Origin of the sequence: Polyangium mundeleinium (genome assembly GCF_028369105.1) — a bacterium.
GTDB lineage: Bacteria > Myxococcota_A > Polyangia > Polyangiales > Polyangiaceae > Polyangium > Polyangium mundeleinium.
This window is the reverse complement of sequence record NZ_JAQNDO010000001.1, coordinates 6,463,186-6,520,856: the sequence shown is the minus strand read 5'-3', so window position 1 is coordinate 6,520,856 and position 57,671 is coordinate 6,463,186. Positions and strand designations below refer to the sequence as shown.

The following is a 57,671-nucleotide window of genomic DNA, read 5'->3' as shown; positions in this document are numbered from 1 at the left end:
CCCTCACGCCGGCGGCCACCCTCATGATCTGCAGCTTCGCCAATGTGTGGTCGGTGGCCACGGGCATGTCTCGCCGCGTCTTGCGCTGGGTCGAGCCTGGGGTGCGTGCCGCAGAGCGCGTGGGGTCCCCGATGCTCCCCGAATGCCTGGTGCTCCATGGCATTTACATGGTCTATTCCCGGCCGGTCGACGAGACGGCTGCCCTTTACGAACGAGCCATCGCGGCTGGCTTGAAAATCGGTTCGTTCCAGGGCACGAGCTGGGGCCTCCTGGCCGAGCTGTTTTATCACCGCGTCTGGCGTGGCCAGCCGCTGGGCCAGGTCGACGCGCAGGTCAAGGCTCGTTGGGATCTCGTGCAGCGCTCGGGAGACGCTGTCGGCAGGCACCACTACGAGACGGTCGCGTCCTTTTGCGAGGTGCTGATGACCTCGGACGGCGCCCCAAAACTCCTGCAGGACGAGCCCTTGTTGCGCGGTTCGCGTTCCCTCCTGGCCGACGGGGATGGGTTCACGGGAGGGCTCGCTCGTACCCTGGAAGCCTATCTGTTCTGCGCCACCGGCAGGTGGGAGCGAGCGCTTTTGCGGGCGCGGGAGGCCGACCAATATCGAGCCGACATCCTCGGCATGCCGCCGGTGACGGATGTCCCGCTCTTCCTCGCGCTTTCGGCGGCGAAATGCTGGCATGACGCCGCCGGCGCCGAGGAGCAGGCGCGGCTGCGGGAGCACATCGAGCACGGCCTCGAGCGGCTGCGTTATTTCGCGGAGGGCTGCGCGTCGAACTTCCTCCACAAGCTGCGCCTCGTCGAGGCCGAATACGCCCGTATCCTCGGCAAGACCGAAGAGGCGATCGTCAAGTACGACGAGGCCATCGAGCTTTCGCGCGAGCATCGCTTCCTGCACATCGAGGCTCTCTCGACACAGCTTGCCGCCGAGTTCCGGCTGCAAACGGGCAAGGGCCATATCGGTGCTTTCTACCTGCGCGAGGCGCGCGACGCCTATGCACGCTGGGGCGCCGTCAACGTGGTCGCCCATCTGAGCGCGAAATATCCTACCTTGCTCAAGGCGCCCATGCTCGCGTCGGCTGCCGAGCGCACGGCCATGGCGACGGCGACCACCACGACCTCCACCGCGGGCGCGAATTTCGACGTGAACACGGCGGTGCGCGCGGCGCAGGCGCTTTCGAGCGAGCTCGACCCGGAGCGCGTGGTGGGCCGGCTGATGGGGCTGTTGCTGGAGAATGCGGGCGCGCAGCGCGGCGCCCTCGTGCTCAGCGAAGGGGAAGCGCTCTCCGTCGTGGCGCGGCTGTCGGTGGAGGGGGCTCGTATCGAGACGGGGTTATCGGAGCCGCTCGGGAACTGCCACGACGTACCGGCGACCGTGGTGCAGTATGCGGCCCGCACGGGCGAGCCGGTGGTGACAGGTGATGCGAGGAACGAGGCGCGCTTCGCCAGCGATCCCTACCTCGCGTCGCGCGCGGTGCTCGCGCTTTTGGCCCTGCCCTTGACACACAGGGGCCATCTCGTGGGCGTCTTGTACCTCGAGCACCGCGACGTGCCATCGGCATTCCCGCCTGCGCGCGTGGAGTTCTTGTCGGTGCTGGCCTCGCAGGCGGCCATCGCCGTCGAGAATGCCATGTTGTACCGGGACCTGGAGGCCAAGATCAAGGAGCGCACGGCCGAGCTTCGGATCGCCAAGGAGGCGGCCGACCGGGCGAACCGCGCAAAGAGCGATTTCCTTTCGAGCATGAGCCACGAGCTGCGCACGCCGCTCAACGGCATCCTCGGGTATGCGCAGGTCCTCGCGCGCGCGCCAGAGCTCTCCGCGAAGAGCCGGGATGGCGTGCAAACCATCAAGAAATCGGGCGAGCACCTCCTTTCCTTGCTGGAAGACTTGCTGGACCTCGCGAAAATCGAGGCGGGCAAAATGGAGCTCGTTCCGAAGAAGTTCGACCTCAGCGCCTGGGTGGACACGGTGGTGGATTTGTGTCGCGTGCGCGCCGACCAGAAAGACATTGCCTTCACCCGAGAGATTCGCGGCGACGCGACGTCGGTGATCTACGGCGACGAGAAACGTCTGACGCAGGTGCTCTTGAACCTCTTGAGCAATGCCATCAAGTTCACGGAGCGAGGAAACGTCCGCCTCGTCGTCGACGAGCTGAAGCGTGGCCCCGAGGAAGGGAGCAAGCTCTGGTTCCGGGTCGAGGATACGGGCCCTGGCATTGCCTCGGAGCACCTCTCGCGTATCTTTGATCCTTTCGAGCAGGTCGGCGATCACAAGGCGAAAGGCGCCGGCACCGGGCTCGGCCTCGCCATCACGAAGAGGATCGTCGACCAGATGGGCGGCACGATCGAGGTCGAGAGTGAGCTCGGCCGAGGCAGCGCCTTCACGGTGACGCTCCCGCTCGCGGAGGGGCCCGCGGCCGCGAGCGCCGACAAGGTCCTCGGGTGGGATACCATCACGGGCTATCGAGGCGAGCGCCGCACAATCCTCGTCGTGGACGACAATCCGCACAACCGTGCCCTGGTGAGTGATCTGCTGGTCCCGATCGGCTTCGAGGTGGTCGAGGCCGAAAACGGCGAGGCGGCGCTGCGGCTGGCGATGGAGCGGAGGCCAGGCCTCATTTTGATGGACCTGGCCATGCCGGGCATGGACGGCCGTGAAGCCACGCGCCGGCTGCGGCAGATGCCCGAGCTCGGCGAGGTCGTGATTTTGATCTCGTCGGCGAACGTCTCCGGCGTTGAAAAGCAGGATGGCGTCCGCGCCGGTTGGAACGATGCCTTGCACAAACCCGTGCAAGCGAGCGCGCTTTTCGAGAAGATCCAGCGGTTCCTCGGCGTCGAATGGATTCATGCCGAGGAGAAGGACCCGGTCCCGGCGGCGCGGGAGAAGGGACCGCTGGTGCCGCCTTCCGCCAAGGAGCTCGCCCTTCTCTCGCGGCTGGTGACCTCGGGGCGGGTCCGGAACGTGGTGGCGGAAGCGGCGCGGATGGAGCAGGACGATCCGCGGCTCGGCCCGTGGCTCGAACAGCTCCGGGGGCTCGTGCGGACGTACCAGATGCGGAAGCTACAAGAGTTCGTCGATGGGTATGCCGCGGGCACGGCCATGCCCAGCGAGAGCGCGTAGTCGGACAGGAAGCACCTCCGGCGTCGCCTGCGCGCACACGCGAGCCTCGCCCGCTACATCAGGGGTCGAGCTCGCCGCGAAGCCCGTACCGCTTCATCGCCATCTGTACGAATTTCCGCCCGACGCCGGCGAGCTCCGCTGCGCGAGATACATTGCCGTCCGTCTTCTGGAGCATCAGCCTCAGGTAGTGCTTTTCGTAGGCCTGGGCCACGCGGTCGCGGCCGTGAAGCAGCGGGTCGTCCAGGCGAATGCCGAGCGACTGCACATCCGGCTCCCACGTTTCGTGGTTTTTTTGCCCTTCCCCGGCCCCGAACGCGAGGGCGCGCGCCACGGCGTTGCGAAGCTCGCGCACGTTCCCGTTCCACGTCAAACCGGAAAACCTGTCGACGACCTCCTGCGAGAGCGGATGCGTGGACCGCATGCGCTTCGAGAGCTCCTTCTCGAAATGGCGAACGAGCATGGGGATGTCCTCGGAGCGCTCCGAGAGCGGCGGAAGACGCACCGGAACCACGGCGAGCCGATAATACAGGTCCTCGCGGAACACACCGAGGTCGACGGCGCGGGCCAGCGGCCGGTTCGTGGCGGCGACGACGCGCACGTCGAATTGCTTCGGCCGATTCGCTCCCACGCGACGCACCTCCATGCGCTCGAGCGCCCGCAAGAGCTTCGGTTGCAGGCCATGCGGGAGCTCCCCGATCTCGTCCAGGAAGACCGTGCCTCCGTCGGCCTCCTCGAAGATTCCAGGCCTATCCATCGTCGCGCCGGTGAACGAGCCCTTGACGTGCCCGAAGAGCTCGCTCTCCGCGAGCTCCGGAGAGATGGCCGAGCAGTCGAGCACGACGAAGGGTCCCTTGGACCGCGGGCTGGCCTCATGAATCGCCCGCGCGGCCACCTCCTTCCCCGTCCCCGTTTCTCCCTCGATCAGCACTGTGGCGTCGGTGTCCGCCGCGCGCTCTAGCACGGAAAATACGGCCCGCATCGCGGTGCTCCTGCCGAGCATCTGCCCGAAGCATTCACCCTGGAAGAGAGGCAGCTCGATGATCATGTTCAGCATCAAAAGTCGGAATACAGTCTTCCCAATCGTGATACGTGAATCCGGGCGTGCATAACCATCCCGCACATGAACGCCGTCGACGTTGGTCCCATTGAGGCTCCCGGCGTCCAGGATTCGGATCTTGTTTCGCTCGATCCGCAAGGTCAGGTGGTGCCGGCTCACGGTCGGGTCCTTGACCTTGAAATCACAATCGGCGCCGCTGCCTATCCTGATTTCGGGGCCCGGGAGTTCGTGGGTCTCCCCGGCCTGGGGCCCCTGGACCACTTCGATGCGGATCTTGTTGGATCGTAACGTCAAGCCGTTCGGCGACGGCACCATCGTATTCGTCGAGTCGTCGTCGTTTCGATTCATCGATCCTCCTCGTCAGGGGCAGGTTGCTCATCGTTCAGGAGCTTCGTGAGCTCCGGGCGGGAATGCACGCCGAGCGAGCGGTAGATGTTCTGAACGTGTGCACGGACCGTACCTGGGCTGATGCCCAGACGGTCGGCGATCTCCTTGTAAGAAAGGCTGGAGCCCGCCAGAAGGAGGGCAATCTCACGCTTGCGCGGGGGGAGTGCATCGAGAATGGGTGAGCTTGCGGCGCGGGGAGCGCGCAAGACGCTCGGCAGGATCCACTCGTGCATCGACAGGAGGTGTACATCCTCGTGAAGCTCGTGCGTTTGTTTGGCGAGCGCGTGCACGTGCACCTCGAGCACGGAAACACCGGTGCGATGAACGATTTGCCAGGAGGAGCGCCTGGCCGTGACGTTTCGCGCGGAGTCCGCGAAATCGAGCAAAGCGCTGCGGCTCCTGGGGACCCCGCCGGCGTGGTATTTGGCGATCAGGTCGAACGCACGCTGGTTCACCTCCAGAACCGCGCCATTCCTTCGGTTGATGCAGATGTACCCAATCGCCTGTTCTTCTGTGATCTGCGACAGGATCGAGCGCGACGCCACCAGAGGCAAACTGGCTCGATGGACGGCGTCCCGCACGTCGGTGGCCAATGCCTCCATCATCGCGGCTGCGGTCCTCGGGAATTGCGTGCCTCTCTCCGTGAGCAGCGCCAGCATGACGTGCTCCGTCCCGCGGCCGGGAACCACCCGCTGATGCACCTTGTAGCCGGCTCCCTCCCCGAGCCCGAAGTCGTCGAGGGCGTGGAGCACTTCCAGGCCGTCACGCAGAGGCCCCGCGATGGTATCCGCGTCGCGCCAGAAGCCGCCGGGGCTCGCATCGAGGACGAGGCGGAGCGCGGGTTCGAGGTGCTCAGAGCGCGTGCGCATCCACCCTTCGAGGAGCTCCGTGGGCAAACGGATCGCGTGGCTGATGAGGATCTGCGGTGCGTCGTTGCGTACCACCGAGAGCAGGCCTGCCACGGCAGGGACGCACTGCGCGAGGGCGTCGAGGATCACCGCGGGATCGTTTCCCGCGGCGACCTTCGATAACATCTGCGCAGCACGATGCAAAGCTTGACGCTCGTCCATGATGCTCCTCGTCTCGCCAATCTACCCGGTTCCCGTGAGAGGAAGCAAAGTATTCACAGGGGACGCGGACGAGCCCCGCGCAGAGAGCGCATTTGCTGAAGGATCGAGTCGGGGCCGCGCTCGACTCACCTCGCCGATGAGCGCGAGCATCTCCTCCGACGACAGGGTCGTGTAGTGCCCGCGCCGGTACACGCCTCGGCCCACGTGAACGGCTCGCATCATCTTTTCCGCCATGGAGGGCCACTGGGGCGCGAGCCTCGCCATCGCGTGCCCCAGATGCTCCTCGAGCCATGCGAGGTACTTCTCTCCGAGCGCCCGTGCACGTTCCAGGGCCGCTGCGCCCGTCGAGGTCGAAACGCCCTTGGGGATCAGAATCGACAGGCAGCTCTCCTTGCCGGTATCTCGATCGCCCCCATTCATGCTCAGGCTGGCGAGGTCGTTCGCCAACCTGAAGGTATGGTCGGCGAGCTGCCCGACCTCGATCAAGGCTCGCAGGCGCATCTCGTGGACGTGCTCTGCGGGCGTCGCGAGCCCGCAGAAGAGGAACAAGACCTCCACGGCAATGGTGGGCGCCGTGTCCACGATGTGCAGCAGGAATCGAAGCTCGCGCTGCTGCTCGGCGAAGCGCGCTGGATCGCTCGCGTGCTCGTGCACGAGGCGCCGAATTCGTTCGCCGACGGGGCCAGGCGCCCTGGACGCATACCTCGCTTCGATGTCCGCGGTCGCCTCCTGCCGCGGAGGTCCGCCGAGCCCGAGCCGGCGCACGAGGGGATTGTCGACGACATCCGGCGCGCGTTCGAGCGCATTGGCCCGATAATGGCGTACGAGCGCGTCACGGCAGGCCTGCGAGAGCGCGCCGCTCGCGCTCGCGTGGCGCGCGAAGAGTCTCTCCCATTGCTTTCCGATGGCGTCGACGATCCGCATGCCTGGCCCGACGGGGGGAGCGGCAGGTCCCTCTCCGCGGGCGATCTCCTCCAGATGATGCGCCGCAGATTGCAGCCGCGCGCGCCATGCGTCCGGCATCTCGCCTGGCAGGACCCGGTCGAAGACACCATTGTCGCCTGCGGAAATCGCGAGCATGCAACGAATGGCCAGCTCCGCCGAACGCTCCCACCCCTCCCCCGTCGGGTTCGCCTCGTCCGGCACGCGGAGCATCATGTAGGCGCCTGTATACGCATAATTGCGATCTCCCTGGCGCAAGGCTCGATCCGGGAGCAGGAGCCCCTCCGACAAGACCTCGCCGAGCACCCGCGCCGACATGGCCTCGACGAGCAGGTCGCGCTCGGCGTCCGCGTCGGCGGCGCTCGGCAAACGCGCGCGCACGATTTGCTCGATCGAGCGCTCGGGCTTCGCTGCCGTCACCTCGATGAGGTCGAGGAGCTCGGCGGGCCAGGGCGGCTCGACCGAGGTCAAGGGCCCTCGACTCCTGTCCGCGCCCTGCAAAAGGATGTGCGCGACGGGGAAACGAACCGCGCGCCGGAGCGCATGAAGAATGCCCTCTGCCGTGGGAGCGCACGGATGGACCGGCGCCGCTGCCGTGGCAGGTGCGGCGAGGAGGACGTTCTGTGCAGCTTGGCCCGGGGCGATGACCGCGTCGTCGTCCTCGGCAATGCCATCGGACCCGCGGGCCGCTGGGACGATTCGAATGGCGTACCAGGCATCGTCGACGAGCGCGCGCTCGTGACCACGCAATCCGCGCGAACCCAGGCAGCTCACCTGCACGGCGGGCGCACGTGTCGGATCGGCGTGGAGGGCTTCGAGCCTTGCGTCGACCTCGTCTGCCGAGGCGCAGACGGGAATGGTGATTCGCATCGGCGCAGGGATGCGAGAGCGCGGCAGCGCATGAATGAGCTCGAACACCAGGTCGAGATCGTATCCGGGAGCGAAATGGGACGATACGTCCCGCAGGCCTCGATCGATGAGACGTCCGATCTCCTCGGGATGGACGTCGGGCCACAACGTCGTCGTCGCGACGCACGGCACGAAAGGAGGAAGGCAGAAGCCGGGACGCACGACGTCCGGCTCTTCGGCGCCGGTGCGGAGGACGAGATCAACGTCCCGCTCCCAGGCAAGCTCGTCCGGATAGTCGATCCAGAACTCGAGGTCCATCCGCGGCTCCGGCAGAGACCTCGTCGCCTCGCAGGCTGCCTCGATGCTGGCGAGGAGCCTGGCCCGGGCGCCGCCCGATGCGCGCATTCGTGCGAGGTTCCCGCGCACGCTGCAACGGATCCCGCGCGGAACGAGCGCCCGGCCTTCTCGGATCTCCGTGCGTAACCACTCGAATTGCGCGGCGACGACGTCGAAGAATGCTTCCGGCCTCTTGTCGACGTTTTGACGTGAAGCGATGCAGACGAGCAGCGTTTCCACGTCGCCGCGCAGCGCGATGTGCTCGGCGCAGCCGACGACCTTGGCTGCTCCGGCGGCGTAATCGCGACCGGATTCGCCTTTGCGATGGTTTCCGTCCGGCAGCAGGATGATACGACGCGCCTGCTTCCTCGCGGCCCGCCAGGGCGACTGAACTTTGACCTCGAACCAACGCGGAGATTGCATGGAAAGCTCCTTGCTCGCAGGGAATCGCGCCGCCGATTCAATGAAGATCGCGCGGCAGGGTTGCCCTGCGGCATTGCACGCGCCATGCCCGCGGTCCGGGCCCGTTTTTCCGGGCATCTCCGACGGTATGTGCATCCGGCAGAGCGCAGTTGGAGGCTTTTCGGGCGGTCAGGTGCATCCAGGCGGCGGCGGTCCCTCGATGTCATCGTGGTGTCCCGTGTCGCGTGTGATCGGGATCGCTGGCGCCCGCATGCACGATATCGCCCCGAAGTCCATACGCAGAAATACGTATCCAGGTCGTTCGTCAGAAACACGTCGAGAAGGAATCGAAAGTTTGGCCAGCCCATCTCATTGCTGCAATCTGGTGGCGCGAGCATGAACACGGCCACTGGCGATGACATCAGCGTGCCCACCCTGAAGCTCCCGTCGGACGAAGTCGGTGGCATCCAGCCGGTCGACCTTCGTTCCGGCAGGACCTTCGCCGGTCGGTTCGAACTGATCTCCAAGCTGGGCGAGGGGGCCTTCGGGCAGGTTTGGAAGGCGATCAACACGAAGCTTCATCTGAAGGTCGCGCTCAAGATCCCGAGGACGAACGCAGCGGACGACCTCGAGCGATTCCGCCGGGAAGCGCAGGCGCTTTGCCTGATCGACAGCGAGTACGTCCTCCGGTGCTTCGAGTATGGCGACGAGCCGGCGCCCTTCCTGGTGATGGAGCTCTTGACGGGGGAGAGCCTCGCGAAGCGGCTCGAGCGCGAGGGGCCCATGTCGATGCCGACGGTGAAGTCGATCTGCAAACAGCTATGCAAAGGGCTGCAGGCGACCCATGCGGCGGGCGTGATTCACCGCGATCTGAAGCCAGGGAACATCTACTGCGTCGAGGGCAAGGTCAAGATCGTCGATTTCGGCTTGATGAAGCTCGTCGAGCCGATGGTGGATCCCGGGACCGAGATCATCGTGAGCGAGCACGACGAGCTCACCCAAGAGAACATGGCGATGGGCACGGTCAGCTACATGAGCCCGGAGCAATGGCACCATTCCAACCGCGTCGATTTCAGGAGTGATCTCTGGTCCCTCGCGGCTGTGCTCTACCGCCTCCTCACGGGGAGGTTGCCGTTCGCGGGAGCGACGCACGTCGACGTCGCACGGCTCGTTCTGCTCTCCACCGATGGTCCGCCGCTCATCTCTCATCTTCCGGGCGAGGTGAACGCATTCTTCCGTATCGCGTTTCAGAGAGACCCGCAGATGCGGTTTCAGTCGGCTGCCGAGTTTTGCGCAGCGTTCGACCTTCTCCCGGACGGTTCGAAGGTTTCACCGCCCGCACCGGCACGGCCCGTCCCCAAGCGGCGGCGTATTTGGGTCGGCGGAGCGATGGCGTCCCTCGTCCTCGCGGGAATGTTCGTCACCGCCAGCGCACACCCGGACGTCCTTTCGTCGACGTGCGACCCGCACAAGGGCAACTGCGACGGGTCCTTGCTCAACGGGTGCGAGGCGGATCTCACGCGCGTCGAGAGCTGCGGCGCTTGTGGCGTACGATGCATCAACGAGCACGGCTCGACGAGCTGCGCGGGGGGTTTTTGTGCGCCCGTATGCGCGACAGACTTCGCCGATTGCGACGGGGACCCGGCGAACGGTTGCGAGGCCGATCTCGGAGCTCCCGCGAACTGTGGAACGTGCGGCAATACTTGCACGAATCAGCACGGTGGCACCACGTGCGTTGCGGGCCAGTGCGCATCCACGTGCCAATCAGGTTTCATGGATTGTGATGGAAACCCCGCCAATGGTTGCGAGGCGGACGTCGTTTCCAGCGCCGATCATTGCGGCATCTGCGGACGCGCCTGCAAAAAAATCGTCGGCGACGGCGCGACGTGCCAGGAGGGGATCTGCAAGGCGACCTGCGAACCCGGGCTTCACGATTGCAACGGCGATCCCGCCGATGGGTGCGAGGTCGACGCGCAGGCAACGCCGGAGGCCTTGGAAGGCGGGCGGTGCAAGCCGATCGTCCTCGCGACGTACGAGCCTGGCGCGCTCAGTGTCGCGGTGGACGACGACGTGGATGGTATCGTGGCATGGACTGTTCCCAGGCAGGGCAAGGCCTGGCGCATGCGCAAAGGCGGAGGCCCCCCGGCGCCGATGTCCGTGGGGGGCGCGCCGACACGCATCGCGTTCGATACCGGTCGCTGGTACTGGACGGATACGTCCTCGAAGAGCCTGCTCACGATCGACTCCGTCACGGGCGCGCGAAAATCCCTGGTGCAATGGCTCCAGCCCGAGCAGCAGATTGCGGGGCTCGCGTCCTCGGAAGGCGGTGCCTTTTTCCTCTTCCAGAACGCGAATACTGGGAAGGGAACACTCTTCGGCGCCCGGAGAGAGCTCGGGAAGAAGCCCCTGCTCGAGTACGGCGGCGCCGATCCGAACCCTTTTGGCTTCGCCACCGGGCGCCGAAGCGTCTATTTCGTGCGAACGGAACAAGGCGGCAGCATATGGGGGTGGTCCTTCAAAGAGCGAGGCGAACCCTGGCTCGTCGCCGAGAACCAGGAGAAGCCGTTTGCCGTGGCCGTCGACCCTCGCGAGGAGGTCGTGGCCTGGTCGCGTGAAGGCAATGGATCCGGGACCCTATCGATTGCGCGACGTGGCGGCCCGATCGAGGTCCTTGCGGCGAACGAGCCCGGGCCACGCTGCGTCGCCGTCGACGATACGTGGGTGTACTGGACGAATGACGGCGGAATGGTCAAGAAGGCACGCCTCGACGGGACGCGGGAGCCCGTGCTGCTCGCATCCGCGCAGCAGCGCCCGATGGGCATCGCGGTCGACGCGACCCGCGTGTACTGGGTGAACGAAGCATCGGGCGAAGTCGTATCGGTCGCCAAATGAGCGATATGGGAGGACGCGGAGACCAATGATTCGAATGAGGATGTTTCGACGCGCCTTGATGGTCGCCATGCTCGTCGCCGGTACATGCACCGCGGCGAGCGCGGGCCAGACGAACGAGCTCGTCTACGAGATCACCGAATCTGACACCCTCTACCTGGTGGCAACGCGATATTACGGGGACCCGGCGGCTTTCAAGCTGATCTTCAAGAAGAATGAGGCCGTCCTGCGAGAAGCGCACGATAAATATATGCTTGACGCCAGCAAGCGTGGTGTGCCGCCCAAGCCGTTCAGCACCGGGACGATCTGGCCGAAGACCCGGATCGTGCTGCCCAAGGAGCTCGCGACGTCGGCGGGGGTCCAGTACGAGAGGCGGAACGCGCCCCTGAAGCGCGAGATCGCGGAGATGATCGCGCGCAAGAAGCGGGTGGACCTGGACGACCTGGGGCAGATCGCAACGGACGTGCGTCCTCTCGGGATCAGGCCTCCCGAGCCAACCGCTGCGCTCCCGGGCTATGCCCCGATATCCGCGGCGAGCAGCGCGGTGTCGAGAGAGACCCCGCCCAAATGGTACCAGCACCCGGAGAACGACTTGCATCGCTGTGCCGTCGCGGTGTGCGGCAAGTTCCAGTCGCTTTGTTATTATGAATGCCTCGGGGTCGCGAAGAGGTTCCTCGACGGAGGCGCGTCGTGCAGCCATATCCCTGCGACCTTGCCGTACGACCAGCCGGAGGCCTCTGCGCGTGATTGCAGCGCCATGCTGGAGTAGAGTCATGAAAAACGAGACGAGGGGTTCGACACTTCGACGATGCTTTGGGATCGCCGTGGTCCTCGGGATGCTGGCGGCTGTCCCCGCGCCCGCGGCCGAAGCGGACACGTCGCCTGTGGCCTCGGCGGGCTCCAAGGCATCCCAGCCGGCAGCGGCAGAATCCAGGCCGAACCAGGGAATGGCCGGGGACATCGTACCGGATTGCAACGGCGGGACGAAGCGGACCCCCTACTGGCTGACCAGGATTCTTTTTCATGGCGCATTCTGCGTGCACGCGCCAAGAAACGCGCCTCTTCGGATCGATTACGGCACGACCCTCGTAGGGTATGAGGATCAGCAGAATGGCAAGCTCAGCGAGCATCAGGCCTACTACGCGCTCTCCAGGATCGTCGTTCCGCCGGGGCAACGCGGCGTGGTATGGGCGGTATGCGGAGGGGCCGGAAAGTCGCTGCCAAACGGCACCCGCGTCGTTCCGACCGTCCGGATGGATGCTGCAAGAGTGGCCCAGATAGGCTCGTTGATTCGCGGCCTGGAGGACGAAGAAGCCGAATACAACAAATCGTTCACCGTTCTCCAGGGAACGAAGGAGCCGGCCATCAGGGATTTCATCACGCCGCGTCTGCTCAACATCGAGGAGAGCATCGATACGCAGACGGGGCCGCTCCGCGCTGCGCTTCTCCAGGAGAACCACAAGATCCTCCGGGGGAAAGGTTTTCATGTTGGGCCGACCTGGAACGAGGATTAGCCGCCGCCGAACATCCGCGCCCGCTCCTCCGCCGACAGATAGGGGGCCTGGAGTCGAATTGGATCCCCGACGTCCTTGTACAACAAGTCGCCATACCCCGTCAGTCGTTCTGCCCCCGGCGCTTGCAGGATCATGCGCGACTCGATCGCGCTTTGGGTCATGAGCCCCACGCGGCATGGCATGTTCGAATCGAGCGCGCCCTGGATGACCTGGCGGCTCGGCTGCTGCGTCGCGATCACCAGGTGAATGCCTGCTGCGCGCGCCTTGGCGCCGAGGAGCGAGATGGCCCCCTCGATCTGCTTGCGCTGCTGCCGGTCCTGCGAGATCAGCGCGAAATATTCGTCGCAGAAGAGGACGATCCGCGGCAGCGGCCTGCCCTTCTTTTCGACGAAGCGCGTGAGATCGTCGACGCCCAGCGCGCCGAACGCCTTGTACCGACGATCCATTTCGTCGACGAGATCCTCCAGCACCTCCACCACGTCCTTGTCGCCCGGCACCCATAGGCCGTGCTTGGGCCAGAGGTAGCGCGAGCGCCGCAGCTCCAGGAAGGCCGAGAGCTTGGGGTCCACGAGCACGAGCCGCAGCGTCTCGGGAGTGTTCGCGTGCATGAGCCCCGCGATGGCCATCCGCAGCCACTCCGTCTTGCCGCTGCCCGTCGTCCCGGCGACGAGCACGTGGGCGTTGATCGGGCTCGCGAGATCCGCGAAGCGAAGCTTCCCGTCGAGGTCCACGCCGAGCGGCAGCCGGGACGAGCCGTGCCGCGTGTCGCGCGGGCCGAGCGCGGCGACCACCACCGAGAAGGGCACCGTTTGCGGATCCGGGCGCTGGAGATCCATGCACAGGCGCCCGCCGTCCCTGGAGACGATGGGCTCCTTGCCGACCCCCACCTTGAGCCCCACCTCCGTCGTCAGCCGTGCGATCTGGTCGAACGTCACGCCCCGCCCGAGCCGCGCCTCGAAGCGGAGGAAACGCGGGCCCACGGCAGGCTCGCCCGTGATCTCGATCGAACGTCCATACTCGCGAAATGCCCGCGCGAGCTTCAAACCCAGCTCGGCGTAGCTCGTTTGGGGCTTCTGCTTCGGCGCGTCGGTGGGTGTCATCGACGGGCGCTTTGGTGCCCTGACCGGCGCAGGCGAGCGGAGGGCGACGCCGGTCAGGGTGCCGATGAGGGCGAGCAGCCTCGCCTCGGCCTCGACCACCTGCGCCGCGCTGATGAGCGTCTCCTCGATCTCCGGGGAGAAGCGCACGAGCGCGAGGGCGCTTGCGCCGGCGCCCCTCGACATGCGGGCGGCGATCAGGCGGTAGAGAGCGGCCTGCCCGAGATCCACGGCGGGATTCGCGCGCCCAAGCTTGAGCTCCAGCGCGCAGAAATGGGGCTTTCCTGGCACATGGAGGAGCGCATCCGCGATTCCGACGAGGCGCACGGTGTCGGTCCAGCCAGGCTCGCGCAGCTCGCACGCGAGCGACACCTCCGCGTGGAGCGCCTGGGTGACCTCTTCCCAGGACATCGGCCGGTCCGCGTCGACCAGAGCCCAGGTGATCCCCGCGAGCCAGCGAGCAAGGTTCTGCGTGGCTTGCCAGAAGACGAGCACCTGCGGGGTCGTCTCGCGCAGGTGCGCGTGATGGCGCGCAAGGCGCGGACCCACGAGCACCCGGTAGAGGTGCGCGATCAGGCGCTCGGATGCGATCTCGCGATCCGGCCCGGCTTCCATCAGAACCCGCACGCCGCTCCGCCCGGGGTCCCGGCCGATCGCCTCCGCAAAAACCTCGTGAAACAGCCGCCCCAGGAGGAGCGTCGCGCGCTCGCCTCCGCCCACCTCGGCGGCGCCCGCGGCGCGCGAGAGCTCTTCCCGCACTTCCTTGACCGACAGCTCGACCGGCATGCGTCTCCCTCACTCGGCAGCGTGGCCCAGCGACTCCGCCGGGACGTACGCGAACAGCACGACAGGTGGTCCTTCGAGCACGCCGATCCGCTCGCGATGGCGTCGCGCTGCGGCGAGCGCGTCGTCGCCGGAGCAGCCCAGCTCGGTCGCCAGCGCCTCCAGACCGACCACGAAGCGACGCAGGAGCACATCGTCGAGATCACGCTCGAGCCGGCTCTCGCGCGACGCTTCTGCGCGCGTTTCGCCCTCGTCGAGGGCCTCGATGAGATCGGTGAGCGCGTCGTCGAGGTTTTGCGCGAGCCAAGCGCTCACAGCGCCTTCGCTCACCACCTCGCCGCGCTCCGCCAGATCGCCCGCGCGCGCGTCCGACAGGAGGGAGCGCAGCGCTTCGAGCGCGGCCAGCGCCTCGACGCTCGGCTTGACGACCCGCGCGCCTCGCTTCTCCAGCTCCGCGAGGTACTCCTGCGTCTTCTTGGCCGTGCGCGTGATGGGCAGGCGCGGGTCTCGCAGGATCACGTGGCGGCCGTGCGAGGACTTGCTCCCCCCGGCCGCTTGCATGACCTGGCGCAGGTGCGCGGCGAGGCTCGTCATGTTCGACTCGTTGCAGACGGTCACGCGGATCGGCCCGCGGCCCGAAGGCAGGAGCAGATCGACGCCTGGGGGCCGCAGCGGCTGCGTCTTCTGTCCTCGCAGCGCCCAGAGCATGGGCAGGCCGTGCAGGAGCGTGTCGCGGCTCTCCTCGGGCTTGACGGTCTGGATCGCACTCGACCGTCGCGCCGCGAACGTGTCGCGCAGGAAGACCTCGACCCGCGCGGGCTCCGGCGGCGCCTCGTCGCGAAGCTCCGGCTCGCCGCGCTGGAGCCGCTCGAAGGCCGTGGCCGCGGCGGCCAGCACCCGCCGCGGCACGCAGGGCGACGTTTGCGAGAGCTCTGCGAGGAAGGCGTCGCTGAACGGATGGACGCGCGAGCCGCCGTGCTTCTTGCGTCGATCGCGCAGGGCCTCGACGCGATCGAGGCGATGCACGAGCAGCGCCTCGACCTGCTCGCGCGTGAGTGGTTCGAGGACCGAACGTCGCTTGAAGATCCGGTCGCGATCCGCCTCGCGCACGCCGGTGTTCAAGAGCTCGACGAACGCGCTCTGCACGCACGAGATCAAGAGCACGTTGCGATCGGCCTCGGAGAGATCGGCGGCCATGCGGCCGAAGCGGAAGAGCGAGTCATGATCGTCGCGGCTCTGCTGCAAGGCCTCGATTTGATCGAAGCAGAAGACGATGGGCAGCGTCTCTCCCGCGAGCTTGCAGAGCGCGATGACGACCTGCCGCGCCGCCTCCTCGCGATCCTCCTGCTCCTCGGTGGCCAGGCCGAGGCGACCGAGCGCCGACTCCGGCAGGCTGTCGCCGCAGAGCCACGCCGTCGCATCCATGGGAAAGCGGTTGTGGACCAGGTGATCGAGGACGACACAAAGGTTGCGGCTGAGCTCCAGCCGCTGCGCGACCTCCTCCAGGTAGTCGGTCACGGACTCGCCGTCGGTCCCGGTGAAGACACGCAGCGCGCGCACCCATCGCTTCGGCGGCTCTCCGCGCTGGGAAGCGACCTGATGGGCCATGAGGCGCTGGAGCTGGGTCAGCCCTTGTTGCTTGCGCAGGAGGTCGATCGTCAGGCGGCGGCGTACGTGTTGCCAGAGGAGCTGCGCGTTCGTCTGGAGCTTCACCGACACGAACACGCAGCGCAGCGTGCCGTCGGGCGCCGCGTTGGCGGTCTCCACGAGGTGCCGCTGGAGACGGGCGAGCAGGTGCGTCTTGCCCGAGCCCGCGGGTCCGAAGATCAAGATCGAATCCGGGGTGCCCCGCGACGCGCTGTCGAGCGATTGCAGGCACTGCTGGAAGGGACCCTGGTGGATGGCGGCGACGTCGACGGTCGCGCTCCAGGCATCCAGCACGACGTTGCCCTGAAACGGGTTTGGCAGGGTTGAGAGCTCGGTCATGCGCTCCTCCCCGGTGCGATGCCCACGTAGTGCGTGCCGCGCTCGTCTTGGACCAGCTCGGCCCGCTCGGTCTCGGGCAAGCTCGCCGGGAAGTCGTGGTGGTGCAGCACCACCTTGCCGGCGCGGGACAGACGCAGCACGGCGCTGTCGAAGCGCGGCTTGGAGAGCGGCCCGAGCCCGCGAAGCGCGCGCACGCTGAGCAATGCGCCCGGAGGTTCGCGCGAAGCAAGCTCGCGCAGCGCTGCGAGCACGGCGTCGTCGTCGGTGGCCCCCTCCCCGCCCGCCTTCGTCACCCCGAGCGCGTGGCCGAGGGCCGCGTACAGCGCGGCCTTGGTCACCCCGCACGGCGCGAGCTTTTTGTGGACGGCCTGCATCTCCTGGAGGGCTTTGGCGAGGAACGGCGTGGCATCGGGCGGCTCGCGTCCGTAACGAGCCGGGTGCTTGCCGACCTTCGGGTGTTCACGCACGGCGCCGCGCGCGAGCAAGTCGTCGAGCGCCGCAGGCAGCGCCTTCTCGAAGCCGGGCGCCGTGCGCTTCACGCCGGCCTGGAGGCTCGCCTTCGGCAGCGGTCCGTGGCTCAGCGTGGTGAGGACGGCTCGCGCGGCGGTCTCCCGAGCATCCTGCAGGGAGTACCTGGAGGTCTTTCCGTCCTGGAACACGAAGACGCCCGGCTCACGTGCGAGCTCGACGAGGTGGCGCGTGATCTCCGCGAGGGGCTGCTGGTACGGCTTGGGCAGCGCCTTGCGCAGCTCTGCGGCGGACGTGGGTTTGGCGAGACGCGCGAGGGCGTCCCGCAACACGAGGCGCAGATCGGCCTCCGATACGCTGGCTGCCGGTGGAGGGTTTTTCTTCGACACGTTTGTCCTCCTGGAACCGCCTACCTTAATCAGACGGCGCGGGTCTTCAAGTCCGGCGACAAACGTGGACGGAGCCACCGGCGATTCACGGAGGATCGACGCGGGGGGGCTCCGTAAGGAGTCTTGCGGTTTCGACGAACGCAGGGCGCCCGTCGAGCGCGGTCAAAGGCGCCTCGACCTCGGCGGCGGGCTCGTCCGCCTCGCCGAACCCCTCGGGGGGCCCTCGACCTGGTTTGTGGTACGCGGACGATACAGTGGTACGCGCGCATGACACCGAAGTGTCATGACGGCGTGACTGCGTCCGGCGACAGACCCCTCGGTTCTGCGGCTGCGCGTGCGTCTCTCGGATGCTGGCATGGCTTTTGTCAGGGGAGCAACCGAGGTCATGCGCATGCATCCTGGATCCACAGAATCGATGAGGAAGGTGGTTGGGGGGCTCGTCATCGGCATCGGCGCCGCGCTCGGAGGTTGCGCGCCGCCGGCGCCGCCGCAGGCGCCCGCGATGTACGAGTACCAGGTCTCGCATCTGTCGAATGGGAAGCCCCTCCGCTTCGAGGTCAAGGACTCCGTGCGCACGGTCGACAAGAAGGTCCGTGTCGGCGAGCGTCAGGTCTACAGCGCGAGCGGCAGGTACGTGGGCAAGGAGGTCGTCTACACGACGGAGCCGACCGAGGTCCCGTTCCACGAATGGCACGTCTACCAAGGCGACACGGAGATCGACGCGCTCAGCGCCCTGCGCATCGCCCGGGATGCTGCGTTCGAGGCGGCGTACGACCAGGAGCGCGAGCGCGTCCGCCAGAGCCACGCCCGCGCCCTCGAGCTTTACGAAACGGACGTGCTCCGCGCGCAAAGCAAGAAAAACATCGGGCTCGGCCTGGGGATCGTCGGGATCGTCGGGATGCTCGGCGCGGGCGTGTTGTTCGCGGCCACGAAGAATGACCCATCGCCCCCTGTCCCGTCGGCCGTGACGGGGGCCGTGTCCCTGGGCTTCATGGCTGTGGGGGTTGGTGGATTTTACGTACGAGGGCAAGCTGTGCGCGAGCAGGACGCTGCCCTGAGGCAGGCCGCGAAGCTCGCCGAGGTGCGCATGGAAAACAAGTTCCAGCGCCTCGCGACCGAGGAGCACGTGCGAAATGCCGTGGAGGGCCAGCGTCCGCGCGCCTCGGCGCCCGCGGAGGGAACGGCGGTCCCCGAGATCCGCATGGCGAAGACGCTGGATCCTGCCCTCACGACGGGGATCCCGAACAACGAGAAGCTCGGCCCCGCGCTGATCGCGATATGGACGCCCGAGGCCTACGGGATGGATCATGCCAAGGCGCACGAGGTCTTCGAACGGGAGCTTTTGCGCTCGGTCCTCTATTTCAACAACGCGAGTGGGAAGATGCCCCGCCACGAGGGCAACCTCGCCGTGTACACGGACGAGGCATCCCTCCGCGCCGTCGAGGGCGAAGGCAGCAAGCCCGAGGGAATGCCGGCGGTCAAGCTGCTCGCCCTCGCGATCGCCCTACAAACGGGGATCTACGTGCATCACGAAGGCCAATCGTCCGTATTCACGGTGCTCGACGGGGACACGATCAAGAAGCTGCTCCTGCGGGCGACGGAGCACGAATGACCGTTCAGTCGACCTCGACGAGCGTTTGCGCGACGATCTCGCCGACGCGCGCCTCGACACGGCAGGTGCCGCGCGCGACGGCGCGAAGCTCCCACGCCGAACGTTGATAGTCACGCGCGTGCGGCAGGTGGAATTCGAGAACCTCGCGCGCGCGCTCCGGCGCCTTTGCGGGCGCGACGGTGCAGACCTCCGGCGTCGCCGAGCGCGGCGCCTCCACGATCCCTGCAATCGCGCGGCCGTCGCTCGCGCGCAGCCGCACGAAAAGAAACGGCCGCTCGCCTGTGTGCAGGTGGCTCACCGGCTGGTCGAAGCGTGGCGCCGGGGGGATGCAGCCATAACCGATGCTGGTATCGTCCGCCTGAAGGTCCAGGTCGATCGCCGCGACCGCGCTCGGCTCGACCGACTCCGTCCGGATCGACGTGCCAAGCAGCGCAATTCGACCCTCGCCCGCGCGCTCGGCGCGAAGGTGAAGATCCGCCTCTGTGCCCGGGAACAACGTCACGGCCCCCTCGGCGCGCGTGGCCTCGATGGCGCGATCGCCGACCACGTCCCGCCCCTGCGCGTCGCGGGCGCGAACCGGCAGCCGTACGTCGGCGCCGACCAGAAGCAAGACGGGCGCCGCCGTGGTCGCGCCGGCGAGCGGCGATAGGATCTCCGCGCGGACCGCGGGCGCAACGACCACGGAAAAACGCGCGCGCTCGCCGTGGCCCTCGAGGACCAGCGTCGCGGCGCCGGCCGCATGCCCGCGCACGACGAGCCGACCAGGGCGCTGCTCGACGACCTCGAGCGTCGCGGGCGCTTCGCTCGTCACGCGCAGCGGGAAGTACGCGCTGGCGCTCAGCGAACCGTCGCAGCCAAGGCGACGCAGCCCCAGCAAATGCAGCTCGGTGGTCGCCCCGGGCGCGATCGCTGGGCTCGGAACACCCGCCGCCGTGTGCTGCACTTCGAGCAGCGTGCTGTGACACTCCTGCGGACCACACCCCGAGAGCGCCGCGACGAGCGTGGCCACGAGGAGCGCGCACGGCTTTCCGCTCTGCCCCCGCCCCTTCGCCTTGCGCGCCATGGCGGCAAGCCTACCACACCACGTCGAACATGGGTGCGGTGGGCCTCGAAGCGCTCGGCCAGGAAGTTATTTTCGTCCGTCGGTCACATTCCCTCGTCGCGGTCCGTCATCGAAGTGCTGGACGATTCCCAGTCGATCTGACCCAGGAGAGGAACGATGCAGGCACGGATGAAAAACCCGGCGGTGATCCTTCCCGAGGCGATGCCCGCCCTTCTCAATGTGATCAAGGCCGCGAAGAAAGGCGGCGTGCCGGAAAGGACGCTCGAGCTTGTCCATCTGCGCGCGAGCCAGATCAATGGATGCAGTTATTGCGTCGACTCGGGCGCGCGCAACGCCAAGAAGGCCGGCGAGACAGACGAACGGCTGTTTGCCGTGGCGGCCTGGCGGGAAGCGCCCTACTTCACCGAGGCCGAACGCGCCGCGCTGGCGCTCGCCGAGGCCGCCACGCGGCTCAGCGATCGGTCGGATCCGGTCCCGGACGAGATCTGGAACGAGGCCACCAAGCATTACGACGAGCAAGGGCTGGCGGCCTTGACCCTGATGATTGGCCTGACCAACCTGTTCAACCGCCTCATGGCCACCACCAAGCAGGTCGCTGGCGCGGTCTGGTAGTCGCGGGATGCCGGGGCGCGCGTCGTGCGCGCCTTCAGCACTTGTCGTGGAAGCGCAGCGTCAGCCGGAGCTCAGCGATTCGTTCGTCGTCTCGGCTTCGTGGATCCACGCCTCCGGGTAGGGCGGAGGCCCGGCGGGCGTGACGTCCGCGGGGGCGGGCTGCGGCGCGCTCGAAGCCTGCGCCGCAGCCGAGGGGACGGGTGGAGCGGCAGCAGCAGGGGCCGTCGCAGCCGGAGCCGCGGGCGGGGGGGATGCCGGTGCGGGGGGCACGACGGTGCAAGCGGCGCAGGCGACGACGAGGCGATGGTGGAGCCTCGGGCGCCGACCGATTCTGTTCTTTCCAAGTCGGCGGCTCCCCGCCTCAGGGAGTCCCCCCCGGCGGAACCTCCATCGTATGGCAACCGGCGCACGAGAACCCGTCCGCGTGGGTCTCGGGGTTGTACGTGGGGACCTGGATCAAGTCGGCCATGCGCGTCATGACCTCGTCGAACATGAACTGGCTCCACCGCGCAGCCTCCGGATCCTTGACGTATTCGAGGAACGCCTCCTCCGTGCCGGGGAGCGGGGCGATTTGCGCGCTCGGCATCGTATAGGTGCCATCGGTCGCGCCCTGGCCGTGGCAGGTCGCGCAGTCCATGGCCTCGAACTTGGGGTCGAACGCGACGAAGACCTCCTTCATCTCCGGCAGGACGACGTCGTTCATGAAGACGACACGCTCCGCGAAGCTCATGTCCTTGTAGGCTATCGGCTCCGCGGCGGGCTCCGGGTCCTCTCCCCCACACGCGGCGACGAACAGACACACGGCCATCGAGATGCGCTTCCTGTTCATGTCTCTTCTCCCTCGACCGGGCGTTTCGCCCTGGCGCTGTCTTCACGTCGAACGAGGGGGCGCGAGATCGACAAGGCGGTCGACTTTTTTCGAGGGCTCTCCAAGGTGGCGAAAGGATTGGCTTCTCTGCTCCACGCCGCGGCCGTGGTCTCAGGGGGTCGCCGTTTCCTCGGGGTCCAGCGTCCCATCGACGCGGACAAGGAAGGCACGCGCGTCGCGGCGCTCCCCGGCGATCTCCACGGGGGCGACCTCACCGGACGGGACGCCGAGCCACAACCGAACATGGCCGGCCTCGGTCACTTCCAGCTCGAACACGCGTTCGGGCACCGTCACCGTGACGCGCGCCGGTACGCGCTCCCCCACGACCTCGAGGGCAAGCTCGCCCTCGTTCGCCCCTTCCCTCGCGAGGAGCGCACGTCCACGCGGCAGAGGACGCGCCGCGAGAAGACGATCCCGCTCGATCGGAGCGCACGAGGCGGGCTTCCCCGGGCTGCACAACCAGGCCCCGTCGTTCACGAAGAGCACCGTCGTTCCGTCGCCGGCGACCTCCGCGCCCTTGAGCTCCAGGTGGGCCGGCACCTTCGACGCGAGGGACTCGATGTGCCCCGTCTCCGTGACGTGAAGCATCGCCGGCGCGCTCCCGCGCTCGCCCTCGCAATAAACGAAGACCGACCGCTCGTTGCCCGACACCCACCCGGAGCCGCACGAGGCCGGGAGCCGGGTGAGCCGGTCCTCGCCGTCGTGGCGTACGAACACCGTTCCCCCGCGGAGGAGCGGATGGCTCGTGTCGCAGACCCGTCGGTGGCGGGCGTACGTCGCGCCGCCCCCCCGGTAACGGTGCTCGCGTCTCTCGTGCTTCAGCTCGCTGTGCGCCTTTGCGCATTGTCCGTCCGAAAAAGCGAGCACGGTGGCTGCGCTCGGGACGGGCTTTCGGCTTCGGAGGCACAGGGCTTTCGAGCACTCGTCCGGGAGCCGGAGCCCCGACCAGCCGTGGGTGAGCAACCAGCCCGTTTCCGGCTCGTTTCCTGGGACCGGCGGTGTCGGCAAGCCGGGCCGATCCCGCTCGACCCCCGGGCCGAAGGTGACGGCCGGCCAGGCGAAGTCGAGCCACGGGCTCGGCGGATCGATCGGAATCCATCGGCCCTTCGCGTCGAGCCCGTGGAGCTTCGCGCGTGAGGGTGCGTCGGCGACGCGGGCCAGGATCGTGTCGCCGCGCTGCCAAACGAGGTTCCTGTCGACGTCAGGACCCGCGCGAAAACCGCTGCCCGGGAGCCGGGTGAAGGTCCGCGCCTCCATGGTCACGCGCCCCATGCCCGGCGGAAGCGGATCCTCGACGGCAAGCACGAGGGCCCCATCGGTGCGCAGAGCCATGGCCGCGATATCCACCTTGCCAGGTCGTTTCATGCGCTGGAAGGTTCTCCCCCCGTCGTGGGACGTGTAGACCGCTCCTCCCGCGCGTGGCACGGCGCCGACGACGTGGCTCCCCGCAGACACGAGGCTCGTGACGTCGGCATCGAGCTCGGCGAGGGCCTCGAACGTGCCAGCGACCGCATCCGCAGGCGTCGCCGCGCGATGGATGCGCCGCGCCCCAAGGACAAGGACCGCATCGTTCTCGACAAAACCAGCCCAGCGAATCGAAGTCTCCCCCGGCGGAGCCTTCAAAAACCCGAGGACCCCCGTCGCATCCGAGAGGAGCACGATGCCCTCGGCGACCCGCTCGAGCGCATGATGTTTGCCCTCGGAGCGGAGTTCGACGACGCGTTCGTGGGACGTCGACCGCATGCGAGGCGACGCCTCGGCCTCCGTGATTGAAAAGAGCGGGTTTCGGCTCGGTCGAGCAGGTTCTGGTCGCGCCGCGTTTCCCTTTCCAGCGGGGGGCCGCGGAGGAGCGGACGCGCAGCCCGCAAGCGTGGACGCACAAAGGACCAGGGCCAACCTCGCAGGAACCATCGTCGCGGAACGACACACGCCATGGCGATGCATTGGGTCCAAGTCCCCTTGCCCCTACGCCGCGCGGCGAAGCGTCTTCAGGAGGGGTCGTGATAGACGTCCCGGAACACGAGCATCGCGCCGAGCTTGCGCTCGTTGGTGCCAGGGAACCCGCACTGCGGGGCGAACTCGTCCGCGTCTCGGTACGTGCCAAACAGCCGATCCCAGAGCGGCAGATCGGAGAAGTTGTAGCGGTGGACGTCGAGCTCGTGGTGCACGGAATGCAGCTCGGGGGTCTGGATGAACCACTTCAGCCAGCGCGGGCTCTTGAAATTGCCATGATAAAAATACTCCCCCGTCGCGGCGAAGAAGTTGAACCAGAACGCGCCTTCGAGCGAGATGCCGAGCAGGAGGTACGCAATCGTCGCGCTGAGCAGCGCATCCGAGGCCATCTCGACGGGGTGCTTGTAGAACGACGTGAGAATCTCGATGCGCGCAGGCGAGTGGTGGATCTGGTGGAAGACACGCCAGAAGCCATCGGCGTGCCGCAGGCGGTGCCACCAGTAATAAAAGAAGGTGCCCACGAACCACGCCACGAACCCCTCGAGCCATGGGCGTTCGAGGGCGGAGAGCTTGAAGAGCGAGGCGCCCTGGAACAGGTGCACCCAGACGCGGTTCAGCGCGAGCGTGATGCCGAGCTGCGCGAGGTTCAGGAGGAGCGCGCGCGCATGCCAGCCGGGGACGTGCGGGAGCACGCGCCCAGGCCGCACGCGTTCGAGGACGAGGAAGAGGAGCGTCGAGGCCATGGTGAAGATCGTGGGGAGCGTGAGATGGGGCATGAAAAGCTCGCGTCGCAGGCGTGGGCGTGGTCGTCGGCGACGGTAGCAGCCCAAGGACCGGCGCTCAATCCACCGACGGCCTCCTGCCGCGCTCCAACCCGGCCCCCGTCCGCGCGCCCGCCGACCTCGAGCGTCGTGAACCGCCGCTCTCCGGGCGCGTCCTCCGCCCTGCGGCGCCGCAGGAGGCCATCCGCGCTCACCCGCGCCGCTCGACGGCGCTGCAGCTCGAAACCTCCCCTCCGGAGACGCCGCCCTGCGGAGCCGCAGGGGGCCCTCCGCGCTCACCCGCACCGATCGACGGCGCTGCAGGTCGAAACCTCCCCTCCGGAGACGCCGCCCTGCGGAGCCGCAAGTCTCCCTCCGCGAGGCCGTCTCCCGTTCGACGGCGCCGCAGGCCCCGGAGCGCGCTCTGCCCCTCCTGCCGAAACCCGAGATGGGCAGCGTCCGCGGGACGAGCGGCGTCGCGCCCGGACGTCGGGTCTCGTGCGCGAGCGACCGAACACGCCCGGCCGCGGGACGCGGAAGCTACGGCGCTAGCGGAAACGGAGGCGGAGGCTTATGGTTTCACCCGCGGTGGCCCGCGCCCTGGTCCTCCCGACCGGGTGCGTCCGTGGAGGCAGCAGAGAGGTACGAAGAGAGGGGCACCGAGGACCGGGAGCCGGTGCTTTTCATGTACACGCTGACCGAGACGCTCTCCGACCATGACGGCGTCGCCGTTTATCGGGGACGTCGGGACGCCGATCAACGCCCGGTGATCGTCAAGATGCTCGATCCGCGGCGATGCCGGCCCAGGGATCTCGAGCGCCTGAAGAACGAGGTGGAGATTGGCAGGACGCTCGACGTCCCTGCGGTCGTGAAGCCGCTCGCGCTCGAATCGATCGAAGGATCGCCGGCCCTGATCACGGAGGACGCGGGCGGCGTCCCGCTTCGCGACCTCCTCGGGGCGCCGATGGCCGTGGAGAGGTTTCTCCCGCTCGCGGTGGCCATCGCGCAGGCCGTCGCGGAGATCCACGCGGCGAACGTCATCCACAAGGATCTCAAGCCGGCGAACATCCTCGTCCATCCCGCGACGGGCGCCGTCCAGATTGCCGAATTCGGAATCGCCTCGCGCCTCCCCCGCGAGCAGCAGGCCGCGCAGCCGCTGCGCCTGATTGAAGGCTCCTTGCCTTACCTGTCGCCGGAGCAGACAGGACGCATGAACCGGGCGATCGACCCTCGCTCCGACCTCTATTCCCTCGGCGTCACGTTCTACGAGATGTTGACGGGCCGGCTGCCTTTTCAGGCGACGGATGCCCTGGAGTGGGTGCACTGCCATATCGCTCGGTCGCCCGTTTCCCCCGCGGAGCTCGTGCCGACCGTGCCGGAGGCGCTCGCGCGTGTCGTCTTGAAGCTGCTCGCCAAGGTAGCGGAGGAGCGCTACCAGAGCGCCACGGGGCTCCGGTACGACCTCGCGCGCTCCCTCGACGCGTGGCAAAAGGCGGGCCGGATCGAGCCGTTCCCTCTGGGCGAGCACGATGTCGCGGATCAGTTTCAGGTCCCCCAAAAGCTCTATGGTCGCGCCGAGGAGCTCGCCGTGCTCCTCGGGGCGTTCGGGCGGGTCGTCGCCACGGGCACCCCCGAATTCGTGCTGGTCTCCGGCTACTCCGGCGTCGGCAAGTCGTCCCTGGTGCACGAGCTCTACAAGCCGGTCTTTCGCGCGCAGGGCCTCCTCGTCTCGGGGAAGTTCGACCAGTACAAGCGCGACATTCCCTACGCCACGATCGCCCAGGCTTTCCGGGACCTCGTGGGCGAGCTGCTCGCCCAGACCGACGAGCGCATCGAAGCCTTTCGGCAGCGGCTGCGCGCCGCGCTCGGGGTGAACGGTCAGCTCATCGTCGACGTGATTCCTCAGATCGAGCTCGTCATCGGCCGGCAGCCGCCCGTCCCGGTTTTGCCCCTCGTCGAGGCGCAGAACCGCTTCCACATGGTGTTCCGGCAGCTCGTCTCCGTGTTTGCCTGCAAGGAGCACCCCGTGGCCGTGTTCCTCGACGATCTGCAATGGGTGGACGCCGCGAGCCTCGAGCTGCTCGAGCACCTCCTCACGCACCCCGATACGAGGTATCTTTTCCTGATCGGCGCCTACCGCGACAACGAGGTCAGCCCCGTGGATCCGTTCGTGCACATGCTCGACGAGGTGAAACGGAGCGGCGTCGCCGTGCGAGACATCGTCCTCGCGCCGCTCTCCCCCGCGCACGTCGCCGAGCTCGTCGCGGACACGGTCCACCGCCGCGCCGAGGAGGTCACGCCGCTCGCGGCGCTCGTGCACCAGAAGACCGCCGGCAATCCCTTTTTCGCGATCCAGTTCCTCACGACGCTGCACCAGGAGCACTTGATCACGTTTGATCCGCGCTCGGGGTCCTGGACGTGGGACGTCGTCAAGATCCAGGCGAAGAACTACGCTGACAACGTGGTCGACCTGATGGTGTCGAAATTGCGCCGCCTCGCGGCGACCACGCAGGACGTCATGAAAGTCGCCGCCTGCGTCGGGAACATCGCGGAGACGCGTGTCCTTTCGATGATCGACGGCCGATCGGAAGGCGAGACCCACGCCGCGTTATGGGAGGCCGTCCGGGAGGGGCTCGTCCTGCGCCTCGACGACACCTACAAGTTCGTCCACGATCGCGTGCAGGAGGCGGCGCATTCGCTCATCCCGGAGGACGAGCGGGCCCTCTTGCACCTCCGGATCGGCAGGCTGCTCGTCGCCCGCGCGTCCCGGGAGGAGCTCGAAGAGAGGATCTTCGACATCGCCAACCAGCACAACCTCGGCGCGTCCGTGCTCCCGTCCCGCAGCGACAAGGACCGCGTCGCGGAGCTCAATCTGATCGCTGGAAGCAAGGCGAAGGCCTCCACGGCCTACCTCTCGGCCATCAAGTACTTCTCGGCGGGCATGGCGCTGCTCGCCCCCGATAGCTGGGAAAACCAGTACGACCTCACCTTCCGCCTCCACCTGGAACGCGCCGAGAGCGAATTCGTGAGCGGCGGGTTCGCCGCGGCGGAGGGCTTGCTTTGGGTGATCCTCGACCACGCGAGGACGAACGTGGACCGCGCTCGAGCGACGTCCGTGAAGGTGTACCTGCACGCGATCCAGGATCAGTACGACCAGGCCGTGGCGGCGGCGATCACGGGGCTCTCCCCGTTCGGGATCGTCCTTTCGCCGCATCCCAGCCGAGACCAGGTCGACCGGGCGTATGGAAGGATCTGGCAATTGCTCGGTGAACGGCGGATCGAGGACTTGATCGACCTGCCGCCCATGACCGACCCCGACGCCAGGGCGGCCCTCGACATCCTCGTGGCCATCAATTCGCCGGCGCTCTACACCGACAACAACCTCGTCTGCTTGACGACCTGCCATAGCGTGAACTTGAGCCTCCAGCATGGCAATGCCGCCGGGTCGAGCTTCGCGTATGTATTCTTCGGCATGCTGCTCGGACCCGAGTTCAGCCAGTATCGCCTGGGGTTTCGTTTCGGGAAGCTGGGCTATGATCTGGTCGAGAAGCGCGGCTTGACCGGCTACAAGGCGAAGGTGCTCCTCGAATTCTTCCTCCTCTCGTACTGGGCGCGACCGGCCTCCACACGCCGGGCCCTGGTCGACAGCGCCTTCGCCGCGGCGCTGGAGGTCGGCGACGTGACGTTCGCCTGTTATGCGGGCAATAACCTCATCACGTTCCTCATCGTGAAGGGGGAGCGATTGGAGGAGGTCCATCACGAGTCCGAGCGGGCGCTCTCGTTCGCGCGCAAGGCGAAGTTCGGCACGTTCGAGGGCGTCATCGTCGTCCAGCAGCGCCTCATCCAGAACCTCCGCGGCCTCACCGCCCATTTCGGGTCATTCAACGGCGCGGGGTTCGACGAGGCGGAGCACGAGGCCCTCCTCGCCAAGCGCGAGGCGAGCATGGCGATCGCCGTCTGCTGGTACTACGTCTGGAAGGCGCAGGCGCGCTTCCTGTCGGGCGATTACGAGGAGGCGATCGAGGCAGCGACGAAGGCCCGCTCGCTCCTCTGGTCATGCCCTTCGTTCGACGAGGTCTCGGAATGTCATTATTATGGCGCGCTCGCGCTCGCGGCCCGGTATCACAAGACGCCACCCGAGGTGCAGGCGGACGCCATGGCGACCTTGCGCGCCGATCAGCAAGCTTTCCGTGTATGGGCGGACAACTGCCCCGAGAGCTTTTTCAACAAGTATGCCCTCCTCTCGGCCGAGATCGCCCGCCTCCAGGGCAGCGATCAAGAGGCGATGCGGCTCTACGAGCAGGCCATCCGCTCGGCGCAGGAGAACGACTTCGTGCAGAACGAAGGGATCTCCTGGGAGCTCGCCGCCCGGTTTTATCGGGATCGGGGGTTCGAGTTCATCGCCGACACCTACTTTCGCGAGGCCCGCGCCTGTTATGATCGCTGGGGGGCCGACGGGAAGGTGCGGAGCCTCGATCGAATGCATCCGCACCTGCTCGAGCGGAGGCCCGGCGCGCCGATGGCCACCTTGGCCGTGCGGGTCGAGCAGCTCGACCTCCTCGCGGTGGTCAAGGCGTCGCAGACCATCTCGGGCGAGATCGTGCAGGAGAAGCTCATCCACACGCTGCTCCGGGTCGTGCTGGAGCAAGGCGGGGCGCAGAAGGCCTACCTGCTCCTCGTCCGCGGCGGCGCCTTGGGGATCGAAGCGGAGGCCACGCTCGACGCCGAGGGGGCGCGCGCGAGGATGCTCCCGTTCCTGCCGGCCGAATCCTCGGCGCTCGTCCCCGCTTCCATCGTGCAATACGTGCGTCGTACGAAGGAGCGCCAGATCCTCGACGACGCCAGCGCCGAAGCGGGCAGGTTTTTCTCGGACGAATACATCGTGCGGGTCAAGCCTCGGTCGGTCCTGTGTTTGCCGATCCTCCGGAAGGCCGAGGTGTTCGGCTTGCTCTATCTCGAGAACAACCTCGTCCCAGGGGCCTTCACGGCCGAGCGGCTCAGCGCCCTCGAGCTCGTGGCTTTGCAGGCCGCGATCTCGATGGAAAACGCCCGGCTCCTCGCCAGCGAGCAAGCCGCGCGGCAGGCGGCCGAGCAGGACGAGCGCCGCGCGGCGTTTTTTGCGGAAGCCAGCGAGATCCTCGGCGCGTCGCTCGAGCACGAGCAGATCCTCCGTTGCCTCGCCGAGCTCTGTGTCCGCGGCCTCGCCGATTGGTGCGTGATCGACATCGTGGACAGCGGACGTATCCGTCGGGTCTCGGGTGTCCACAAGGATCCGGCGAAAAGCCCGCTGCTCGAGGAGCTCCAGCGGCGCTACCCGCCCTCTCCAGGATCGCCCCACCCCGCGGCGCAGGTGATACGGAGCGGGGAGCCGCTCCTCATGTCGGAAATCAACGAGGCGACGTTGTGCGCAAACTGCGTGGATGCGGAGCATGGCGGGATCCTCCGTGAACTCGGGACCCATATGGCCATGTACGTGCCGCTGCTCGCGCGGGGGCAGGTCCTCGGCGCGGTGAGCCTCGTCTCCGCCGATCGGGACCGCCCGTACGGGGCCGTGGAACTCGGCATGGCCGAGGAGCTCGCGCACCGCGCGGCGATCGCGATGGAGAACGCGCGGCTCTACCGCGCGACGCAGGAGGCCGTCCGGATGCGCGACGAATTCCTCGCCGTCGCCTCCCACGAGCTGCGCACCCCCATGACGTCGCTCGGGCTCTCGCTTCAATCCCTTTTGCGGGCGACCCGCGGGGAAATGCCCACGACGCGCAAGGCGACCGAGGACCTGATCCTGCGGGCTTGTCGCCAGAGCGATCGGATGAACCGGCTCATCGAGGAGCTCCTGGACGTCTCGCGGTTCGACGCCGGGCAGATCACGCTCGAGACCACGGCGTTCGATCTCACCGCCCTCGTCCGGGAGGTCGTCGCGCACTTCGACCTCGATCTGAAACGGTCCCGATGTCCGGTCCGGATCCAGGGCGACGCCCCCGTCGTCGGCGTATGGGATCGAGCCCGCCTCGAACAGGTCCTCACGAACCTGCTCGCCAATGCCATCAAGTTCGGCGTCGGCAAACCCATTGTGATCGGCGTCAGCAAAGAGGCCGGCAACGCGAGGCTCGTGGTCGCGGACCAGGGGATCGGGATCGCGCCGGACCAGCAAGCCCGTATCTTCGAGCGCTTCGGCCGTGCCGTCTCGGTGCGCCATTATGGAGGGCTCGGGCTCGGCCTGTACATCTGCCGCAAGATCGCCGAGGCCCACGGCGGCTCGATCCGCGTCGAGAGCGGGGAGGGCATCGGATCCACGTTCGTCCTCGAGCTTCCCTGCGGCATGTAGGCGCGAACCGCGCAGCCAGCTCCGGCCGCGCTCTCGTGGTACGGTGCCCTCGATGACCGCCGACGTCGCCCTCGGGATCCTCGCGCTCTTGGCCGGCGCTCTTTGGCGCCTGGAGGTCGAGTGGCGCGGCTGGGAGGGGCTCCGCTGGGCAGGATATTTTCACCTTGCCGTACCAGCCGGGATCGCGTCGTTCCTCGTGTGGACCTGGGTGTTTCTCGACGTACCCTCGCGCCGGAGGAGAGCTGCGATCGCCTCTGTGCTCGCGCTTCTCGCGGCGATCGCGGTGCCTCTCACCGAGGCTTCGCTCCGGACCGTGTTCAGCCGTTTCTTCTTCGCGCATCCCCTCCCCTGGCCCGTGCTTTTCTGGTGGCTGCTCTCCCCTTCCCTGGTCGTGGCTGTCCTCCGGGCGTTTCGCGTGCCCGTGGAGTCTCGACGCTGGGTCCTCGGCCAGGCCCTCTTCGTGGCCGCCTGGCCGCTCGGCACGCTCGTCACGCAGGTCGTCCCCCAGCACGGGCATTCCGACGCGATTCACGCGTTCAAGAGCGGGCTCGTCGTGCCCTTTTTCGTGATCGCGCTGGGCATCTCGGTGCCCACACGAAACCTCGGCAAGCCCTGAACATCAGGGGTGTTCGGTCGTCGGCGCGAGCGTTCGGCAGATGACGTCGACAGCGAACGCGACGTAGGCGCGGTTCTCGGACCGGTCGAAGCCCTGGTTCGAGAGGTGCTGGTGGAAGGGCCGAAACTGGAGCGAGCCGAGGAAGAGGTCGGCCGCGTGCTCCGGCGGGACCGGGCGCAAGAGGCCTCGCGCGATCGCACGGGAAAACCACCCGACGATCTCGCGGCGCGCGCGGACGGGCGGCAGATCCTCCCGCCGTTCGGCCGCGGACTCGGCGTGCATGCCTGCCGAGCGCAGCACCGCGAGGCACGGCACGATGCGCTCGAGGAACTCGAAGATCTCCTCGGCGAGCTCGTGGAGCTGGGTCCGCGCGTCGCGATCGTCGGGGCCCGCGCGCGCCCGGTCCATCCACGGCTGCTCCGGCGAAGGTAAGAGCGCGGCGCGCAGGAGCTGCTCCTTCGTGCCGAAGCGCTGGAACAGCACCCCGTGCGAGATGCCGAGCCGCTCCGCGATGAGCGTCGTCGGGACCGCGGCGCCGTGTTCCAGAAAACACGCACGCGCCTCTTCGAGGATCTGTGTGTCAGTTGTGTTGCGCGGGCGTGCCATTTCTGAGTAGCTTGTCACTTATTAACCCCGTGGGGCAAGTCCGCAGCGCCCCACCGCCCCGCCCGCGTCCTGCTGGCGAGAGCAGGAGGAGCCGCATCCATGATGATCCATCGCTTGAACGAGCTGTCCCGAGCGCATCTCTCCACGGCCGGCGGCAAAGGCGCGAACCTCGGCGAGCTGATGCGCCTCGGCCTCTCCGTGCCGGGCGGGTTCGTCGTGAGCGCCGAAGCATATGCCGAGCACGCGCGCGCATGGGGGCTCGCCGAGCGCCTCGCGCCGCACCTCGCCACGCAGAGCTGGGACGCCGCGGCTGCCGAGGCGGCCGAGCTCTTCGAGAAGGGCGCGCTCCAGCCCGAGCTCGAGGACGCGGTGCGCGAGGCGTACCGTGCGCTCGGCGCGCCGCGGGTCGCGGTTCGATCCTCGGCGACGGCGGAAGACCTCGCCGACGCGTCGTTCGCGGGCCAGCACGAGACCTACCTCGACATCGCGGGCGAAGACGACCTCCTCCGCGCGTTGCGGCGGTGCTGGGCGTCTCTCTGGAGCCCGCGCGCCCTCGGCTACCGGGCGGCGCGTGGCGTGGAGCACCTGGGCGTCCACATCGCGGTCGTGGTGCAGCGCATGGTGGCGGCCGATTTCGCCGGCGTCCTGTTCACGGTCGACCCGGTGGCCCAGCGCGCCGACCGCATGCTCCTGGAGGTCGCGCCGGGGCTCGGTGAAGCCGTGGTCTCGGGACACACGACCGGGGATGTCTACCGCCTGCGCCGGGAGCCCCTCGGGATCGACGAGCGCGAGCGCCGCGTGGCCGGACGCCCCGCGCCGAGCGACACGCTGGTGCTCCAGCTCGCCCGTCTCGGGCTCGACCTGGAGGCCCATTTCGGCTGCCCGCAGGATGTGGAGTTCGCCTTCGAAGGGGGCTCCGTCTACCTGCTCCAGTCGCGCCCCATCACCACCCTCGGCGCGGCCGAGATCGAGCCGCTCCCGCCGCCCCCGGAGCTCACCCGCATGCAGCGGAGGATGCTCGAAGCGAACGACAACGACCGGTTCCCCGTCGCCCCCAAGCCGATCGATCAATGGGGCTTGCGCATGGTGATCCCCGCGCTCGTCCATGCGGTGCGCACCCTGGGGCTCGACATCGACGAGGCCGACGAGCGCGCGGTGATGGACCAGGTGTGGCGTGAGTTCTTCGTCCTGCCCTCGCCGCGACCCACCCTCCGGATCTTGGGTTTGCCCCAGCGGGTCGCGGCGGGTCTGCGCCAGGACTGGCTCGGGTGGTGGGAGGCCGAGGCGTTCGGGCGAATCCTGGAGGTCTGCGCGCCGGTGGATCTCCGCGCGCTTTCCGACGTCGAGCTCCTTCGCCGCGCCGATCGCATCGAGGAGACCACGCGCGAGATCCTGTTCAAGCGGTTCGAGGGGATCCTCACCCAGCTCGCCTCGGTCGCCCTGCGACTCCCGGTCACCGTCGCCGTGGGAAGGAAGCGGGCCGACGCCATCCTGGGCGACCTCCTCTCGGGCCTGCACACCCGGACCTCCGAGGTCAACCTCGCGCTCTTCCACCTCGCGCGCAAAGCCGCGAGCGCGGGGCCGGAGGTTTTTCTCGCGATTCGCGAGGGGCACCCCGAGGATCTCCGCGCATCGGAGGCGGGCCGTGCCTTCCTCGCCGAGGTCGAGGCCTTCCTGGATGAACATGGGCACCGGGAGAGCACGGGCTTGTACCTCTCGGCGCCCACCTGGCGGCAGGATCCCGCGCCCATGTGGGGGCTCCTGCGCGGCCTGCTCGACGCCACCGAGCCGCCGTCCGAGGAGGCCGGGTACAAGCGGTACCAAGCGGCGGTCGAGGAGGTCACGCACGCGCTTCGTTTCGTGCCGGGGCTCGAAGGCTCGTTCCGCGGCACGCTGGAGCGGCTGCGGAAGGCGATCATCTTCCGGGAGCGCTCGCATTACGACCTGGCGCGCGTCTTCTCGGCGATGCAGGCGATCGTGGCCGAAATCGCGCGCCGCCTCCACGAGCGCGGCCATCTGCCGAGCCCCGACGATATTTTCTATCTGACGGAGGCCGAGATCCGAGCGTGGCTCCGCGACGGAGCGCCGCCGCTCTCCGAGGCGAAGCGGCTCGTGCAGCGCAGGCGCGCGACGTACGGCGTGGTCAACGGGAAATGGCAAAAGCGGGCGTTCGGGGCGGGCGCGGAGGGCGCCTCCGACAGCGAGCTGCGCGGCACCGGCGCCTCATCCGGCGTGGTCCGCGGCAGGGCGCGCATCATCCGCGACGAGCGTGCGTTCGGGCGCCTGAAGCCGGGGGAGATCCTCGTCTGCCGGTACACGAACCCCGCGTGGACGCCGCTCTTCACGCTTGCTGCGGGCGTCGTGACGGACACCGGCGGCGCGGCCTCGCACGCGGCCATCGTCGCGCGCGAGTACGGCATCCCCGCGGTGCTCGGGGCCGCGGGGGCCACGACGCGCATCACGGATGGCCAGGAGATCCTCGTGGACGGGACGGAAGGCCGCGTGCTGCTGCTCCGCCTGGGCGTCACGGGCGAGGTTGCTTATGCCTGAGCCCTCGTCGCGCCTGCCGGTGCGGCTCCTCGTGGCCCTCGCGCTGTCGGCGGCGCTCGGCCCGCTCAACTCCACGATGGTCGCCGTGGCGCTGCCCGAGATGTCGCGCACCCTCCCGGCCGACTCCGGCGCGCTCCGGCAGGCGCTCGTGACGAGTTATCTCCTCACGAACATCGTCCTGCAAAGCCCCGGCGGAAAACTCGGCGATCGCCTCGGCCACCGGCGCGCGCTCGGCCTCGGGCAGCTTCTTTTGGCGGCCGGCGCCGCGCTCGCCTACATCTGGCCGGTGCTCCCTGCCCTCTCGGTGGCGCGCATCGTGATGGCGGCGGGCGGCGCGATCCTGGCCCCGAGCGCGACGGCCCTGCTCCGCACCGAATTGCCGCCCGAGCTGCGCGGGCGTGCCTTCGGCGCGTTTGGCGCGGTCATGGGCATCGCGGCGGGCACCGGGCCGACGATCGGCGCGCAGCTCGTCGGGCACTTTGGCTGGACCTCGATTTTCCTCGTGAACGTGCCGGTGTTGCTCCTCGCCGCCACGCTCGCGCACCTCGGGGCGCCGGCCGGCCCCCAGGCGCCCGCCGCGCCGCGCTCGCGCTTCGATCTCCTCGGATCGATCCTGCTCGGCGCCGCGCTCGCGGCGCTCGTCCTCGGCCTCGAGCGGACGCACCTCCGCTGGGCGGCGGTGGTCGGCGCGCTCGGCTTCGTGCCCTTCGTTTTATGGGAACGGCGCGTCGCGGATCCCGTCGTCGACTTCTCTCTGTTCAAGCAGCGCGCCTTCGTGGGCGGCAGCCTGATCATCGCGCTCCAGAATTTCGCGATGTACTCGACGATCTTCGAGCTGCCTCAGGTGGCCGGGAGGCTCTTCCACGTCGGTCCCCGTGACGTCGGCGCGGTGCTCCTCTCGATGATGGGCACGATGGTGTTGACCTCGCCGTTCGCGGGGCGCGGGACCGATCGATTCGGGGCGCGCGCGGTGGCGCTCGTCGGCTGCTCGCTGGCCCTCGCCGGCACGGCCTTCCTCGCGTTGCGGCCCTTGCATGCGCTCTCCGACGCGATTCCGGCGCTCGTGATGCTCGGTGCGGGCCTCGGCCTCTCGTCCGCGCCGTCGCAGTCCGCGGCGATGAGCGACATCCCGCGGGAGAAAAGCGGAATGGCCGCGGGCCTCACCTCGACGATGCGTTATATCGGGGGCGTCGCCGGCCTCACCGTGCTCGGCCTCGTCCTCACGGATCGCCCGGCTTCGGACGTGGTCATGCACGAGCACACCACGGCCATGTCCATCTATGGCGCGGTGCTGCTCCTGACGCTCGGCTGCGCCCTCCTCCTCCCCGGCCGCGCGGTAGCGCCCGTGCCTCTCGCAAGCGCCCGCTGACCCCGCCATTCGCCTGTGTCGTCGCCGGGGTTTACGTCGCGGCGGCGCGTGCTACACCCGTCCCGCTCTACCAAGGAGACAATCATGAACCTCTACGATCCCTTCGTGCCGCAGCTCATCCAGATCGTGGGCCAGGCGTGTAAATGGCTCGACAAGGCGCAGGCCCTCGCCGAGCAAAAGAAGTTCGACGTCAACGTGCTCCTCGGCGCGCGCCTCGCGCCGGATCAGTACCCCCTCGTGCGGCAGTTCCAGGCCATCAGCGACGGCGCCAAGTTCACGGCCGCGCGCCTCGCCGGGGTGACGCCGCCCGTCTTCGAGGACAACGAGAAGACCGTCGAGGAAGTGCGCGCCCGCCTCGACAAGACGATCGCCTGGCTGAAGACCCTCGAGCCCGCGCAGTTCGAGGGCGCCGAGGCCCGCACCGTCGTCCTGCCGTTCGCGCCGGGCAAGGGGCTCAAGGGCATGGACTTCCTGGTCAAGATGGCCCTGCCGAACTTCTATTTCCACGCCACCACGGCCTACGCGATCCTCCGCCACAACGGCGTGGACGTGGGCAAGCTCGACTTCATCGGCGATCTGCCGTTCTTCGAGGTCTGACGCTGCGCGGCGAATATCGGCACCACGCGCGCGCGTGACCGATACGATGGGCCATGTCTCGCGCCTCCCGCCTGCTCGACCTCCTCCAGCTCCTGCGCCGACGCCGCGCGCCGACACCCGGCCCGGCGCTGGCCGAGGAGCTCGGCATTTCCCTCCGCACGCTCTATCGCGACATCACGACGCTGAAGGCGCAGGGCGCCGACATCCAGGGCGAACCGGGCCTCGGGTATGTGCTGCGGCCCGGCTTCACCCTGCCGCCGCTGATGTTCTCGATCGACGAAATCGAGGCCCTCGTGCTCGGTTCGCGCTGGGTCGTGGTGCGCGGCGATGCGCGGCTCGCCTCCGCGGCGGAGGACGCCGTGGCGAAGATCCGCGCCGTGCTGCCCGACGACCTCCGCCAGAGCGTCGACGCGGCCACGCTCACCGTGCCGATGGCCCACGGCGAGCCGGTCGTGATCGATGCCTCGGTGATCCGCGCCGCGATCCGCAAAGAGCAGAGGCTCGTCATCACCTACCGCGACCAGGACGGCGAAGGCACGACCCGCACGGTCTGGCCTCTCCTGATCGGCTTCTTCGACAAGGTGCAGGTGCTCGCCGCCTGGTGCGAGCTCCGGCAGGATTACCGTGCTTTCCGCGTCGATCGTATCCAGTCGGTCGAGCCGAAGGACGAGCGCTACCCGCGCCGCCGCGCCGTGCTCATCAAGGAATGGCGCGCCAAGCAGAACCTTCCCGCTGCTGCCGGAAACTGACAGTCGCCGGGCGCATACCCTCCCCGTCCACCCGATGGACGATGGAGATGCCCATGCGTACCCTCAACTATCTGCTGCTGGCCGTCCGTGATCCGCTGAAGAGCGCCGAGCTGTATTCGAAGCTCCTCGAAAGCGAGCCGGTCGAACAAGGAAAAACCTTCGTGCTTTACGTGCTGCCGACCGGCCTGAAAATCGGGCTCTGGTGCGCCGACGAGGTCGAGCCGGCGCCGAAGCCGGCGGGCGGCGTCGAGATCTCGTTCAGCGAACCGAGCAAGGACGCCGTCCGCGCGACCTATGCCGCGTGGACCCAGCTCGGCCTGAAGGTGGTGCAGGAGCCGACCGACATGGACTTTGGCTTTACCTTCGTGGTCGAGGACCCGGATGGGCACCGCCTCCGCCCGTTCGTCCTCGCCCGGAATCCGCGCTAGACGCCCCGCCGGCCCGAGGCGTGGGCGGGGCTCGACGCGGCGTCCTCGGGGCTCCAGGGGCAGCGTCATGGCTGCCGAGAAACCCAACCGACCGACTGTCTTCAGTCACGAGCATTATCACGAGCTCTCGGCCGACGAGACCGAAGCACGCGAGCGCGGATTCGACGCGCGCGGCTTCCCGGTCGAGGGGCCCTCGCTGCGCGAGGCGGAGCAGGAAGCCGAGCCTTCGCCTCCGCATCCCCACCCCCCGGGCGCCGAGCATGCCGAGCCCACGCACGGCGTGCACATCACCCCCACGGAGCCGCCCCGGCGCCGCGCCTGACCGGACCTGGGACCTCGTCCGCCGCGCAGGCGGAGCGCGCTACGGCGTGATGTTTTTGTTCAACCGGAAGAAATTCGTCGGGTCGTAGGCGCGCTTCAGCGCGGCGAGGCGCTTCATCTTGGCCTCGCCGTAGGCCTCTTGCACCCGCCCGGCGGGTTCGCCGCCGTCGAGGAAGTTCACGTACACGCCGCCGGAGGCGAACGGCTGCGTCGCCTCCCACGCGTCCTGCGTCCAGCGGATGTGGCGCTCGGCGTCCGCCGGGTCCTTCCAGCTCGATTGGAACATCGCAAAGAAAGGGGCGTTCCGTCGCGGGAACGCGGTCGCGTCCTCGTCCACCCGCGCGATCGCGCCCCCGAGGTGCAGGACCTCGAAGAGGCACAAGGCAGACGGCGCCGCGCGAAGCTGCGCCGCGATGGCCTCGATGCCCTCGTCCCCGAGCGTGGCGACATACCGCGCGCGGATGCATTGGCCATAACCGTAGGCGCCCGCCGGCGCTGTATCGAACATGCTCTGGAGGGCGGTGTAGGGCATCGGGCTGACGAGCTCCGCGACCGGCGGGCCAAACGCGCGCAGCGGCGCGAAGGCTGCCTCCGCCGCCTCGCTCGGCCCATTGTAACAGGCCGCGATGATCACCCCGGGCGCGCCGTGCATGTGCGCGGGGATCTGCGGCATGGGCGGGAGCTCGATATGGATCAGCGTGCTGCTCATCGGATCCGGCTCGGTCGCGACGAACGACTGGTAAAACCGCAGCGCGTCCGCGAATCGCTCCGACGGGTGGAACACCATCGCGACGTTCACCTGTTCGACGGGATGCAGCCGCAGCTCCAACTCGGTGACGATCCCGAAGTTGCCGCCGCCGCCGCGCAACCCCCAGAAAAGCTCCGCATTCTCGTCGGCGCTCGCGGTGACGAGCCGGCCGTCGGCGGTCACGAGATCCACCGAAAGCAGGTTGTCGATGCTGAGGCCGTGCTGGCGCATGAGCCAGCCGATCCCCCCGCCCAGCGTGACCCCGGCGACCCCGGTGGCGGAGCACTGGCCCCCGGTCGTCGCCAGCCCAAAAGCCTGCGTCTCGTGATCGAGCTCCCGCCAGGTGAGCCCCGCCTGCGCGCGCACCGTGCGCCGCGCGGGATCCACGCGGACGCCCTTCATGGGCGACAGGTCGATCACGATCCCGCCGTCACACACGCCATGGCCGGCGACGTCGTGCCCGCCGCCCCGCACCGCGACGAGCGCATCTTGCTCCCGCGCGAACCGCACGACGGAAAGGACATCGGCGACCCCGGTGCAGCGCGCGATGAGCGCCGGCCGCCGGTCGATCCGGGCATTCCAGACGACGCGGGCCGCATCGTAACGGCTGTGATCGGGATCGATGAGCTCGCCGCGGAAGTGCGTTCGAAGCGCGTCGAGTGCAGCCTGGCTGAAGCGAACGCGGTCTTGATGCATCGTGAAGTGCCTCCGGATGCCGTGGGGAATGGCCCGTGTCAGTTTGCGCCGCTCAACAAACGCGCGCGCGCTTGCCCGATGCGCGCGGCCTCCGCCGCATCTTCCTTTTTCGTCACGACGGACCCGTCGCCGGTGAACACGACGTACGTGACGCCGCTGTCGACCCCGCCCGAGATCGGGCTCGAAGGGATGCCGAGCTTCTCGGCCATCGCGTAGGACGCCTCGCCGAGGATGCCTGCGGGGCCGACGTCGCCGAGAATGCCGTATTCGATGTTTCCTTTGTAGAGGACCGCGACGACGCTGCCCATCTTGAGCCCCTGGGCCTTGTAATCGAACCCGTGGCTCGGCTTCGGCACGACGACGAAGGGCAACGTCGACGCGTCGAGTGGCTTGCCGTGCGTGTCCACCGCGGCCGTCTCCGACTGATAATACGGATCGGCCTTGCATGCAGCGCCCTGCCCGCCGTCGCAATCGATGTCCATGTCGGCGGTCCACCACAACGCGCCTTCGGTCTTGCAGATCGGAACGGTCGCCGCGCCGCCCTTGTCGGTCGCGAACGCGGTCGTGCCCTCGAGCTTCTCGCAACGCGAGAGCAATGCCGCGAGGCGGGCTGCCACGTTTTCCGGCGCCGCGGGCGGCGCGGACGCGGGGGCGACGCTCATGCTCTCTTTCGGACAACCGGCGAGCGCGATGAACGAGGCGACGACGAGGGCGGAGACGGTGGTGTATCGCATCGAAGGAGGCGGGCATCATGACACGAAAGGCCGCCGCCTCGACAATTCCCGGATCGTGCGGGATGCGAGGCGCGCGTCGCGCGAGGATTCAGCGCCGGAACGCCGCGCCCGTGCGCCGGAGGGCGTGCTCGATGCCGCTCTCGAGCGACGAGCGTGTCGTGATGCCGCTGAAATCGGCGTCGAGCCCGACGAGCACCTGGGCGACCTCGCCGCGGATCCCCGTCAGGACCGTCTCTGTGCCGAGCAACGCGAGCGCGCGCGCCGTCTCCACGAACGTGCTCACCACCGCCGTATCGACGCTGCGCAGCCCCGTCAGATCGAGCAGCACCAGGCGCGCGGACGCCGCGTGTGCGCCGGCGAGCGCGGCGTCCAGGATCTGCCGGGCGCGCGCCTTGTCCACGCTCCCGATGATCGGCATGACGAGCACCCCTTTTGTCAGCGGGATGAGCGGCGTCGACAGCTCCGCGAGCCGGTCTTCCTGCGCGCGCAGGACCTCCCGGTGCAGCGCCTCGCGCTCCCGCTCGGCCTGGCAGCGCTCCGCGAGCTCTCGTTCGAGCCGCTCGCTTTGCGCCCGCAAGACCTCCGCCTGCTCCTGCGTGTGCGCGCTCGCCGCGCGGAGCTCCGCCGTGCGCTCCTCGACCTCGCGTGCGAGCAGCTTTCCGTGCGCCGCGAGCTCGCGTGTCTTGTCCTCCAGCGACGCATACAGCAGCGCGTTCTCGATGGCGCCGGCCGCCTGCACGCTCAGAATCTGGACGAGCTCCGCGCGCTCCACCGGGAACGCGTCGCGCGCCTCGAAATGCTCGAGCAAAAGCACGCCGAACCGGCGGCCGCGTTGCTTGAGCACGAGGCAAAGGAGCGAACGAGGCGCGCGGCGCCGGAGATAGGGATCGTCGCAGAACCGTGGATCGATCGCCGGATCCGTGAGCAACAAGGGCTCGCCGAGGCGCGACGTGTAACGGATGACCGATTGCGGCAGGTCGTCCCGCGTTTCGAGCGGGGCCTCCAGCTTGACGCGCACCTCGTCCGGTTCGAGCGACGCCAGCGCTTCGAGGCGGAGCGCGCCTTCCTGTTCGAGCACCAGCGCGCCGCGTTGCGCGCCCGCGCAGGCGAGGATCGTGCGCATCACCCGATCGAGGGCGTGTTCGAGGTGGAGCTCGCTCGAAATGGCGCTCGACGCGCGCAAGAGCGCCTCGACGTCGAGCCCGCCCGCGTCGCTCTGGACACGCAGACGCCCAGCGGGCTGCGAGATTCGTTGCCACCGCGCCACCTCCCCGAACCGCCCCCGCAGCTCCTCGACCTTCGCGTGTGCCCCCCATCGCTCGTAGGCGTCGATGGCCTCGGCCACGTACACGGACGCCGCGCGGCCCGAGCCGAGCTGCCGCAGGCAACCCGCCGCAAGCTCGTGCCCGAGCGCCTCGTATTGCAAGAACGCGCCGCGCTGCGCCTCATCGATGGCCTCGTCGAAGAGGGCGACCGCGTCGCGGAGGCGTCCCTCGACGCGCGCGCGCTCGGCGCGCACGAGCAGCCATTTGTGCCGGAAGTTGTCGCGGCCGTGCGTGGCCCACGACGCGAGCCGCTCCTCCTCCTTGCGCGCGGCTTCGAGGTGCTCCTCCCCGCCCAGCGCGAGGTGCGCGAGCGCCACGTAGAGCGCGAGCGTCGCCTCGATGGGCATCGCCATCACCGCGCCGAGCACGGGCCGGATGTGCTCGCGCTCGGCGAGCGCCTCGGCCGGCTTTCCGAACGTGTAGGCCTGCAGGAGCCGCAGAATGTGGTGGAAGGCGATGCCGCAGCCGAAGCTCGCCGCGTGGATCTGCGCGAGGGCGTCCGCCTCGTCGAACACAGGGCCCGCGAGCGACGTCTCGCCCACGGCGGCCCCGGTGAGCGCGCGGAAGTATTCCCGTTCGACCTTGATCGTCAGCTCGACGGGCCGGTTGTGGGCCCGCCGCGCGAACGTGATGAACCCCTCGCAAATGCGGAGCAGATCCGGCAGCGGCGTGCCGATCTCGTAATGTTGCCAGGGCGTCTCGAACGCGAGGTACCCCGCGTACACCGCGTCGCCGACCTCCTGACACGCCGTGAATGCGCTCTCCAGCACCGGCAGATCGTCGCGCATGTGCCGCTGCCAGAACTGGATGTGATCCCCGTGCAGATGCAGCAGCGTGCCGCGGAGCCGCTTGTCGCCCAATTGCTCGTTCAGGCGCAGCGACATCTCCGAGAAGCGGACGCCGGACGCGACGTCGCCGAACATCATGATGCGCATGAAGCCGTAGATGCTGTAGGCGTAGCAGGACGCCTCCGCGTTGCCGCGCCGGAGCGAGAAGTTCAGCATGCGCAGCGCGATCAGCGGGAAGAGCGCCGGGCGGCCGATGTACGCGCAAGGCGCGGAATCGACCAGCAACGTCATCACCGCCCGATCCCGCGGGTCCGTCATGCGCGGCGCCGTGAGGAGATCCTCGATGCTGCGGCCCGCCATTCCCGCGGGGATCATCTCGATCTCCGCCGCGATCTGCGCGTTCGCATCCTCTGCCGTCTCGGGCAGCTCGACGCCGAGCCTGCGCAGCGCCGCCGTCGCGAGCACCATGCCCTCCGCGTAGCGCCCCGCGACCTGATACAGCCGGAGGCGGACGCTCTCCAGGGTCGCGCGCTCGACCTCGTCTTGTGCATGGCGCAGGCCTTCGTCGAAGAGCGCCTCGGCTTCGTCGAAATGCCCCGCGAGGTACTCGCTCTCGGCGCACGCCGCGTGCAAATCGCGGGTGAGCGTGTACTCCGTCGTCCACGCGTCCTCCGGCAAGAGGCCGAGCCCCACGCGCAGGAGCTCGACCGCGTAGGCGTAGGCCGTCGACGTTTTGGCATTCCGCCCGGCCGCGAGGTCGAGCCGCGCGAGGTCGAGCTTTTCCTCGGCGGATTCGAGCAGCTTCACCGCGCGGTTGAGGTGGCCGACCACCGAAAAGAGCGCCCCTTTTGCGTCGAGCCCCCCGCGCGCTCGGAGCGCGCGGCCGATGTCGAGGTGCACGCGCGGCCCCTCCGGCTCGGGGATCATCAGGTACGCGCCCTGCTGGATGCGGTCGTGCAGGAAGCGATACCGCGACGCCTCGTGGGCGCTTCCCTCCCTGGCATCGAGCGTCTGGACGAATCCCGCGTGCACCGCGCTCCGGAGGGCGACGGCGAGCTCGGCCGGCGGCAGCGCGGCGACGAGCGAGAGCGCGCCGAGGTCGAACTGGTGCCCGATGCAGGCCGCGAGCCGCAGCACGCGCAACGTCTCGGCCGGCAAGCGCCCGAGCTCGGCCGCCACGAGCTCGGCCACATCATCGCTGACGCCCCGCGCGGCGATGGTCTCGAGATCCCATTGCCACGCCCCCGCGGCCTCGCTCCAGGCGAGGTCGCCGTCGTGGATCATGGCGAGCACGAGCTGGTTCACGAAAAACGGGTTTCCGAGCGTCTTTTGCGCGACGTGCTCCGCGAGCTTCGCGACGGCGTCGGGCGAAAGCTCGAGCCCGTCGGCGAGCAGCGACGTCACGTCGCCCGAGGAGAGCGGATCGAGGTGGATCTCCGTCACGCGCGCGCCGTCGCGCCGGAGCGCGTCGAGGGTTTGCCGGAGCGGGTGCGCCGCGTCGACCTCTTGCTCCCGATAGGCGCCGAGGAGGAGCAGATGGCTCCGCCCCGGATCCGTGAGCCAGAGCCGGAGCAGCCGGATGGAGGCCGCGTCGGCCCATTGCAGATCGTCGAGGAAAAGGGAGAGCGGGTGCTCGGGCCGGCAGAAGACGGAGAGCAACGCCTGGAGCACCTGATCGAAGCGGTTCTGCGACTCGGACGGCCCGAGCGCGAGGACCTCCGGCTGGGGCCCGAGGATGCCCTCGATTTCGGGCAAGAGCGGGACGACGAGGGCCGCGTTCGCGCCGAGCACGGCCGCGAGCGAATGCCGGAGCACCTCGACCTCCGCGGGCCGCTCGGTCATCACCTGGCGCAGCAGATCCCGCAGCGCCTGCGAGACCGCGCTGAACGGTTGATTGCGGTTGTACTGGTCGCACTTTCCCGCGACGAAATACCCGTGCGCGAGGGCGACGTCCGGGTAGAGCTCCTGCACGAGCGCTGATTTGCCGATGCCCGCATACCCCGCCACGAGCACGAGCTCGGCGCCTTTGCGGCTCGCCCGCCCGAACGCCTCGCGCAAGGCCTCGACTTCCCGCGCGCGCCCGTAGAGCCGCGACGCTCCGGTGAAGGTGCGCCGCCGGTCGTGCTGACCAAGCGGGAAGGATTGGATCTCGCCTCGCTCATCGAGCTGGAGCAGGCACTCGACGAGGTCGGCCGCGAGCCCGGATGCGCTCTGGTACCGGGCGTCCGCCTCCTTCGCGAGCAGCTTCGAAACGAGGGCCGAGACCACCTCGGGGATGTCGGCGTCGACCTCGTGCGGCGGCGTCGGGGTCCGCGCGATGTGGCTATGCACGAGGTGCAGGGGATCGGCGTTCGTGAAGGGCAACGTGCCTGTCAGGAGCTCGTAGAGCGTGACCCCGAGCGAATACAGATCACTCGTGCGGCCGATGGGACGCCCCGTGCGCCCCGTTTGCTCGGGCGAGACATAGGCGAGCGTCCCTTCGAGGGACTGCGCCGCGACCGCGCCGGCGAGCTTCGCCCCGATTCGACCTGCGAGCCCGAAATGGGAGAGATGGACTGCGCCCGTCGCCGGATCGTAGAAGATGTGATCCGGATTGATGTCCTTGTGGACGATGCCCTTTTCGTGGACGGCCGCGAGGACCTCGCACACCGACACGACCACCCGGAGCGCCGTTTTCAGCGGCAATCGGCCTCGCTCTAGCGTGTCGCGCAGCGGACGACCCGCGACGCCGGGGAACACGAGCGCCCAGCGCCGCCCGACCCGCACGAGGCCCGTGCTGTGCAGGACGCCGGGAAGGGCCGCGAGCTCTTCGAGGATCTCGTGCTCGTGACGGAGAAGCGCAATTTCGCGGGAGCTCGGGAGCTCGAGGCCCGTCAATTCGAGGATCCACGACGTCCCGTCGTCCTTGCGCCGGGCGCGGACCCAGACGTGCTCCTTGCCCGGCGTGATCTCTTCGATTGCCTCGAAGGTCGAATCGAGCCCGAGTGTACTCGACGTGCTTCCCATAACTTCTCTGCCCGCAGCGATGGGCGCCATGAGAAGCGTGCCGCAGCGTCGTCGTCAAGAAAAGACTCTGCTCCTGCGCCGTGTTCAGCCCTCCGGCACCGGGGGAGCAGTGGTTCACATCACTCCGTACCTCTTTGTCGCATTTCTTTGGGATCGGTCGTCATGGTTGTAACTCCTTTCAATCTACCATTTCTGGCCGCCTCGTGAAGGTCGAGCCCTGAGAGGCGATCAGAAGCTCCCGCGAAGCGCGCCGAACGTGCTGCCGGGGCCCACGACGGGCACGAATTGCAGGGGGACTCCCGCCGTGGTGGATGCATTCGTCGGGGTCGACGTCGCGCGCCAGAGCGCGAATGCGCCGGCCATGGCCACGCCGCCGAGGACGAGGCTGCCACCCATGGGAACGAACAGGCCCGCGCGCTGCGGCTCGTTCTCGAGGCCCACGAGGCCGACGCCGGTGCCCGCCGCGAGGCCGAGCACCCCCAGCGTCGCGAGCGGCAGCACCCAGGGGCTCGTCTTGGCTTGCGGGACGGGCGCGGGCGGCGGCATTTCGTCCACGAGCGGGGGCACCTGGATCGTGATGGGCTTGTCGTAGGCGGTCACGAGGAACGATTGCCGCCAGGGCACCTTGTGGGGGGCGGTCGCGAGCACGATGTGCTCCCCGAGGTCGAGCACCTTCGTCACCGGCGCAGAACCGTGTTCCGACGTATTCAGGCGAGCGCCGTCGAGGTGGAGCTCGAGCCCCTCCGGCCGCATGCTCGGCGGAGGGAGCGATACGGTCAGCTTGCCGATGGTCGGCGTGATGCCGGCTGCGATGTCCCGCGCGAGCTTCACGTCGGCCGGGTCTTTCGCCGTCTTCTGGATGTCTTCGAGCAGCTCGAAGGCGCGCGCGTGCCGATCCATCCGGTAATAACACTTCGCGAGCACGAATTTCGACGCGACGGCGGGGTCGAGCCGGTGGCTCTCCTCGAGCAGGGGACATGCCGAGCGAAACTGGTTTTTCGACATGTGCTGCCTCCCTCGCAGGAGGAGGGTTTGCGAAAGGGGCAATCCCCCCTGCGAGCCTGCACGCTCCGGATGTCGGACGACCGGCTTTGCGAGGGGCGGTGTCGCCGTGGCTCGTGCTGTCATCCCCAAGGAAAGAGGCAGGACGAGCGCCAGGGCATGCGCGCGGTGCATGCGAATTCTCCTAGAAGGGGACGCCGCCAAACGGGTCGTTGATCGTGCGTTTGCGGTTCTTGGGAGGCTCGGCGGCCGTGCCCGTGCCGGAGGGCGTGGGCGCGCGCCGGACCGCGGGCGCCGCCGTTTTGATGGGCGACAGCGGGCGGGGCGTGGGTGAAGCCGAGGGAGCTGCGCCGGGGGGCGATGTCGACGTGGACGTCGCCGGCGCCGATACAATCACGGACGCCGACGCGGCCGGGGCGGGCGTGGCTTCGGAGGTGGGGTCCTTCGGCGGGACCGGGGAAACGAGCGTCGCCGCAGGCTCCGTGGAGCCGCGTGGCGGCCCGCCTCTGCCCAGCCATACCCATAACGCGCCCACGAGCGCCATCGCCCCGACCAGCATGACGGCGCCGGACGCCGCCATCACGCCGGCCACGCGGAGCCGCGAGCGTTCGTGGTTCGCGGGCTCCACGGGCTTCGTCGAGAGAGGGAACAGGGGCATCGAGCCCGGCCTGCCCCGCTCCGACGTTATCGCCGGGGCGCCGCTCTCCAGAAATGGGGACGGCGGGCCATACGAATCGGGCTCGGCCGGCGACGGCGGCGGGAGGGACGAAGGGAACTTTTCCCATGCCGTCGGCGGCGGCATGGAGGACGGGACGCGGACGATCTCGCTCCCGGGAGGCGAATCCATCTTGGCGCGCGGAGCCGCGGCCTTTGGCCAGGGCCACGACGGCGCAATGGGCAGCGGCGTCGTGATCGCGGGAGCTTTCGGCGCCGCGAGGGGTTTCGGCAGATAAGGAAACTCGTCGCTATCGTGCGAGGCCGGCGGGAGCGCGGGCGGCGGCGCGTGGTGAACGGCCCCGGGACCCACGATCGGAATCGTGTGCTTCAGGTTGCGGAGATCCGTCGGGCGCCCCCGTGGGTGCAACGGGACCTCCCGGCGGAGCTCGGCGAGGGTCGCCGGGTGAACGGCCGATCGTGCCGTGGGGCTCTCGCGTTTCGGCAGGAAAGCCATGCGCAACGTGGTCGCGTCGTCGTCCGGGGCCTCGGCGGCCTTCGCGGGGCCGGGCAAATGGGGCGCGAGCGCGCTCATGAGGTCGGTCATGCTCGGCATGCGCGCGGCCATGTCGTGCGCGAGGCAGCGGAGGATCACCTCTTCGAGCCCGGGTTCGAGGTCGAGCCTGTATTTCCCCGGCGGCTCGCAGGGCGTCCCGTCGAGGACCGTGGCGAAGATCTCCACGTGATTCGAGGCCTCGAACGGGACCTGGTTCGTGACGAGCTTGTAGAGGACGGCGCCGAGGGCCCACACGTCGGTGCGTCCGTCGACGTTTTTCGCCGAGCGCATTTGCTCGGGGGACATGTAGAGCAGCGAGCCCATGATGTCGTTGTCGCGCGTGACGTCGGCGGCCTCGACGCCGGGGATGGGGAGCTGCTTCGAGATGCCGAAGTCGACCACCTTGATGCAGGGCGAACCATCGGGGCGGGTCGTCAAGAACAGGTTCGACGGTTTGATGTCGCGGTGCACGATCCCCGCGCCGTGGGCCTCGGCGAGGGCCTTGCAGGCCTGGAAGACGTAAAGCGCGGCGAGGTCGGTCGGCAGCGGCCCCGTTTTGCGCAGGAGCTGCGCGAGGTCGAGGCCACGGAGCAGCTCCATGACGATGTACGGCGCGCCGGATTCGAGGCGCCCGACGTCATAGACCTGCGTGATGTGCTCGCTCCGCAGCCGCACCGTGGCCCTCGCCTCGCGGAGGAAGCGCTCCACCGCGACGGCGTTTCCGAGCTGATTGGGGAGCATCAGCTTGATCGCGCGTTTCTCGTGCAGATCGAGGTGCAGCGCGGCGACGACGACGCCCATGCCGCCTCTGCCGAGGACCCGCTCGACGCGATACTTGTCGGCGAGGATGTCGCCGGGTTGTACGTCACGAGGTGATAGATCCATGGCGTTATTCGGCCGGTCTGCAGCAGAAGGTCACGGGGCCTTGGGGTTCCAGGGTGCCGCGCAGCTCCCCACCCTTGGCTTGGGTGCTCAGTTGGGGCTGTCGCGGCTTGATACCGTAGGACGGCCACGAATACGAGACGCTCAAGCAGGCCCCGGTTGCGTCGACGTCCTTCAGTTTGCCAGCTGGTTCCGCTTGGTAGCAGTAATCGGAGAACGTGTAACCTCCCCCGTCACACCGAGCTTCACAGCTACAGGCCGAGCAGGTTCGAGAATCCGCGCCGGTCGTATAGGCTTCGAGGCTGTGATCCCAGCCTGATGGGCACGCACGACCATGTCCTGGCGCCTGGATGCAAATGAGATCCGTCGCCGTTGACGATGCGGCATCACAAAGGTCGAGCCTCCCTCCCCACGTCGGCAAGTCGATGGCCTTGACCTCGATTGCGTTGATCTCGGGTGGGGCTGCCTCGCTGATGCGGCAACGGGCGTTCCCGCTCAGCTCATCGAACGGTACGCCATTGCTGTCCTCGTTCCAGTACGATAACTCGCAGCGCTCCACGGAGACATTCGTCTTGAGCTTGATCCCCGCGTCGCAACGCGAACCGTCCCAGCATTCGAGCTTCGGCAGCGGACAGCCCTTTTGGACGTCCAGCGGATCGCAAGCGCACGCGCGGCACTTTTGCGGGCCTTGCGGAGGCGGATGCATGAAATACGACGTCGGCTCCGCTCCGTCGCCACATCTCTCGGCCGCCGCTCTCGCGTCGTCGACCTCGTGCAGGAAGTGATACCCCGTCCAGCCTTCCGGGACCTCCGCGCACGTCCCGTCGTCTTCGCAGGTGTAGAGAACGCTGCACCCGAGCGGATGAAACACCAGCATCGCGACCGGCAGGACCATCGAAGCGCTCAGCTTGCTCCACTTCATGGCTTTCCTCTCGCCCCTCAAAACGCTCCTCGAATCTCGAAATAAGGCCCCGGCGACACACGCAACCCCACCCGCGGCGCCGCCCCCTTCCCCGAAGGCCGCACGAGCAGGTACGTCGTCACCCCCGCCCCCACGCCGGCCAGCGCGAGCGCGCCGACCCCGCCCCAGAAGTACGGGACCTGCCGCACCGCAATCCCATGCAGCTCTTTGCACATGTCGAGCGACGGCCTCTCCGCGCAGTACGACCTGTCCTCGATGCCATGCTCGCGCCGATACGCCGCCGCCTCCGCATCCGCCGAGCCCGCCATCGCCAAAAGCCCGATCCCCACCCCGAGGCTCACCGCCGTCCCCGCCCCAGTCGCCATCGCCGCCCAAGGCAACCCCTTCGACTCCCCCGGCGGAACCGGCGCCCTCGCCGGCCCGAGCGTGAGCCGCACAGCATGGGTGCTCCCGGCGCGCACCTCCACCGTTTGCATCGTCTTGCCCGAGCTCCGCTGCGCCTCGATGAGCCGCGTCCCGGGATCCACGAACACCGGATCCACGAGCGGCGAGGGCCCGACGTGCTTGCCATCCACGAACACGTCCGCCCCCGGCTCGTCCACCCGGATCGTCAACGTGCCAAGATGCCCCTTCGCCTCGTCGAGCATCTTCCGCGCCTGCTCGATCTTCGCCGCCGGCTGGTCCTTCGGATAGTCACGAACGTAATACGTGAGGTGCTCGGCCGCGTCCCTGTACTTGCCGAGGCGCATCTCGCAATCACCCAGCACCCCAGCGATCTGGTAATGCTTCTTCAGGCTCCACGCCGCGACGAGCGCCGCATGCGCCTCCGAGAATCGCTCCGCGCCATAAAGATCGAGCCCCTCGTCATAGAGCTGTCCAGCGCGCGTCGTGGCCACGTCAGGCGGCGGGAGCGCCGGTTCGGCGAGGCTCGTGCCCGAAAGGGCCGTGGCGAAACCAAGCCAACAGAACACGAGATATCGTCGCATCTTCAAAACTTCCTGTCCGTCTCGAGCGCCGTCGCACGCGGCTTGGCCTCACTCCTCGTACGCGTCGATTTCCACGACGGCCACGGCAAAGGCGAAGCCGCCGGCCGCGGGCCCTTCCCCTCCAGCTCGATCCGCGTTTCCACCTTTTCGCGTATCTCCCCCGTCTCCCCCGTCTCCCCCGTCTCCACCGCATTCCCCTTCCCCTCCGGCGCCCCTGCCGCCGCAAGGATCACAGGCCGCGGGACATGCCGCAGCACGAGCGGCGTCGCCCCCCGTCCCAGCAGCATCCACGTCAATGCCACGCCCACCGCCGCCCCCGCGACCGCCACGAGCGGCGCCCGCCGCCGCGGCTTCATCTCCACCCCGACGACACGCTCGACCGGCGCATCGCTCCTCGTCAAAGGCGCGTGGATCCCCTGCAGCGGAGCCTCTTCCTCCACGCCGTCGAAGACCCATTCGGCCCCCTCCAGCGAGCGCCGCCCGACGATCGTCAGCTCCGCGCGCGGATCAACGCCACTCCCCACGATGACCTTCGGCGCCGCAACCTCCTCCGTCCCACGGCTCGCAGGAGGCACAATCCCCGCCACGTGCACAGAAGGCCCCTTCAGCTCCGCAGCCGCAGCAAGCTCAGCCGAAAGCTCCCCGCGCATTTCCTCGATCAGCGCGTCAAGCTTCACCTCCAGCGATTCACGGTCCACAGGCTCGCGCGATGGGCGCGACGTCCCCTCATTTCCGGAATCTCCGGAAGAATCGAGACCCTTCATGCTCCTCGTTCGCTCTCGCGTCGTCCCAGAAGATCGGCCCCCGACGCATGGACGACGCAGGCATGAATAATTGACTCAAATCTCTTCGAGCAACTGAAAAAAACATTTCACGACGCAGGGCGACGCAAGCCCGTGGTTATGCCCACGGGCCGCCGCGCTATCGCAGGCACTCCGGTCTCACCACAATCTCTCGGCGCTGTGACGCCGCGCCGGGGCGCTGCCCCGGACCCCGCGGGGGCTGTCCGCCCCTCGACCCGGACCAGGCACGGCCTGGACCGAAGGTGGAAGAACTGCGCTCCGCGCAGTTCTTCCAACGGGCCGGTGGCAAGACCATGAAGGTGCATCTCGAGCCGGCGACGCGCGCGCTGCAGGTTGAACCTGCAGCGCCGCGGTCTCTGTTGGCGGGGTCGTTTGCGGTCTTGCCAGCGGCTGTTCGATGAACTGCGCGGAGCGCAGTTCATCGACCCCGCGTCCAGCGCTTGCGCTGGTCCGGGTCCAGGGGCGGACAGCCCCGGTGGGGCCTGGGGCAAAGCCCCAGCTCCGCGCCCCCAACCTGAGACCCATCCTCAGCTCCAGACCCCTCATGGGGTCAGCACCAGGCGCGGAAGGCCTTGCATCCCCGCAAGATCGTGATCGCTCCCTGCGGATTGCCGCCTGCCGTGCCGCAACCTGGCCCCCGTCTGAGCGCTTGCCGACCTCGGGCGTCGTGAACTGCTGCTCCCTGGGCGCGTCTTCCGCCCTGCGGCGCTGCAGGCGGCAATCCGCGCTCACCTGCACCTGATCGACGGCGCCGCAGCTCGAAGACACCCCTCTGGAGACGCCGACTTGCGGCGCGGCACGTCTCCCTCCGCGAGGTCGTCTCCCGTTCGACGGCCCCGCAGGTCCCCGCGCGCGCTCTGCGCCCCCCATCCTGCGGCACTGCGGGCAGGCCTCGGGTCCCGGGGCGGAGAGCCCTGCGGGCGCAGCCTGCTCCGTTCTTGATCACCGCCTGTTCTGACGGAGCCACGCATCGACCTCTGCGACGGCGGATTCTGCCCTTGGCCCGGCGGCCACGTACCCTGCGCGTGCTTCGTCGGCGAGCGTGATGGCGCGCCGACGGTCCTCTCCGACGGCCACGAGCGCTTGCGCGAGGGAATAACGCGCCTCCGCCAGGATGGCGGGGTCGCCCGGGTGGCGCACGTACAGGGCAATGGCGCGTTCGAGCAGCGGGATGGCTCGTTTGGGCGCGTGACGTTCGAGGTGGATGTCTGCGAGCGGGACGAGCGCGTCGGCGAGCGAGGGGTGTTCTTTGCCGAGCCGCGCCTCGTTGATGACGAGGGAGCGCTCGAGCAGCGGCTCGGCGGCGTCCAGGCGGCCGAGCGTGGTGTAGAATCGGCCCAGCGTATCGAGCGTTTTCGCGACGAGGGGATGCTCCGGCCCGAGCGCTTTTTCGCGGATGTCGAGCGCGCGGCGCACGAGCGAGATGGCTTCCTCGTGGGCGCCTTCGTCGTCTCGCACGACCGCGAGGAGCACCAGCGTGCCGGCGACGGAGACGTGATCGGCGCCGAGCGTCTTTTCTCGGATGGCCAGCGAGCGCTGGTAATGGTCGATGGCTTCCTTTTTGCGCCCCAGGCTGTGCTGGGCGCGCCCCATGGCTTCGAGGCAGGTGGCTGCTTGTTCGGAGTCCTCGCCGCGCGCGCGGCGCTGCGCCTCGTAGGCCTGCTGAAAGAGGGGCAGCGCCCCGGCGTGGTCGCCCCGGGTCGTGAGGACCCGGGCCAGGTCGAAGAGCGCCGACCGTCGCATGGGGTGGTCGGCCGGCAGGTTCCGTTCGCTGCTCTCGAGGATGGATCGGCTCTCGGCCTCCGCCTCGGCCAGCGCGCCGCTCTCCTGGTGGACGAGGGCGAGCGCCCGGCGCGCGCGCAGCGCCGACGGATGGTCTTTGCCCAGCGTCTTCGACAGCGTGGTGATCGCGCGATCGACGGCCGCTCGGGCATCGGCGAGCTTGCCCTGGTTGCGCAGCGCGCTCCCGAGCGCTTGCAGCGAGGCCGCGAGCAGCTCCGGGTCGTGGGGCGCGAATCGCTCGACCTCGTCGATGGCGCGCCGGCAGTCGGCCTCGATTTGCGGCGCATCGGCGAGCGCATTGCCGCGCGTGCAGATCCGTACGGACAGCCGCGCCGTGAGCTCCGGGTTGGCGCCGCGCCTGCGAATCGTCGCGCGCGCATAGTCGAGCGAGCGCGCGGCTTCCTCCGCCCGGCGCGTGTCGAACGAGAGAATGCCGAAGAGATCCACCCAGGCGCTCGCCACGATCTCGTCGTGGTGGCTCGAAATCGCTGCGTGGGCGGCGGCGTGATAATCCACCTCGGCTTCTCGATCCCGGCCGAGGAGGTCTCGAAGGCGCGCGCGCAGGTAAAGCGCCTCCGCTGAAAGCGGCCCATGACGTGTGCCGGCGGCGCGCTCGATCAGCGGATCCATCCGCGCGAGCCCGTCCTCGTAACGACCGACGGCGAGCTCTGCGCGCGCGCGGGAGAGATCGCCCGAGATGCGGTTGATCTCCTCCTGCGCGGCCGGATCCTCCGGACGTGGATCCATCGAGGAGAGCGACGCCAGGTTTTCGCAATCGCTCACGGGCGCGAGCTCGGAGACCGCGCGCGCGCTCCCGTCGACCACGGCGACGTCGGCTTGCGCGAGCGCCTGCGTGAGCGCGCCGAGATCGGTGAGCCGCCGCTCCAGGCAGACCATGCGCCGGCCGAGCTGCTCTTCCGTCTGCTCGCCTCGCACCCGCGTCGCCTCGCAGGCCTGCGTGTGCGCGCTCGCCCATTCCGTCGCGCGCCGGTCGAGGTCCGCCGCGACCTGGTCGAAGGCCCCCGCCGCATAGGGCAGCCCGGTCGCCAGGAAGGACGCGCGGACGGCTTCGCGCCCGGACGTGTCCCACACGCCTTCGAGCCGCCTCGACGCCCCCTGGCAAAGAGGCTCCGCGGCCGGCCCCATCGAGGCGCGAACGGCCACGCCCGCGACGGCCGCCGCGAGCAGCGGAACGACGACCATCCCGATCCGCCGGCGAAGCGCGCGCCGATCCCGTTCGAGGATCGCGAGCAGCTCCACGAGCGAGGGGTGTCGGGCCTCGGGCTTCGCGGAGAGCCCGCGCCGAAGGGCCTCGTTCAACCAGGCCGGGAGCTCCCCCGCGCGCGGGGAGACGACGTCGCCGCGCTGGATGGAATCGAGGATCTCCCGCGCCGTGTCGCCGCGGAAGGGGCGTACGCCGTGGAGGGCCTCGTGGAGGGCGACGCAAAAGCTGAATTGATCCGCGCGCGCGTCGGCGCGTCGGCCGAGGTGTTGCTCGGGCGCCATGTACGCGGGCGTGCCCGCGACGACGCTCAGCGACGTCTCCCCGGCCGCGCCCGCGCCGAGGGATGCGGCGCCCCGGGGCGGAAGCTGCGGTTGCCCTTCCCGCGCGAGGCCAAAGTCGAGCACGCGCACCCGGTCGTCGCGCCCGACCACGACGTTCGCGGGCTTGAAGTCCCGGTGCACGATCCCCACGGCGTGCGCGGCGGCGAGCCCCCGGCCCGCCTGGAGGAAGATGGGGAGGACCTCGGGAACCGGGCGACGGCGCTCGGCGAGCCACGCAGCCAGCGTCGGCCCCTCGACGAACTCCATCACGAGGAAGACGTTTCCATGGGTCACGCCCACGTCGTGGATCGCGACCACGTTCGGATGGGCGAGGCGCGCCAGCGTCTGCGCCTCGGAGAGCAGGCGCGCGCGGGCCTGCTCGCTCCCCTCCCCCTGGTCCTCGGCGCGGAGCACCTTCAATGCCACCCGCCGGTTCAGCTCCGGGTCGTAGGCGGCATACACCACGCCCATTCCGCCGGCGCCCACCTTGGAAAGCACGACGTAGCGGCGGACGGCGCTGCCCGGCTGCAGCGGGGCGTCGGCGCTCGGCGTTCGCGCCTCCCGGGCCGTCGGGGCCGTGTCCTCGTGGCGCGTGCCGAGCTCCGGCGTCGCGTCGTACCCGCCTGACGTGCCGAGGGGTTGTCCCACGACGGCGAGCAGCTCCTGGCACGCGGGGCATTCGCCCACGTGGTGCTCGGTGCGCGTGGCCATCTCGGGCGCGAGCTGGCCGCCGAGGAGCGCGTTCAGCGTGTTTTCACCCGGGCAAGCCATGCGGACGTCGGGGCAACGTTATCGTGCGTGTCTTCTGCGGGCAAGCGCGCTGACCGCGCCGCGCTTGGCAGGATCGGCTCCCGTGATGCTACCATGCGCGCACATGGGAGACGGTTCGGCTCTGGCGCGCTGCTTCTTGTCTGCGTGGAGAGCTGCGCGGCCGGACGCCCCGCCGGATGCGATGGAGGGCGACCTGGCCTCGCTCGAAGCGGCGCTCGCCTCCCTGCTCGCCGAGGCCCGCGCGGCCTGGGCCCCGGTGAAAATCGAGCCGAATGTATTCATTCCCTACCTCGCCGCGAGGATCGGCACGGATGCGCCATTGACGCGCGCGCTCTCGCCCCGCGCGTGCACGGATCTGTACCTCGCCTGCGCGTGCGCCCACGGCGATGCGGCGGCCCTCACGACGTTCGACAAGACCTTGCTCCGCGACGTCACGGCGGCGCTTTCGCGTATCGACCTCGGGAGCACCACGCTGGAGGACCTGCGCGACCGTATCCGGCACCGAATCCTCATCGGCGAGGGCGGCGCGCTCCCTCGGATCTCCGAATTCACGGGCCGGGGGGATCTACGCGGGTGGCTGCGGGTCGTCGCCGTGCGCGAGGCGCTCGGCCTCTTGCGCAAGCAGAAGCGCGAGGAGCGCGCGCACGTCGAGCTTGCCCACCTCGACCCCGCGTCGGGGGATCCCGAGCTCGCCCGGATCGAGCAGCTCTACCGCGAGGAGTTCCAGAGCGCCTTCCGCGAAGCGCTGGCCACGCTCTCGCCGCGGGAGCGCAACCTCCTCCGGCAGCACTACCAGCAGGGCCTCGGCATCGATCAACTGAGTGCGCTCTACGACATCCACCGCGCGACGGCCGCCCGGTGGCTCGCCCGCGCCCGCGAGAACCTCGCCTCGGGCACGCGGCAGCGCATGCGCGAGCGCCTGCAGGTCGAGCGCGGCGAGCTGGACGACATTCTCCGCCTCATCCAGAGCCGGCTGGAGATCACGTTGCGGTCGCAGGGGTAGAGCGCCGAACGGTTCGGCGCTCTGCGAGATCACGAAGCGAGCTCGCCTCGCGTCCCCCTCGGGACGGCGGCGGGACGGGATCGAGACTTTTCGATGAAAAAATGCGACCTAGGGACCGGACGAGCATCCCCCGGATGCGAGGCCTGCGCCTGACGGATCCGGAGTCGTGAACATGAACACCAAAGTCTTCCCCCTTCTGCTTGCTGTTTCCCTCTCGTCGCTGGCTGCGTGCAGCACGGTGCGAGAGACGACGCCCCTCGTCTACGCCGGTGACGACGGGCGCTCCACGGTGTCGTCCATCGAGGCCTCCATTCAAAAGCGAGGCTACAAGCCGATCTGCTCCAAGCGGGAGTACTGCAAGTTCCAGTACAACCCCGAGGTCTGGGTCCATTACAAGACAAGCTCGGACAGGGTCGTGATGGCCGTCGACGTGGTCAACGGCAAGAAGATGGCCGCGGACAAGCGAAAGGCGCTGACGGACGAGGCGTCGGCCGTCGGGGAGGCGATCTGGCGCGAGGCGAGCGAAGACGCGCTGCAACGCGAGAAGGTCGAGGCGGAGAAGGAGAAGGCCGAGGCCGTGGCGCGCGCAGAGGCGGAGCGGAGGGAAAAGGAAGAAGAGGACCGCAAGGCCGCCGAGGCGAAGGCGTCCGGCGGATCGAGCGGCGGCGGGCTCGGCGGCTTCCTCGGCGCGGCCGCGGACGTCCTCGGGAGCGTGAAGGTCACCACGGGGCCCGGGCAGGGCAATGGTGGCGGGGGCTCGGGGTCCGGGCAGGGCGGCAATGCCTCGGCCCATTGCTGTGTGAACGGCTCCTATTACCAGTGCCCGTCGGTGTCGGCGGTGAACAAATGCGCGGGCGAATCCGCCGCGTGCCTCTCGCGCTGCATGTCGAGCAGCGATATGAGCTGCGGTGAGCGTTGCATGAAGGAGCACCCGCCGGATCCCTCCGGTTGCGAGCGTCGCTCGGACAAAGACAGCGAGTGCAGGTGAGCCCGAAGACGGCCGGCCGCGTCTGACGACGAGGTCGTCGACGCGTGACGCGGCCGGCGTCCCCGATCGCCCGCGTCGCCTCGAGCATGGCGGTCACGCCGCCTTTCTCGCATCCTTTCACGCCATGAAATCGAAGGCGCGTACGAACGTGTACGAGAGCCCGTCGTCGTTCGTGGGGCGCGCCTTGGACATGGCGATCCTGCGCGACCGGTTCGACGAGGGCGCGCGGCTCGTGACGATCGTCGCGCCCGGAGGCATGGGCAAGACGCGCGTGGCGACGCGATTCGCAGCATTGCATGGCGCGGCGTACGCGGCCCACGGCGGCGGGGTGTGGTTTTGCGACCTGACGGACGCCGGCGACGTGGCGGCGATGTGCCGCGTCGTGGCGTCGGTGCTGGGCGTGGCGCTCGAACGGACGACGGAGGAGAGCGCCGTGGTGGCGGCGCTCGGGCAGGCCCTCGCCCGGAAGAACCGCGTGCTCCTGCTCCTCGACAACGTGGAGCACATCGCGGCCGCGGCCGCCGGCGTGGTGGCCGCATGGATGAAGGTCGCGCCGCACGCGCGCATCCTGGTGACGTCGCGGGTCGTGCTCGGCATCGCGGGCGAGCACCTCGTGCCGCTGGAGCCGCTCCGGGTGCCGGAGCCCGGCGCGAGCCGCGAGGCGCTGTTCGCGACCGAAGGCGTGGCGCTCTTCCTGAGCCGCGCGCGCGAGGTGCGGCCGGGCTTCGATGTGGGCCCGGCCGAGCTCGCGGCGCTCGG

Annotated in this window: 37 protein-coding genes (2 of these 37 only partly in view); 17 read left to right on the top strand and 20 right to left on the bottom strand. The window is 68.7% G+C overall.

Features of this window, described 5'->3' with window-relative positions:
• Positions 1-3,122, top strand: the 3' portion of a protein-coding gene (locus tag POL67_RS25870; protein WP_271921683.1) for an AAA family ATPase. 2,833 nt of this gene lie to the left of the window's left edge; the window shows 3,122 of its 5,955 coding nt (coding positions 2,834-5,955); its start codon lies off the left edge, out of view; its stop codon occupies positions 3,120-3,122.
• 58 nt (positions 3,123-3,180) lie between these two features.
• Here the strand turns inward: POL67_RS25870 and POL67_RS25865 are convergent, their stop codons facing one another.
• The 3 genes from POL67_RS25865 to POL67_RS25855 are packed head-to-tail and all read right to left on the bottom strand — an operon-like array spanning position 3,181 to position 8,186.
• Positions 3,181-4,527, bottom strand: a complete 1,347-nt coding sequence (locus tag POL67_RS25865) for a sigma 54-interacting transcriptional regulator (RefSeq protein ID WP_271921681.1) — start codon at positions 4,525-4,527, stop codon at positions 3,181-3,183.
• The gene (locus tag POL67_RS25860) at positions 4,524-5,636 is read right to left on the bottom strand and encodes a helix-turn-helix transcriptional regulator (RefSeq protein WP_271921679.1); all 1,113 of its coding nucleotides are present in this window, start codon (positions 5,634-5,636) and stop codon (positions 4,524-4,526) included. Before POL67_RS25860 ends, POL67_RS25865 begins: the two co-directional genes overlap by 4 nt.
• A gap of 21 nt (positions 5,637-5,657) precedes the next feature.
• The gene (locus POL67_RS25855; RefSeq protein ID WP_271921677.1) at positions 5,658-8,186 is read right to left on the bottom strand and encodes a hypothetical protein; all 2,529 of its coding nucleotides are present in this window, start codon (positions 8,184-8,186) and stop codon (positions 5,658-5,660) included.
• A gap of 375 nt (positions 8,187-8,561) precedes the next feature.
• Here POL67_RS25855 and POL67_RS25850 point away from each other — a divergent pair, with 375 nt between their 5' ends.
• Genes POL67_RS25850 through POL67_RS25840 form a run of 3 tightly spaced genes read left to right on the top strand, consistent with a single transcriptional unit; the run spans position 8,562 to position 12,568 of the window.
• Positions 8,562-11,057, top strand: coding sequence for a serine/threonine-protein kinase (locus POL67_RS25850; RefSeq protein ID WP_271921675.1), 2,496 nt, complete (start codon positions 8,562-8,564; stop codon positions 11,055-11,057).
• Positions 11,058-11,097: 40 nt separating this feature from the next.
• A complete protein-coding gene (locus POL67_RS25845; protein ID WP_271921673.1) occupies positions 11,098-11,823 on the top strand; it encodes a LysM peptidoglycan-binding domain-containing protein in 726 nt (241 codons plus the stop codon).
• Between the two features lie 55 nt (positions 11,824-11,878).
• Positions 11,879-12,568, top strand: a complete 690-nt coding sequence (locus POL67_RS25840; protein ID WP_271921671.1) for a hypothetical protein — start codon at positions 11,879-11,881, stop codon at positions 12,566-12,568.
• Here POL67_RS25840 and POL67_RS25835 read toward each other — a convergent pair.
• The 3 genes from POL67_RS25835 to POL67_RS25825 are packed head-to-tail and all read right to left on the bottom strand — an operon-like array spanning position 12,565 to position 17,291.
• A complete protein-coding gene (locus tag POL67_RS25835) occupies positions 12,565-14,451 on the bottom strand; it encodes an FtsK/SpoIIIE domain-containing protein (protein ID WP_271921669.1) in 1,887 nt (628 codons plus the stop codon). The two genes, POL67_RS25840 and POL67_RS25835, sit on opposite strands and share 4 nt — an antisense overlap.
• Positions 14,452-14,460: 9 nt before the next feature.
• Positions 14,461-16,434, bottom strand: a complete 1,974-nt coding sequence (locus POL67_RS25830) for an ATP-binding protein (protein WP_271921667.1) — start codon at positions 16,432-16,434, stop codon at positions 14,461-14,463.
• Positions 16,431-17,291: a hypothetical protein gene (locus tag POL67_RS25825; RefSeq protein ID WP_271921665.1), complete on the bottom strand. Its 861-nt coding sequence runs from the start codon at positions 17,289-17,291 to the stop codon at positions 16,431-16,433. The genes POL67_RS25830 and POL67_RS25825 overlap by 4 nt, the downstream gene beginning before the upstream one ends.
• Before the next feature lie 415 nt (positions 17,292-17,706).
• Between POL67_RS25825 and POL67_RS25820 the strand changes: the two genes are divergently transcribed.
• Positions 17,707-18,903, top strand: a complete 1,197-nt coding sequence (locus POL67_RS25820) for a hypothetical protein (protein WP_271921663.1) — start codon at positions 17,707-17,709, stop codon at positions 18,901-18,903.
• A 4-nt stretch (positions 18,904-18,907) separates the two neighbouring features.
• Here POL67_RS25820 and POL67_RS25815 read toward each other — a convergent pair whose 3' ends face one another.
• Complete coding sequence (locus POL67_RS25815) at positions 18,908-19,966, bottom strand: hypothetical protein (RefSeq protein WP_271921661.1); 1,059 nt, start codon at positions 19,964-19,966, stop codon at positions 18,908-18,910.
• A 156-nt stretch (positions 19,967-20,122) separates the two neighbouring features.
• On the opposite strand from POL67_RS25815, the gene POL67_RS25810 reads away from it, so the two are divergent.
• On the top strand, positions 20,123-20,578 hold the full coding sequence (locus POL67_RS25810; RefSeq protein WP_271921659.1) for a carboxymuconolactone decarboxylase family protein: 456 nt from the start codon (positions 20,123-20,125) through the stop codon (positions 20,576-20,578).
• Positions 20,579-20,939: 361 nt separating this feature from the next.
• On the opposite strand, the gene POL67_RS25805 is transcribed toward POL67_RS25810, so the two are convergent.
• The 3 genes from POL67_RS25805 to POL67_RS25795 form a co-directional block, all read right to left on the bottom strand.
• Positions 20,940-21,407 carry a hypothetical protein gene (locus POL67_RS25805; protein WP_271921657.1) on the bottom strand — a complete coding sequence of 156 codons (468 nt, stop codon included), beginning with the start codon at positions 21,405-21,407 and terminating at the stop codon, positions 20,940-20,942.
• Positions 21,408-21,557: 150 nt separating this feature from the next.
• Positions 21,558-23,189 carry a hypothetical protein gene (locus POL67_RS25800; protein ID WP_271921654.1) on the bottom strand — a complete coding sequence of 544 codons (1,632 nt, stop codon included), beginning with the start codon at positions 23,187-23,189 and terminating at the stop codon, positions 21,558-21,560.
• Positions 23,190-23,434: 245 nt separating this feature from the next.
• Positions 23,435-24,175, bottom strand: coding sequence for a sterol desaturase family protein (locus tag POL67_RS25795; RefSeq protein ID WP_271921652.1), 741 nt, complete (start codon positions 24,173-24,175; stop codon positions 23,435-23,437).
• A 670-nt stretch (positions 24,176-24,845) separates the two neighbouring features.
• Here POL67_RS25795 and POL67_RS25790 point away from each other — a divergent pair.
• Together POL67_RS25790 and POL67_RS25785 are read left to right on the top strand one after the other, a co-directional pair.
• Entirely contained in the window at positions 24,846-30,485 is a 5,640-nt protein-coding gene (locus POL67_RS25790; protein WP_271921650.1) for a sensor histidine kinase, read from the top strand.
• Between the two features lie 52 nt (positions 30,486-30,537).
• Positions 30,538-31,101 carry a hypothetical protein gene (locus POL67_RS25785; RefSeq protein ID WP_271921648.1) on the top strand — a complete coding sequence of 188 codons (564 nt, stop codon included), beginning with the start codon at positions 30,538-30,540 and terminating at the stop codon, positions 31,099-31,101.
• 3 nt (positions 31,102-31,104) lie between these two features.
• Here POL67_RS25785 and POL67_RS25780 read toward each other — a convergent pair whose 3' ends face one another.
• Entirely contained in the window at positions 31,105-31,707 is a 603-nt protein-coding gene (locus tag POL67_RS25780) for a TetR/AcrR family transcriptional regulator (protein WP_271921646.1), read from the bottom strand.
• 99 nt (positions 31,708-31,806) lie between these two features.
• On the opposite strand from POL67_RS25780, the gene POL67_RS25775 reads away from it, so the two are divergent.
• The 6 genes from POL67_RS25775 (at position 31,807) to POL67_RS25750 (ending at position 37,722) form a co-directional block, all read left to right on the top strand.
• Positions 31,807-34,257, top strand: a complete 2,451-nt coding sequence (locus POL67_RS25775) for a PEP/pyruvate-binding domain-containing protein (RefSeq protein WP_271921644.1) — start codon at positions 31,807-31,809, stop codon at positions 34,255-34,257.
• Positions 34,250-35,626 (top strand): MFS transporter, encoded by a 1,377-nt coding sequence (locus POL67_RS25770; RefSeq protein ID WP_271921642.1) that lies wholly within the window; start codon positions 34,250-34,252, stop codon positions 35,624-35,626. Before POL67_RS25775 ends, POL67_RS25770 begins: the two co-directional genes overlap by 8 nt.
• 84 nt (positions 35,627-35,710) lie before the next feature.
• A complete protein-coding gene (locus tag POL67_RS25765) occupies positions 35,711-36,223 on the top strand; it encodes a DUF1993 domain-containing protein (protein ID WP_271921640.1) in 513 nt (170 codons plus the stop codon).
• A 53-nt stretch (positions 36,224-36,276) separates the two neighbouring features.
• Positions 36,277-36,972, top strand: coding sequence for a helix-turn-helix transcriptional regulator (locus POL67_RS25760; protein ID WP_271921638.1), 696 nt, complete (start codon positions 36,277-36,279; stop codon positions 36,970-36,972).
• A 53-nt stretch (positions 36,973-37,025) separates the two neighbouring features.
• Positions 37,026-37,400 carry a VOC family protein gene (locus tag POL67_RS25755; RefSeq protein ID WP_271921636.1) on the top strand — a complete coding sequence of 125 codons (375 nt, stop codon included), beginning with the start codon at positions 37,026-37,028 and terminating at the stop codon, positions 37,398-37,400.
• A gap of 67 nt (positions 37,401-37,467) precedes the next feature.
• On the top strand, positions 37,468-37,722 hold the full coding sequence (locus POL67_RS25750; RefSeq protein ID WP_271921634.1) for a hypothetical protein: 255 nt from the start codon (positions 37,468-37,470) through the stop codon (positions 37,720-37,722).
• A 39-nt stretch (positions 37,723-37,761) separates the two neighbouring features.
• Here the strand turns inward: POL67_RS25750 and POL67_RS25745 are convergent, their stop codons facing one another.
• The 9 genes from POL67_RS25745 to POL67_RS25705 form a co-directional block, all read right to left on the bottom strand.
• Complete coding sequence (locus POL67_RS25745) at positions 37,762-39,165, bottom strand: FAD-binding oxidoreductase (RefSeq protein ID WP_271921632.1); 1,404 nt, start codon at positions 39,163-39,165, stop codon at positions 37,762-37,764.
• Positions 39,166-39,203: 38 nt separating this feature from the next.
• Positions 39,204-39,899 carry a glycoside hydrolase family 75 protein gene (locus tag POL67_RS25740; protein WP_271921630.1) on the bottom strand — a complete coding sequence of 232 codons (696 nt, stop codon included), beginning with the start codon at positions 39,897-39,899 and terminating at the stop codon, positions 39,204-39,206.
• Between the two features lie 88 nt (positions 39,900-39,987).
• On the bottom strand, positions 39,988-45,018 hold the full coding sequence (locus POL67_RS25735; protein WP_271921628.1) for an AAA family ATPase: 5,031 nt from the start codon (positions 45,016-45,018) through the stop codon (positions 39,988-39,990).
• Between the two features lie 228 nt (positions 45,019-45,246).
• The gene (locus POL67_RS25730) at positions 45,247-46,023 is read right to left on the bottom strand and encodes a tetratricopeptide repeat protein (protein WP_271921626.1); all 777 of its coding nucleotides are present in this window, start codon (positions 46,021-46,023) and stop codon (positions 45,247-45,249) included.
• A gap of 181 nt (positions 46,024-46,204) precedes the next feature.
• Positions 46,205-48,115 (bottom strand): serine/threonine-protein kinase, encoded by a 1,911-nt coding sequence (locus POL67_RS25725; RefSeq protein WP_271921624.1) that lies wholly within the window; start codon positions 48,113-48,115, stop codon positions 46,205-46,207.
• Positions 48,116-48,119: 4 nt separating this feature from the next.
• Entirely contained in the window at positions 48,120-49,034 is a 915-nt protein-coding gene (locus tag POL67_RS25720) for a hypothetical protein (protein WP_271921622.1), read from the bottom strand.
• Between the two features lie 17 nt (positions 49,035-49,051).
• A complete protein-coding gene (locus POL67_RS25715) occupies positions 49,052-50,020 on the bottom strand; it encodes a hypothetical protein (protein ID WP_271921620.1) in 969 nt (322 codons plus the stop codon).
• A 2-nt stretch (positions 50,021-50,022) separates the two neighbouring features.
• Positions 50,023-50,697, bottom strand: coding sequence for a hypothetical protein (locus POL67_RS25710; RefSeq protein WP_271921618.1), 675 nt, complete (start codon positions 50,695-50,697; stop codon positions 50,023-50,025).
• A gap of 1,068 nt (positions 50,698-51,765) precedes the next feature.
• Positions 51,766-54,921: a serine/threonine-protein kinase gene (locus POL67_RS25705; RefSeq protein ID WP_271921616.1), complete on the bottom strand. Its 3,156-nt coding sequence runs from the start codon at positions 54,919-54,921 to the stop codon at positions 51,766-51,768.
• 103 nt (positions 54,922-55,024) lie between these two features.
• Here POL67_RS25705 and POL67_RS25700 point away from each other — a divergent pair, with 103 nt between their 5' ends.
• The 3 genes from POL67_RS25700 to POL67_RS25690 form a co-directional block, all read left to right on the top strand.
• Positions 55,025-55,924, top strand: coding sequence for a sigma-70 family RNA polymerase sigma factor (locus POL67_RS25700; protein ID WP_271921614.1), 900 nt, complete (start codon positions 55,025-55,027; stop codon positions 55,922-55,924).
• A gap of 172 nt (positions 55,925-56,096) precedes the next feature.
• On the top strand, positions 56,097-56,912 hold the full coding sequence (locus tag POL67_RS25695) for a hypothetical protein (protein ID WP_271921612.1): 816 nt from the start codon (positions 56,097-56,099) through the stop codon (positions 56,910-56,912).
• 124 nt (positions 56,913-57,036) lie between these two features.
• A protein-coding gene (locus tag POL67_RS25690) for an ATP-binding protein (protein ID WP_271921610.1) crosses the window boundary here: on the top strand, positions 57,037-57,671 show its 5' portion. The gene runs 2,101 nt beyond the window's last position; 635 of the gene's 2,736 nt are visible here — the first part of the coding sequence; the start codon lies at positions 57,037-57,039; the stop codon falls past the right edge of the window.

Bases quoted from the DNA above. Each gene is read 5' to 3' on its own strand.
- POL67_RS25820 (WP_271921663.1), top strand. From the start codon at position 17,707: ATGAGGAAGGTGGTTGGGGGGCTCGTCATCGGCATCGGCGCCGCGCTC.
- POL67_RS25785 (WP_271921648.1), top strand. From the start codon at position 30,538: ATGACCGCCGACGTCGCCCTCGGGATCCTCGCGCTCTTGGCCGGCGCT.
- POL67_RS25770 (WP_271921642.1), top strand. From the start codon at position 34,250: ATGCCTGAGCCCTCGTCGCGCCTGCCGGTGCGGCTCCTCGTGGCCCTC.
- POL67_RS25705 (WP_271921616.1), bottom strand. From the start codon at position 54,921: ATGGCTTGCCCGGGTGAAAACACGCTGAACGCGCTCCTCGGCGGCCAG.
- POL67_RS25845 (WP_271921673.1), top strand. From the start codon at position 11,098: ATGTTTCGACGCGCCTTGATGGTCGCCATGCTCGTCGCCGGTACATGC.
- POL67_RS25850 (WP_271921675.1), top strand. From the start codon at position 8,562: ATGAACACGGCCACTGGCGATGACATCAGCGTGCCCACCCTGAAGCTC.
- POL67_RS25740 (WP_271921630.1), bottom strand. From the start codon at position 39,899: ATGCGATACACCACCGTCTCCGCCCTCGTCGTCGCCTCGTTCATCGCG.
- POL67_RS25835 (WP_271921669.1), bottom strand. From the start codon at position 14,451: ATGCCGGTCGAGCTGTCGGTCAAGGAAGTGCGGGAAGAGCTCTCGCGC.
- POL67_RS25730 (WP_271921626.1), bottom strand. From the start codon at position 46,023: ATGTCGAAAAACCAGTTTCGCTCGGCATGTCCCCTGCTCGAGGAGAGC.
- POL67_RS25810 (WP_271921659.1), top strand. From the start codon at position 20,123: ATGCAGGCACGGATGAAAAACCCGGCGGTGATCCTTCCCGAGGCGATG.
- POL67_RS25715 (WP_271921620.1), bottom strand. From the start codon at position 50,020: ATGCGACGATATCTCGTGTTCTGTTGGCTTGGTTTCGCCACGGCCCTT.
- POL67_RS25760 (WP_271921638.1), top strand. From the start codon at position 36,277: ATGTCTCGCGCCTCCCGCCTGCTCGACCTCCTCCAGCTCCTGCGCCGA.
- POL67_RS25765 (WP_271921640.1), top strand. From the start codon at position 35,711: ATGAACCTCTACGATCCCTTCGTGCCGCAGCTCATCCAGATCGTGGGC.
- POL67_RS25815 (WP_271921661.1), bottom strand. From the start codon at position 19,966: ATGGCGCGCAAGGCGAAGGGGCGGGGGCAGAGCGGAAAGCCGTGCGCG.
- POL67_RS25735 (WP_271921628.1), bottom strand. From the start codon at position 45,018: ATGGGAAGCACGTCGAGTACACTCGGGCTCGATTCGACCTTCGAGGCA.
- POL67_RS25780 (WP_271921646.1), bottom strand. From the start codon at position 31,707: ATGGCACGCCCGCGCAACACAACTGACACACAGATCCTCGAAGAGGCG.
- POL67_RS25790 (WP_271921650.1), top strand. From the start codon at position 24,846: ATGTACACGCTGACCGAGACGCTCTCCGACCATGACGGCGTCGCCGTT.
- POL67_RS25805 (WP_271921657.1), bottom strand. From the start codon at position 21,407: ATGAACAGGAAGCGCATCTCGATGGCCGTGTGTCTGTTCGTCGCCGCG.
- POL67_RS25745 (WP_271921632.1), bottom strand. From the start codon at position 39,165: ATGCATCAAGACCGCGTTCGCTTCAGCCAGGCTGCACTCGACGCGCTT.
- POL67_RS25750 (WP_271921634.1), top strand. From the start codon at position 37,468: ATGGCTGCCGAGAAACCCAACCGACCGACTGTCTTCAGTCACGAGCAT.
- POL67_RS25865 (WP_271921681.1), bottom strand. From the start codon at position 4,527: ATGAATCGAAACGACGACGACTCGACGAATACGATGGTGCCGTCGCCG.
- POL67_RS25860 (WP_271921679.1), bottom strand. From the start codon at position 5,636: ATGGACGAGCGTCAAGCTTTGCATCGTGCTGCGCAGATGTTATCGAAG.
- POL67_RS25725 (WP_271921624.1), bottom strand. From the start codon at position 48,115: ATGGATCTATCACCTCGTGACGTACAACCCGGCGACATCCTCGCCGAC.
- POL67_RS25695 (WP_271921612.1), top strand. From the start codon at position 56,097: ATGAACACCAAAGTCTTCCCCCTTCTGCTTGCTGTTTCCCTCTCGTCG.
- POL67_RS25775 (WP_271921644.1), top strand. From the start codon at position 31,807: ATGATGATCCATCGCTTGAACGAGCTGTCCCGAGCGCATCTCTCCACG.
- POL67_RS25795 (WP_271921652.1), bottom strand. From the start codon at position 24,175: ATGCCCCATCTCACGCTCCCCACGATCTTCACCATGGCCTCGACGCTC.
- POL67_RS25855 (WP_271921677.1), bottom strand. From the start codon at position 8,186: ATGCAATCTCCGCGTTGGTTCGAGGTCAAAGTTCAGTCGCCCTGGCGG.
- POL67_RS25720 (WP_271921622.1), bottom strand. From the start codon at position 49,034: ATGAAGTGGAGCAAGCTGAGCGCTTCGATGGTCCTGCCGGTCGCGATG.
- POL67_RS25700 (WP_271921614.1), top strand. From the start codon at position 55,025: ATGGGAGACGGTTCGGCTCTGGCGCGCTGCTTCTTGTCTGCGTGGAGA.
- POL67_RS25755 (WP_271921636.1), top strand. From the start codon at position 37,026: ATGCGTACCCTCAACTATCTGCTGCTGGCCGTCCGTGATCCGCTGAAG.
- POL67_RS25800 (WP_271921654.1), bottom strand. From the start codon at position 23,189: ATGCGGTCGACGTCCCACGAACGCGTCGTCGAACTCCGCTCCGAGGGC.
- POL67_RS25830 (WP_271921667.1), bottom strand. From the start codon at position 16,434: ATGACCGAGCTCTCAACCCTGCCAAACCCGTTTCAGGGCAACGTCGTG.